Here is a 56,404-nt window from a genome sequence, read left to right on the forward strand (position 1 = left end):
TGCGCCCAGAACAACATCGATCACCGACTGACCAAGCCCCGGCATCCTTGGACGAACGGGCAGGTCGAGCGGATGAACCGCACGATCAAGGAAGCAACCGTCAAGCGCTACCACTACGAGACGCACGACGAACTCCGACAGCACCTCGACCAGTTCGTCGCCGCCTACAACTTCGCCCGTCGCCTGAAGACTCTACGCGGCCTCACGCCCTACGAAGCCATCTGCAAAGCCTGGACAGAAGAACCGTCCAGGTTCATCCATGACCCGCACCACCAAACCCCGGGACCAAACATCTAGGCCGCCTCACCCCGGGAGGGGCGCGGGCCTGCCCGGGGCGGCGTCGCGGATAAGGCACCAGCCCGCGTCGCCCCCGGGCGCGCAGCCCGCGTGGAAGCTTTCCCGGCAGGAGCGGTTGCCCCGCGTCTGCCAGCGGGGGGCGGCGAGGCACCGCGCCCAGTTGGCGGCGCTGGCGGCGGGGCCCTCGAGGTAGAGCGTCTCCAGCCAGGCGAGGCCCAGCTCCTCCACCACCGGCAGGATCTCCAGCACCCAGGGCCACTTCGCCGGCAGGGCCGGCCGCGCGACGGCGAGGGCGCCGCGCGAGACAGCGCGGCGGTAGCCCTTCAGGAAGTGCGATTCGAGGCGAACGCCGAGCGCGCCGCCCTGCGTGCCGATCAGGGCCTCCACCACCGTCATGTCGCAGCCGCCGGGCAGGATCATCGCGGTGGGAAAGGCGAGGGCGATGCCGGGGAAGGTGCCGGCGCGGGCGAAGAGGTCGACCTCGAAGAAGTAGCCGAGCACGCGCATGCGGGAGGCGGTGGCTCGGATGCTCGCGGCCTCCCCGCCCGGGGGGATGGCGCGCCAGGCCCGGACCAGGGTCGCCCAGACGGCGGCGGCGCCCGCGTAGGCGGGATCGGAGGCGGCCCAGTGGCGCTCGAGGTCGCGCGGCAGGCCGCGGCCGCCGTCCCGCCGCGCCTGGCCGATCATCCGCGCGATGACCTCCTCCGCGCCCGCCGCCCCCCAGGAGACGACCTGGGCGAGGCGGTGCGGGCGGCCCTCCGCGTCGAGGAGGGCCTGCAGCAGGTAGCCCACGCCCTGCGCCACCAGCCCGCCCTGGCTCTGGCCGGTCAGCACCACCTCGCCGCCCCCGGGCGCGCGGGCGTAGTCGGCGGCGTCGGCGATCATCCGCAGCGCGGCGGTGGAGGTGACCTGCGCCCGGCCGAAGGTCAGGCCCGAGCCCCAGCTCCGGAAGTCGCGGTGCTCGAACACATGGGTGCCGGCGATGGCGTAGATGCGGTGCGGCGCCCGGCCGCCCCCGCCCTCCGCCTCGAAGACCGCGGCGGCGAAGCCGCTGAAGTCGTCGCCGTAGAGCCGCACGAGCCGGTAGCCCGCGAGCTGCGCCGCGCTGGCGGGGTCGAGCACCGGCGGGCCGGCCGGCGCGTCGGAGGCGGGCAGGCGGATGTCGTAGGCGATGTCGGCCGCCAGCACCGTCGCCTCGTCCAGCCGCCAGAGGTCCGGGATGCGGGAGCGGGGGTCGCGCAGCACCTCGGCGGCGCTGCGGCCGGGAAGGTAGAGGGTGGCGGGGTTGCCCTCCGGCAGGCGGATCTCCCCCACGGCGTCGATGTGCAGCTCCAGCCGCAGGCGCCGCCCGCCCTCCTCGATCCGGCTGCGGACGGCGTGGTGGGCCAGGATGTCCCGCGCGAAGGGCAGCAGCCCGGAGAAGGTGAGCTCGAGGGGCCGCGTGGTGCCGGGGGGCGGGGGGAGGGCGGCGTCGCAGCGGGCCTCCGCCCCGGCCACGGCCCGGCCGGGGACGGCGAGGAGGAGGGCAAGGCCGATCAGCAGCGCCGCCAGCCGGCACCGGGCAGGGAATGAGGGCAAGGGCGGCGGCTCCTGGGGGGAAGGATAGCGCGGCTCCGCGCCACTGGCTTCCCCGGCCCGATCCGGCCGCGCGCCCTGGGCCGGGCGGCATGGCTCCGCGGGCGGCGCTGCGCCATCCTGCGGGCCATGGAAAGCCCCGTCCCGCCCGCCCTCCGCTTCCGGCTGCAGCTCGCCGCCCGCGTGGCGGTCATCCTCGGCCTCGCGCTGCTGGGGGGCTGGATCCTGCGGGGGTTCCTCCCGGCCCTCGGCTGGGCGGTGATCCTGGCGGTGGCGACCTGGCCGCTCCTCCGCCGCCTCCGGGCGGGCCGCGCGGCGCCCTCCCGCCTCCTGCTGCCCGCCGGCGCGACGCTGGCGGTGGCGGTCGTCTTCCTCCTGCCCCTCGCCGTCACGGCGGTCGAACTCGGGCACGAGGCGCGGGCGGCGCTGCACTGGGTGGCGCGGGCGCGGGCCGAGGGGGCGGCGGTGCCGGCCTGGGTCTCGTCCCTTCCCCTCCTCGGGCCCGAGGCCTCGGCTTGGTGGACCCAGGCGCTCTCCGCGCCGGACGCGGGGGCGGGGTTCCTGCACCGGCTGAGCGAGGCGGAGCTGATCGGCCTCGGGCGCAGCTTCGGCGGCGCGGTGGCGCGCCGGGCGGTGCTCTTTGCCGTCACGCTGCTGGCGCTGTTCTTCCTCTTTCGGGACGGCGAGGCGCTCGCGGCCCAGGCGCAGCGCGTGGCGGACCGCCTGCTCGGCCCCGGGACGGAGCGGCTCTCGCGCCAGGCCGTCGCCTCGGTCCGGGGGACGGTCAGCGGGCTGGTCTTGGTGGGGCTGGGCGAGGGCCTGCTGCTCGGGATCGCCTACGCCGTCGCCGGGGTGCCGCACCCCGTGATGCTCGGGGCGCTGACGGCGATCGCGGCGATGGTCCCCTTCGCCGCGCCGCTCGTCTTCGGCGCGGCCGCGCTGCTGCTGCTGGCCCAGGGGGCGGCGGGGGCGGCGGTCGGCATCCTCGCCTTCGGAACGGCGGTGCTGTTCCTCGCCGACCACCTCATCCGCCCGGCCCTCATCGGGGGGGCAACGCGCCTGCCCTTCGTGTGGGTTCTGCTCGGCATCCTCGGCGGCGTGGAGGGCTTCGGGCTGCTCGGCCTCTTCCTCGGCCCGGCGGTGATGGCGGTGCTGGTGATGCTCTGGCGCGACGCGGCCGGCGACGGGGCGGCGCCGTGATCGCGGCCCGTTTTGGCAAGCGGCCCCCCGGGAACCCGCCCCTATCCTATGACGTTGTCACCTGCTGATGCCCGGTTAGCTTCAACGGGAGCCGAATCGAACTCCTGCAAAAGAGGCCTGACGGCTGGCGAGGATCATTCCGTGCCCGGATGGAGGCGAGCGAGCCTGGACCTGCTTTCGGCCGCCAGACGCCGCCTTCGACGCTCCGGACGCCGGCCTGCCGAGGGCGGCCCCTCCGCCGTGCCGCCGGCCTCGCCCGACCTTGTCCCGGCCGCCGCGGAGGCCGCGCCCGACGGCACGAAGGCCGCCCGGCTCGCCGCGGTGCTGGCGGGCATGAGCGACGGCGTGATGATGATCGACGCCGACCTCCGCCTGGTGGAGTGGAACGCGCGCTTTCCGGACTACACGGGCATCCCGGCCAACCTGCTCCGCGTCGGCCTGCCGATGGCGGAGATCCTCCGTGCCCAGGCCGAGGCCGGGGAGTTCGGCCCGGGCGACGTGGAGGACGAGGTCGCGCGCCGGCTCGACCGGCTCCGCGCCGGCATCAGCACCGGCACGATCGAGCGGCGCCGCCCGAACGGGCAGGTGATGGAGCTTCGCCGCAACCGCCTGGCCGACGGCGGCTTCGTCACCCTCTACACCGACGTCACCGCGCGCCGGCAGGCGGAGGACCAGCTCCGGCAGGCGCAGAAGATGGAGGCGGTGGGGCACCTCACGGGCGGGGTCGCGCACGACTTCAACAACCTGCTGATGGTCATCCTCGGCAACCTCGACCGCGCCGAGCGCTCCTTGAAGGAGCTCGACCTCGACCGGGCCGGGCGCGGGATCGAGCAGGCGCGGAGCGGGGCGAAGCGCGCGGCCCTCCTCACCCAGCGCCTCCTCACCTTCTCCCGCCGGCAGCAGCGCGAGCCGCAGCCCATCGACCCGAACGCCGTCATCGCGGGGATGGCCGACCTCATCCGCCAGTCCTCGGCGAGCACGCTCGTGGTCGACTTCCACCTCGCCGACTGCCCCTGGTGCGTGCTGGCCGACCAGAACCAGTTCGAGATCGCCCTGCTGAACCTCGTCATCAACGCGCGCGACGCGATGGCCGCGACCGGCGGGCCGGTGACGATCGAGACCGCCCGCGCCACGCGCGGGGAGGAGGGCGTGCCTGACCTGATCCCGGTGCCCGGGCAGGAGTTCATGCGGATCACCGTTCGCGACACCGGCGCCGGCATGTCGCCGGAGGTGGCCGAGCGCGCCTGCGAGCCCTTCTTCACGACCAAGGCGGCGGGCAAGGGAACCGGCCTCGGCCTCTACCAGGTGGTGGACTTCGCGACGAACTCGGGCGGCCATGTCATGATCGACAGCGAGCCCGGCGTCGGGACCGCCGTCACCATCCTCCTGCCCCGCCTCGTGATCGCGGACGCGACGGGCGAAGGGCTCCAGCCCCCCGCGGCGGAGCGCTTTGCGGGGAACGGCGAGATCGTCCTCGTCGTGGAGGACGAGCCGGAGATCCTCTCCTGCACCGCGGAAGGGCTGGAGGCGATGGGCTACCAAGTCCTCCGGGCCCAGGACGCCTCCGCCGCCCTCACCCTCCTCGAGAGGACGCCCGAGGTCGCGCTGCTCTTCACCGACATGGGCCTGTCCGGCATCTCCGGGCAGCAGCTTGCCCAGGAGGCCGCGCGCCGCTGGCCGCACCTGCCGGTCCTCGCCACCTCCGGCAGCCCGTCGGCCCTGCCGGCGGACGGCGCGCCCGCCCTCGCGCTCGCCTGGATCGAGAAGCCCTACGCGGTGCCGCGGCTGGCGCAGGCCATCCGGGCCGCCCTCGACGCCCGGCTCGGGACCCCCGCGGAAGGTTCCCCGGGCGCGGCGGAGGCCCCGGACGCGCCTTGCGAGAAGGGCTGACCGCCCTGGGCAGGGCGCCGGCCGCCCAGCCCTCGACGTTCCATCAGACGCAACAATTCCCGCTTCCTTCCCGTTGGGCATCGGGTGCCGGCGACCGCCGGCCGGGGAGGACGGATGGATCGGCTGGAGAGCTTTGCGCGGGAGGGGCAGGACCCTCTTTCCATGGCGCTGCTCGTGCGGGACGCCGCTTTGGTGGACGCGCTGCAGGCCCGCCTCTCGGCCGCCGGCCTGCTGGACCCGCCGACGGACGGCTTCCTCGGTCCCGTGACCCAGTGGGCGCTGATGGCCTTCTGCGGCCCGCTCGGCATCCCCTTCGAGGGTGCGCTCTCCCCGGCCGCCGCGCGGGCCCTGCTGGCGCCCGGCGCCGCGTGGCCGCTCCGCCCGGGCGACGACCTGGCCGGGCGGGTCGCCGCCGCGATGGAGCGGCGGGGCGACTGGATCTGCCGGCATCCCGAGGGCCTCAACATCGTCTATGTCGAGGGCATGGACCCGGAGGGGGTGAAGCGCCCGCGCCGCCCGGACCACTTCGACGACCTGCGCCTCCTGCTGCGCGTGGCGCCCGGCGGGCGGCCGGAACTGGCCGGCGCCTGGCCCGCCACCACCGGCGGCGGCCGCCCCTCCGTGGAGGAGCCCGCCGAGCCCGCGGGCGCGCCCCGCCTGCGCCTCGGCCAGCACCGTGCCTGGGCGATCGGCCGCACCGCCATCGGGACCGGGCAGGAGCAGGACGCCCTCGTGCAGGTGGCGCCCCTGGCGGTGACGCGCGACGCCAACCGGGACTTCCACCGGGAGGGCGACCCGCTCGACAGCGGCCTTCTCATCATCGACCAGCACGGCGGGATGGACGCGCCGCCGGGGGAGGTGGGGGGCGCCGGCGCGGGGTGCCTGGTCGGCCGCGAGCAGGAGGGCCATCGCGCCTTCATGGCGATGCTGCGCCGCGACCCGCGCTGGCGGGCCAGCAGCGCGCACCGGTTCACGACCTCCGTGCTGGAGGCGAAGGAGCTCGACGGGTGAGGGCGGGGAAGCCTCCGGGGCGGCGGAGGCCCCGGCTCAGTTCGGCGCCTCGGCCACCTCGACCGGCCGGACCTCGACCGGGGCAACCCCCTCGGTCTTCATCCCCAGCCGCTCGGCGAGCCGCGGGCTGAGGTCGATGATCCGGCCGCGGATGAAGGGCCCGCGGTCCTCGACCGTCGCCATGGCGGAGCGCCCGTTGCCGAGATGGGTCACCAGCACCTGGGTGCCGAAGGGCAGGGTGCGGTGCGCGACGGAGATGGAGGCGGGGTCGAAGCGGCGGCCGTTGGCCATCTTCCGCCCCGTGAACTCAGGGCCGTAGTAGGAGGCCTGGCCGAGCTGCTGCTCGCCGGCGGGCCGGAGGCCGCGCTGCTCGAGCAGCGCCATGGCCGGGTCCGCGGGCGGCGGGGGCTCGGGGGCGGGCGGGGCAGCGATCGAGGCGACCGGCCCCTCCTCTCCGGTCGGGGCGCAGCCGATGACCAGGACCGCCAGGCCGAGAGCGGCGACGGCCGGGCCGGCGCGCCGGGCGAGCGCCCTCAATCCTCCAGGCCCCGCGTCGCCGGCCCCGAAGGGCAGGGGGTCACGCGGGCGTGGGGGCGGGGAAGGGCCATCTGCGGCGTCTCCTTGAGGCCCGGCGGCCGTGCCGCCCCGAGGGGCGTGGCCGCGGCGGGCGAAGGGGCCGAAAGCAGGGGGCTTTCAGCAGGGCTGCCTCCGGTCCCGGGGGATGGAGGCGGGAGGTCCGCCGTCGAAACGACCGTCCGGCGAAGCACGAGATCGTGTGGTATGGACTCGCGCCATCCCTGGCAACCGCTGCAAGAGGGTTGCTCGCGGCTTCGTGATTGCTCCAGTTTTCTGTTTAGTAATGGATTTGAAACGACGCCGCGGCGCGGCCGGCCTTAGTGGCGGGCGGCGGTCACCTCGATCTCCACGAGCCAGCCGGGGTTCACGAGCCCGGCCACCTGCATGACGGAGCGCGCGGGCAGGTTGGGCTGGGCGGCCGTGCCGAAGTGCTCGACGTAGGCGGCCATGAAGCCGTCGAAGTCCATGCGGCCGCCCTTGCCGGGGTCGCCGACGAGGAAGACCTGCATCCGCACGACGTCGCCGAGCGAGAGGCCGATCGACTTCAGGGAGGCCTCGATCCGCGACAGCACGCCGGCCGTCTGCGCGCGCGTGTCCCCGAAGCTCGCGAGGCTGTTGCGCGGCGCCGCCGGGTCCGCGACCGGCGGCACCATCCCGCTGACCATCACCGTGGTGGCGCCCGGCGGCACCTCCACGGCCATGGCGATGGGGAAGTTCGAGCCGGGCGTGCGGTGGCGGGTGATCTCCTGGCCCGCCGCCGGCGAGAGGAGGGCGGGGGAGAGGACCGTGGCCAGCAGGCCGGCGGCGAGCAGGGGGACGCGCATGCGGCGTGTGCCTTCTGTTGAACGGGTCAGGGGCGGGCCGCCCGCACCTCCTCGGGGGTCGCGGGATCCTCGGCATAGGCGTTGCCAAGGTTGGTGCGGACCCAGTTCACCACCGCCGCCACCTGCGCGTCGTCGAGCTGCGTGGCGAAGCCGGGCATGCCGTGCCGGCCGTGGAGGACGACGCCGACGGGATAGGCCGTGTGCTCCAGCTTCTCGTTCCCCGCCAGCGCCGGGTAGGCGCCGGCGCCCACGGCCCCGCGCCCGTTGGGCATGTGGCACCCCGCGCAGATCGCGGCGTAGAGGGCCCCGCCGTCGCGCTGGCCGAAGCGCGTGGCCGAGACGAAGCCGTGGCTGTCCGACGTCGCCTCCCCCACCCGCTGCTGCGCCGAGCGCGGCGGGGCGTCGGCCTGGGAAAGCGCGGGAAGCGGGGCGAGCGCGAGGCCCAGGAGGAGAAGGGCGGGGCGCATCACGCGGACACCACGCGGCGGTGCAGGCGCGAGATCGCGTCGAGGGAGGAAAGGATGGCGCCTTCCTGCCAGGCGGGGATGTAGGAGGCGTGCTCGCCCGCGAGGACGATCCGCCCGTCGAGGGCGCAGAGGTTGTCGTAGTGCTCGTCCCGCTTGGCGTCCGTCCAGGCGCCGTTGCAGCCGAGCGCGCCGGGCACGCGGTGCCAGCCGACGGAGACGCCGCCGTCGAACTCGTCCTTGTATTGCGGGTGCAGCGCCGCGCCCCATTCCAGCGCCCGCTTCACGCGCTCCGCCGCCGGCAGGGCCGTGAACTCGTAGGCGTAGGGGCCGAAGGCGTAGGCGCCGAGCAGCACGCCCTTGCCCGGCGTGCCATAGGCCGTGGAGGGGTAGGAGATCATCCGGATCGGCAGGTCCGTGTAGGAGATGCCGCCGTAGATGTGCTCGTCCTGCTCCCAGAAGCGGCGCTTGAACTGCAGCCCGACCTTCACCGAGGCGGCGTAGGGCACCGCGCGGATCGCGGCGGCCATGGGCGCGCCGACGTTCATTTCGATCTGGCTGAGGATGGAGAGCGGGATGGTGCAGACGCACCAGTCCGCCCGCACCTGCTCCGCCCCGCCGGCGCCCTGCGCGTCCCGCAGCGTCACCGTCACGCCGCGGTCGTCCTGGCGGATCTCCGTCACCTTGGCGTTGTAGCGGATCAGCCCGTCCACCTCGCGCGCCATGGCCTTGGCGATCATGTCCATGCCGCCGACGGGCTGGAACATCGTCGTCTGGAACTCGTAGAGCGAGCCGGTGACGAGGTAGGACCAGAGGCGCGAGGAGAGCACGTCCTTGATCGCCACCGGCTCCGACGGCACGGGGCGCGCGGTGAGCCCGCCGCCGGGGTCGCGGTCGAAGCCGCGGCGGTCGGAGGTGAGGACCGACTTCGCGTAGGTCATGTCCGTGTTCAGCGCGCCCCAGGCGCGGAGGGATTCGAGCAGGATCTCCTGGTCCTGCTTGCCCACGGCCTCGTCCAGCTTGCCCTGCTTCGTCGCCTTGGCGAGAAGCTCCGCGATGCCGCCCTGGTAGTCCGCGTTGATCGTGCGGTAGCGCTGCGGCTTGCCGCCGAAGGCGTTCCGGCCGTGCACCATCGCGTTGTGGTTCACCTGCACGAAGGGCTCGAGCGCGACGCCCAGGCGCTTGCAGTAGTCCAGCACGGCGTGGTGGTTGTAGGGGATGCGCCAGGGGCCGGGGTTGAAGTAGAGCCCGTGGTCGAAGCCGACCGTCTGCGTCTCCCCGCCCAGCTCCGTGTAGCGGTCGCCGCCGCGCAGCGACCAGCAGCGGCCGCCGGGGCGGTCCGAGTATTCCAGCACCTGCACGCGGTAGCCGGCCTTGCGCAGCTCCATCGCCGCGACCATGCCGGCCACGCCCGCGCCGAGGACGAGCACGGAAGCGCCGCGCGCGTCTCCCTCGAGCTTCACCGGCCCCGCATAGGCCGATTCCGCGGCGACGCCGAGCGCGGTCATCGCCTGGTACATCGCGGCGCCGCCCGCCACCGCGCCGATCCGCGCGAGCAGGGCCCGGCGGCTCGGGGACTGCTCGGGGCCGGGTTGTTCCGCCATGCCGCTTCCTCCTGAACCGATAGCGCGGAGCAGAACACGCGTTGCGCCAGGCGGCAAGCCGCGCGCCGGGCGGCACCCCGCCGGCCGCCCGGCGGCGGGAAGGGCTTCCCTGGCCGCGCGGAAGGCCCATCATCAGGGGCCGACGCCGCCGCGGAGCCCTCTCCTTGACGATCCCCGTTCTCGATGCCCCCCCGATGGCGCCCGCCCGGTTCCGCGACCCCGCCCGGACGGCGAAGGGGGAGCGGCGCGCGGCGGTGTCCCTCGGCGCGCTGCGGACGCTGTGGTTCAACACCGGCACGCTCTGCAACCTGACCTGCGCGAATTGCTACATCGAGAGCTCGCCCCGCAACGACGCCCTCGTCTACCTCACCGCCGCCGAGGTGGCGGGCTACCTCGACGAGGCCGCGCGCGACCGGCTGCCGGTGGAGGAGATCGGCTTCACCGGCGGCGAGCCCTTCATGAACCCCGACATGCTCGCCATGCTGGAGGACGTGCTGCGCCGAGGCCACCGCGCTCTGGTGCTGACGAACGCCATGCGCCCGATGATGCGCCACCGCGAGCGGCTGGCGGCGCTGAACGCGGCCCATCCGGGCCTTCTCACCGTCCGCGTCAGCCTCGACCACTACGGGCCCGCGCTCCACGACCTCGAGCGCGGCCGGGGCACCTTCGAGATCACGATGCAGGGCATGGCCTGGCTGGCGGAGCGCGGCTTCCGCCTCAACGTCGCGGGCCGCGCGGCCTTCGGGGCCGAGCCGGAGGCGGCGCTGCGGGCGGGCTACGCGCGGTTGTTCGCGGCCCGCGGCCTCCCGCTCGACGCCGCCGATCCGGTGGCGCTGATGCTCTTCCCGGAGATGGACCCCGGGGCCGACGTGCCGGAGATCACCGAGGCCTGCTGGGGCATCCTCGGCAAGTCGCCCGACAGCGTCATGTGCGCCTCCTCCCGCATGGTCGTGAAGCGCCGCGGCGCAGCGGCGCCAGCGGTGCTCGCCTGCACGCTTCTCGCCTACGACCCACAGTTCGAGCTCGGCGCGACGCTGGCCGAGGCGAGCCGGCCGGTGCCGCTGAACCATCCCCATTGCGCGCGCTTCTGCGTGCTGGGCGGCGCGGCGTGCAGCCGGTGAGGGCCCCCCGCCGCGCGCTCCTGCTCGCCGCCCCGGCGCTGGCGCTGGCCACGGGCGCGGGCGCGCAGGGGCGGCCGCTGCGCTTCGCCGTCGGCCCCTTCCAGCCCACGGCCGGCGATACGCGCCGGGCCTACGAGCCCTTCTTCGCCCATCTCGCCGCCGCCGTCGGCCGCCCCTTCGAGCTGACGGTCACCACGGACTGGGCGGGCATCGCCGTCGCGCTGGCCAACGACCAGGTGGACGCCGCCTGGATGGGCCCCTGGGGCTACGTGCTGGCGAAGGACCGCGCGGGGGCGGAGGCGCTGGCGGTCGTGAAGTACCAGGGCCGCCCGACCTACCACGCGATCATCATCGCGCGGCCGGAACTCGCCTTCCCGGACTTCCCGGCCGACGCGCGGGGGCGGTCCATCTCCTTCGCCGACGCCGGCTCCACCTCGGGCTGGCTGATCCCGAGCTACTGGTTCCGCACCCAGGGCATCGATCCCAAGACCTTCTTCCGCTACCGCGACGGCGCCTCGCACCCGGCCAACGTCACGGCGGTGGCGAACGGCCAGGTGGACCTCGCGACCGACTACGACCGCAACCTCGCGGCCATGATCGCGGCCGGGCGCGTGCGCGAGGACCAGGTGCGGGTCGTCTGGCGCTCCGATCCCCTGCCCAACGACGCCCTGGCCGTGCGCCGCGGCCTGGAGGCCCCGGTAAAGCGCGCCCTGCTGGACGCGGCCCTCGCGATCGGCGAGGCGACGGCCGCCCGCGTCATGCCGCCCAACTACACGGGCTGGGAGGCGGCGGGGCCAGAGAGCTACGCGATGATCGAGGCCGCCGGCCGGGCGCTCGGGCGGATCGGCGGGGGGTGAGGCGGCGCTGGGCGGGCGGGCTGGCGCTCGCCGCCTTCCTCGCCTGGTGCACCTGGGTGGTCTCGCCGGACCTGGGGCGGCTGGTCGCGGGGCTGCCGCGGCTGGCGCGCTGGCTCGCGGGCGCCTTCCCGCCGGACTTCTCGGGGCCGGGGGACCTCGCCCGACGCGCCGCGGAGACGGTGGCCATCGCGAGCCTCGGCACCGCGCTCGCCGCCCTCGCCGCGCTGCCGCTGGCGGTGATGGGCGCGCGGCCGGTGGCGCCGGCGCCGGTGCTGTACCACCCCGTGCGCGCGCTGCTGGACACGCTCCGCGGGGTGGACGGCTTCGTCTTCGCGCTCATCCTCGTCGCGGCGGTGGGCCTCGGCCCCTTCGCGGGGATGCTCGGCGTCGCGCTGCACTCCACCGGCTCCATCGCCAAGCTCTGGTCGGAGGCGCTGGAGGCGGCTGACCTCTCGCCCGTCGAGGCCGCCCTCTCGGCCGGGGCCTCCCGCGCCCAGGCCGCGGCCGTGGTGCTGCTGCCGGAGACCCTGCCGCAGACGGCCTCTGCCGTGCTCTATGTCTGGGAATTCAACATCCGCGCTTCCACCGTGCTCGGCGTGGTGGGGGCCGGGGGGCTGGGGCAGGAATTGAAGAACGCGGTGGACCTGCTCGACTTCGCGCGGGTGCTGGCCATCCTCATCATCGTCGTCGCCATGGTCCTGGCGGCGGACCGCCTCTCCGGCGCGCTGCGCCGCGCGCTGCTTTGACGGGCGGGCTGGTGGTGGAGGGGCTGTCGGTCTCGCTCGGCGGGCGCGCGGTGCTCTCGGGCGTCACCCTCGCCGTCGCGCCCGGGGAGGTGCTGGCGATCGAGGGGCCATCGGGCGCGGGCAAGACCACGCTGCTGCGCGCCGCGGCCGGGCTGGTGCCGCACGCGGGCACGGTGAGCGCGGGCGGCGCGCGGCCGGCGCTCGTGTTCCAGCACCACGCGCTGGCGCGGCGGCTGAGCGCGCGGAGCAACGTCCTCGTTGGCGCGCTCGGGCGCACCGGCTTCCTGCGCTCCGCCCTCGGCCTCTGGCCCGCGCGGGAGCTGGCGCTGGCGGCGGAGTGCCTCGGCCGCGTCGGGCTGGCGGGGCTGGCCGAGCGGCGGGCGGACACGCTCTCGGGCGGGCAGCGCCAGCGGGTGGCCATCGCCCGCGCCCTGATGCAGCGGGCGCCGGTCCTCCTCGCGGACGAGCCCGTGGCGAGCCTCGACCCCGCCAACGCCGAGGCGGTGCTGGTGCTCCTGCGGGAGCTCGCGCGGGGCGGGCTCGCGGTGGTGGTCAGCCTGCACCAGCCGGAGCTCGCCCGGCGCCACGCCGACCGGCGCCTGCGGCTGGAGAACGGGAGGGTGGTGGCGTGACGGTGCCGCTCCTGCGCGCGGAAGGGCCGGTGCTCGTCTTCGGCGGCCCCTACTCAAACCGGCAGGCGACGGAGGCGCTGTTCGCCGAGGCGGCGCGGCTCGGCATCCCGCCCGCGCGCGTCGTCTGCACCGGGGACGTGGTGGCCTACGGCGCCGACCCCGGCCCGACGCTGGAGCGGGTGATGGGCAGCGGCTGCGCCGTCATCGCCGGGAACTGCGAGGAGAACCTCTCGGCCGGGCGCGCCGATTGCGGCTGCGGCTTCGAGGAGGGCACGGCCTGCGACCGTCTCTCCCGCGCCTGGTACCCCTACGCCGAGGCGCGCGTCACCGCCGCGCAGCGGGCCTGGATGGCGGCGCTGCAGGCGCGGATGGTGCTGGAGATCGGCGGGCGGCGCCTGGCGGTGATCCACGGCGGCGCCGGCGAGACGGCGCGCTTCCTCTTCCCCTCCGCGCCGGACGCCGCTCTCGCGGAGGAGATCCGGGCCACGGGCTGCGACGGCGTGGTCGCCGGCCACTGCGGCATCCCCTTCGCCCGCCGGGTAGGCGAGGGCCTCTGGGTCAACGCGGGCGCGATCGGCATGCCCGCGGACGACGGGACGCCCCGCGGGTGGTTCGCGCTGCTCCGGCCGCAGGGCGGGACGCTCCGCGTCGAGCTTCGCCCGCTCGACTACGACCACGCGGCCGCGGCCGCCGCCATGCGCGCGGCGGGGCTGCCCGAGGGCTACGCCGCGGCGCTCGGCAGCGGCCTCTGGCCCTCGGCGGACATCCTGCCGGCGGAGGAACGGCGGCGGCGCGGCCAGGCCCTCGCGCCGGTCGCGCTCGACGCGTAGCGCGCGGGCCGGTTGTCCGCGCGGTTCCTCCCGGCCAACCGGGAGTTGGCGCCCCGCGCGGGGCAAGGCGCGGCCGGGCGGCCACGCCGCGGGGAATACGGCGCGCGCCGGTTGCGCCCGTCCGGGCGTCCTGCCAAATCCGCCCCCATGCTCACCCGCCGCCTCCTCCTCGCCAGCGCCGGCCCGGCCCTTGCCGGCTGCGCCTCCTCCACCCCGGCGGCGCCCGTCACCGTCGCGGCACCGTTGGCCCCCGCGCCCGCGCCGTCCTCCGCCACGGCGGTGACCGCCTCGCCGGAGCAGGTCGTGGCCGACGCGGCCGGCTTCGACACCTTCCTCACCGGCCTGCGCGCCGACGCACGGCGGGCCGGCGTCTCGCCCGCGACTGTGCAGCGCGCGCTGTCCGGCATCCGGCCGCTGGCGCGCGTGCTCGAGCTCGACCGCAAGCAGCCCGAGGGGGTGCTGAGCTGGGAGTCCTACCGCGACCGCATCGTCAGCCCCGCGCGCATCGAGAACGGCCGCCGCGCCTACGCCGAGAACCGCGCGCTGCTGGAGGGGATGCAGTCCCGCTACGGCGTATCGCCCCGCGTGGTCGTCGCGATCTGGGGGATGGAGACAAACTACGGCGCCAACACCGGCGGCTTCAACGTGATCGAGGCCCTCGCCACCCTGGCCTGGGAGGGCCGCCGCGCCTCCTTCTTCAAGGGCGAGCTGATCGCCGCGCTCCGCATCATCGACGCCGGCCACGTCACGCCCGAGGGGATGCGCGGCTCCTGGGCGGGGGCGATGGGCCATCCCCAGTTCATGCCGACGAGCTTCGAGCGGCTCGCGGTCGACTTCGACGGCGACGGCCGCAAGGACATCTGGGGCAGCCGGGCGGACGCGCTGGGCTCGATCGGGAACTACCTCGCCCGCAGCGGCTGGCAGGCCGACAAGGGCTGGGCGCTGGAGGCCCGCCCGCCCGCGGGCTTCGACATCGAGCGGGTGGACACCGAGACCCGGCGCCCCATCGCCGAGTGGGCGCGCCTGGGCTGGCGCCGGGCGGACGGGTCGCCGCTCCCGGCGAGCGACACCCAGGCCTCGCTGGCCGTGCCCACGCGCAGCGCCGGGCAGGTCTTCCTCGGCCTGCCGAACCTTCGCGTGATCCGCCGCTACAACTCGCCCATGAACTACGGGCTGGCCGTCGGGCTGCTGGCCGACCGCGTGGCCTGAACGGGCTTCGCGGGCGGCCGCGGCGGGCGCCTCACTCCACCCGGAAGCCGCCCTCGCGGATGAGGGGCTCCCACCGCGCCACCTCGCGCGCGACGTGGTCGGCGAAGTCCTTGGGGGTGCCGCCGACCATGCGCCCGGCCTGGGAGCGGAAGACAGCCTCCCGCACCTCGGGCACGGCGGCGATGCCGTTGAACACGGCGTTGATCCGCGTGGCGAGGGCGGGGTCGAGCCCGGCCGGCGCCATGATCCCGTGCCAGACCGCGAGGTCGAAGCCGGGCAGCGTGTCGGCCACCGCGGGGATTCCCGGCAGGGCCGGGGTGCCGTCGGGCGTGCTGACGGCGATGGCGCGCGCGTTGCCGCCGCGGATCATCTGCAGCGCCGAGGAAACCGTCGGGAAGCCGAACTGCGCGTCGCCCCGCACCAGCGCCGTGACCATCTCCGCGCCCGAGCGGTAGGGCACGTGGACCATGTCCACCCCGGCCTGGCGCAGCAGCAGCGCCATGAAGAGGTGGCTGCCGTTGCCGGTGCCGGCGGAAGAGTAGGTGAAGTGACCCGGCCGCGCCTTCGCCTGCGCGATCATGTCCGGCAGGTCCCGCACCGTGACGGAGGGATGGGCGATCACCACCCCCGGCAGGTTCACGAGGTGCACGATCGGCGTGAAGGCGGTCACGGGGTCGTAGGGCAGCGCCGGGTTCAGCAGCTTGCCGATGGCGTTGGACCCGACATCGGCCATCATCAGCGTGTAGCCGTCCGGCTTCTCCCGCGCGACCGCGGCGCCGCCGACCGTGCCGCCCGCGCCCGAGCGGTTCTCCACCACCAGGGTCTGGCCGTTCGCGAACTCGCTGAAGCGCTGGGCGACGGTGCGGGAGAGGGTGTCGATCGCCCCGCCGGCGCCGAAGGGCACCACCAGCCGCACCGGCCGGTCCGGCCAGGCCGCGGCCTGGGCGCGCGCCGCGCGCGGCGCCGCGAGCCCCGCCGCGAGGCCGCCGGCGCCGAGCGCCCCCAGCCCGCGCCGGGAGAGGCTTCCCTGGTGCATGCGTGTTTCCTTCCCTTGCCGCGTTTCCCCGGGCCGCCCGGCGGCGCGCCGGATTCGGTCCGCCCGACACTAGCCGCAAGCGGCAGCGCTTTCCGAGGCCCCTTTTGGCGCGGTGCCGGGCCGGGCGGAACCGGGGCGCCGGCTTTGCCGTTGCGCCCGGGACCGCCATCCTCGCGGCCAGCCCCCAGGACCGCCCCGGTCCCCGCCACCCCCGGACCGCCCCGGTCCCTGCCACGCACGGAGCACGACGCGCGCATGCGGATCCTTGCCATCGGACCCCGCGCCTATCTCGGCGACATCTACCTGGCCCTGCAGCGGGAGGGGCACGAGGTCCGCGTCCACGCCGAGGACCCGCCCGGCGACCGCGCCTTCGGCGGCCTCATCGACACCGTGCCGGACTGGCGGGCCGAGCTGGACTGGGTCGGGCGCGACGGGATCGTCTTCTTCGAGCGGATCGAGCGCGGGGCCGTGCAGGACGCGCTGCGGGCCCAGGGCTACCGCGTCGTCGGCGGCAGCGCCTTCGGCGACCGGCTGGAGGGGGAGCGCGACTTCGGCCAGGCGGTGCTGCGCGAGGCCGGGCTCGCCATCGCCGAGAGCCACCCCTTCGAGCACCCCGCGCTCGCGCTCGAGTGGCTGGGGAGGAACCCCGGCCGCTACGTCCTCAAGCACGACGAGGTCGGGCGCAACACCTTCGTCGGCGACCACCCGGAGGGGCTGGACCTCGCCTTCATGCTCCGCCGCGCGGGCGAGGGGCGGGTGCTGCTGATGGAGCGGATCGAGGGGGTGGAGGTCGGCGTCGGCGCCTATTTCGACGGCACCGCCTTCCTCCGCCCCGCCTGCATCGACTTCGAGCACAAGCGCTTCTTCCCGGGCGAGATGGGCGAGATGACCGGCGAGATGGGCACCCTCGCCTCCTACGAGGGCGCGGAGCCCCTCTTCGCCGCCACCCTCGACCGCGTGGCGCCCCGCCTCGCCGCGGCCGGGCATGTCGGCTACGTGAACCTCAACCTCATGGTGAACGAGCGGGGCGTCTGGCCGCTGGAGTTCACCTGCCGCTTCGGCAACCCGGGCTTTGCCGTCCTCGCCGCGCTGCAGGCCGATGGCTGGGGCGACCTGATGGCGCGCATGGCGATGCCGCGGGAGCCGCGGCGCTTCGCGACCACCCCCGGCTGGTCCGTCGCCATCGTGCTGACCGTGCCGCCCTTCCCCGACCACCGCGCGACCGCCGAGCCCTCCGAGGACCCGCCCGTCTTCTTCCTCCGCCCGCCGGAGGGCGCGGAGCAGGACAGCTACCACTTCGTCGACATGCGCCGGGAGGACGGCCAGCTTCTCGGGCGCCGGCGCTCGGGGCACCTGATGATCGTCACGGGCACCGGCCCTACGATAGAGGCGGCGCAGGCCGCGGCGCGGGCGCGGGCCGGCAACGTGGTGGCGCCGGAGTTGCGCTGGCGGTCCGACATTGGCGACCGCTTCCTGGGTGGCGAGCGGGAGCGGCTGCGCGCGCTGGGCTGGCTGCCCTGACGCATTCCGGGCGGCACGGCTTGACCCCGGGGGCGCATCGCCACCTATAGCGGCATGAGCGAGAGCAACCCCCTCCTGGCGCCCAACCCCCTTTTGACGCCATGGGACACCCCCTTCGGCCTGCCCCCCTTCGACCGCATCCGCCCGGAGCACGTCGCGCCCGCCTTCGAGGCGGCGATGGCGGAGAACCTGGAGGAGATCGCGGCGATCGGGAACGACCCCGCGGAGCCGAGCTTCGCCAACACGATCGAGGCGCTGGAGCGCAGCGGGCGGGCGCTGACGCGGGTGGGGCTCGTCTTCTCCAACCTCGTCGTCAGCCTCGGCGGCCCGGCGCTGGAGGCGCTGGACCGGGAGATGTCGCCCCGCCTGGCCGAGCACGGCATGCGCGTGGCGCTGGACCCGCAGGTCTTCGCCCGCGTGAAGTCGCTTTACGCGCGGCGCGAGGAGCTGGGGCTGGCCGAGGACCAGGCGCGGCTGCTGGAGCGCACGCATCTCGGCTTCATCCGCAGCGGCGCGGCGCTGGACGAGGCGGCGAAGGCGCGGATGACCGAGATCTCCGCCCGCCTTGCCGTGCTGCACACGCAATTCGGCCAGAACGTGCTCCACGACGAGAACGACTGGCACCTGGCGCTCGACGGGGGCGACCTCGAGGGGCTGCCGGCCTTCCTGCGGGACGGCATGGCCGCCGCCGCGGCGGAGCGCGGCCTCCCGGGCTTCGCGGTGACGCTGTCGCGCTCCCTCATCGAGCCCTTCCTCACCTTCTCCGCCCGGCGCGACTTGCGCGAGACCGCCTACAAGGCCTGGATCGCCCGCGGCACCCATCCCGGCGAGCACGACAACCGGCCGCTGATCCCCGAGATCCTGGCGCTGCGGGCGGAGCGGGCGCGGCTGCTCGGCTACGAGACCTTCGCCGCCTTCCGCCTGGCCGACACCATGGCCGGCAGCGCGACCGCCGTGCAGGGCCTGCTGGCCGAGGTCTGGGCGCCCGCCAAGCGCAAGGCCGCCGCCGAGCGCGACCGCCTGCTCGCCCTCGCCCGCCGCGAGGGCTTCGAGGGCGACCTCGCCCCCTGGGACTGGCGCTACTACGCCGAGAAGGTCCGCCTGACGGACTACGCGCTGGACGAGGCGGAGCTGAAGCCCTTCTTCGTCTTCGGGAACATCCAGCTGGCCGCCTTCGACACCGCGACGCGGCTCTTCGGCGTGACCTTCACCCCGCGCGAGGACGTGCCGCTCTACCACCCGGACGTGCGCGCCTACGAGGTGCGGGACGCCGACGGCCATGTCGGCGTCTTCCTCGCCGACCCCTACGCCCGGCCGGGCAAGCGCTCGGGCGCCTGGATGAGCAGCTACCGCGACCAGGAGGATCTCGACAGGCCGGTCTCGCCGGTGATCATCAACAACAACAACTTCGCCAAGTCCGACCCGGTGCTGCTGAGCTTCGACGACGCGGAGACCCTGTTCCACGAGTTCGGCCACGCGCTGCACGGCATGCTGAGCCGGGTGCGCTACCCCTCGCAGTCCGGCACCTCCGTGCGGCGCGACTTTGTGGAGCTGCCGTCCCAGATCTACGAGCACTGGATGGCCCTGCCGGAGACGCTGCAGCGCTACGCGCTCCACCACCGCACGGGAGAGCCGGTGCCGGAGGCGCTGAGCGCGCGGCTGCTCTCGGCCCGCGGCTTCAACCAGGGCTTCGCGACGGTGGAGTACACCTCCTCCGCCCTCATCGACATGGCGCTGCACGGCCATCCCGACCCGGCGTCGATCGACATCGACCGCTTCGAGCGGGAGTTCCTGGCCGAGATCGGCATGCCCGCGGAGATCGGCTTCCGCCACCGCCCCGCGCATTTCCAGCACCTCTTCGCGGGCGGCGGCTACGCGGCGGGCTACTACTCCTACCTCTGGGCGGAGGTGCTCGACGCCGATGGCTTCGAGGCCTTCACCGAGGCGGGCGACCCCTTCGACGCCGCGACGGCCGCGCGGCTGCGCACCCTGCTGAGCGCGGGCGACACGCGCGATCCCATGGAGCTGTTCGTCCACTTCCGCGGGCGACTGCCGAGCACGGCGGCCCTTCTCCGCGGGCGCGAGCTGGTGTCCGCGTGAGCGCCGCCGCCCCCTTGCCCGTGCTGGCGACGCACAGCGGCAAGTTCCACTGCGACGAGGTCTTCGCCTACGCCGTGCTCCGCCTGGCGCTCGGCCTCCGCGCGCCCGGCGCGGACCACGTCCTGTTGCGGACGAGGAAGCCCGCGCCGATCGAGGCCGCGGATATCGTCTGGGACGTCGGCACCGTCTTCGACGCGGCGCGCAACCGCTTCGACCACCACCAGCGCGGCGCCCCCGCGCGGGAGGACGGCACGCCCTTCTCCTCCGCCGGGCTCGTCTGGCAGGTCTATGGCGAGCGCGCGGTGGCGCGCCTGCTGGAGGCCTCGGGCAGCGCGCGCTTCGCCCCCGCCATCGCGCAGGAGCTCGACCGCAAGCTCGTGCGGCGCATCGACGAGGTGGACAACGGCTTCTCCGTGACCGGCCCCGTGCAGGACGACGCGCTGGGCCTCGCGGCGCTTGTCGGCGACTTCAACCCGGCCTGGGACGACGCGGACGCGAACGGCCCGACGGCGGGCGACGCCGCCTTCCTGGAGGCGACGGCCTTCGCGGAGGGCGTGCTGCGCCGCCGCGTGGACGGGCTGCGCGGCCGCCACGCGGCGGAGGCCTCGGTGCTCGCGGCGCACGGGGCGGGCGAGGACCCGCGCATCCTCGTGCTCGACCGCGGCATGCCCTGGAAGGGCGCGGTCTTCGCGCACGACCTGCCCGTCCTCTTCGCGGTCAGCCCGGCCTCGAACGGGAACTGGATGCTCGACACCATGCCGCCCGAGCCCGGCTCCTTCGCCCAGCGCCAGCCGCTGCCGGAGGAATGGGCGGGGCTGCAGGAGGGCGAGCTCGCGGCGCGCTCCGGGGTGGCGGACGCGGTCTTCGTCCATGTGCGGCGCTTCGTCGGCGCGGCCCGCTCGCGCGATGGCGCGGTGGAGATGGCGCGGCGGTCGCTGCCCGCGGAGGGGTGAGCGGAGGCCCGGCCGGGCCCCACCGGGCTTCGACCTAGAAGCGGAAGGAGGCGCTGAAGGCGCCGAAGGACTGGCGGCCGCGCTGGCCGTAGAACTCCTCGCTCCGCAGCACCTGGGTGTAGGCGAAGCGGATCCCGCGCCACAGCACGGCGACGCCGGCCTGCGCGTCGCCCACGAAGGGGCGCTTGTCCACGCTCGGGCTGTCGCGGAAGCTGTTGCCGTCGAGGAAGATGTCGCGCGCGACGGCCCGGCCCTCCACCCCGCCGAACACGTACCAGCCGAACTCCTGCCGCGGCTGGAAGAAGCCCGAGCCCGCCAGCGCCGGGCGGATGCGCACCGGCCCCCAGTCGGCCTCCAGCCCCTGGCCGATCCGCAGCGTGCCGCCGCCGGAGGCGTAGGTCTGCACGTTGCCCAGCGCCACGGCCGCCACCGGGATGACCTCCGCCTGCACGCCGCCCAGCGTGCCGAGCGGCACGCGCCAGCGGCGCTCGATCAGCGCGGTCAGCGCCGGCTCGTCCTTCAGCTGGCGGTCCCAGCCATAGGCGCGGCGGACGTTGATCAGGTCGTGGTAGTTGTTCTGCACGAACTCGCCGCCGGCGGAGGGGCCGACGACGCCGAACTGCAGCTCCAGCAGGGTTTGCGTGCGCTCGGTGCTGCGGCTGAGGCTGGCCGCGCCGTAGAGGTAGCCCGCGTAGGGACGGTCGCGCGGGTCGGGGATGCGGCGGTCCGTGTCCTGGGGCGTGTAGATGTTCTGGCCGAAGGAGAGGCCCCAGCGAAGGCTTCCGGGGCCGAGCAGGAAGTCCAGCCGCTCGTCCAGCCCGGCCAGGACGCGCGGCAGGTCGGCGGAGCCGGAGCGCCAGGTCACCAGCAGGCCGTTGGTGTAGTAGCGGTCGCTCCCGCCGAAGAGGTCGTTCTCCACCGTGAAGCTGAGCGTGCCGCGCGGGTCCGGCGGCTCCTGCCCCGCCCCGGTCCGCACCGGCGGCACGGCCTGCGGCCCGGGCGCGGACCCGACCTGCGCCTGGGCGGGCAGGGCGAGCAGGAGCAGGAGGGCGGGCAGCAGGAAGGGCTTGGGCAAGGCGGGGTTCCTGGCGGAGGGGGTGGCGGGCGCCCCGATTATGCGGGACCGGTCCGGTCGAGTAAAACCGGCCCGTCCCGTCAGGCTGCCAGGATCGCCTCCACGACCTCCTGCACCTCCAGCGCCTCCCGCAGCGTCGCCAAGTCCTGCGGCAGGCCGCGGGTCAGGGCGGCCACCTTCTCGAGCTGGCCGCGGAGGACCAGGGGCCGCTGGCGCTCGTTCGGCAGGGCGTCTGGGGCGGTGGACCAGCCGCCGCCCTCCGAGCGCTCGGCGATCGACCAGTCCCGCAGCCGCAGGGCGCCGGCGCGGCCGCGCAGCGTCCAGGCGTTGGTGTCGTCCCGTTCCGTCCCGCCGACCGCGCCGCGGAGCCGGACCGGGACGCCGCCCGCGCTCAGCCGCGCCTCGATCGCGCTCTCGGCGAGGTCGCCGCCGGGGAAGGTCGCGCGGGCCTCCTCCAGCACCAGCGGGCCGAGGAGGCGGCGCGTGAGGAAGAGGAAGTGCGACACCACCTCCCGCGTGAAGCCGCCCTCCGCCCGGCGGGAGAGCCAGCCCGAGGCGTCGCGCTGCCAGGAGCGGGGCCAGGCCGAGAAGGCGACCTCCACCTCCAGCGACTCCGGGTCGCCCAGCGCCCCATCCTTTCGCCAGGCGAGAAGCTGCGCCACGGCGGGGGAGGAGGCCATGGGGAAGTTCACCGCGGCCCGCGCCCCCGCCGCCTCGGCCTCCGCCACGAAGCGGCGCGAGGCCTCCAGGTCGTGGGAGAGAGGCTTCTCGAGGAAGACGGCGCGGCCGGCGGCCAGGGCCTGCGCGGCGAGGGGCAGGTGGGCCGCCGGCGGGGCGGCGACGTAGAGGCAGTCGCAGGCCTCGATGACCGCCGCCGCGTCCGGCAGCAGGGGAAGCCCCGGGGCGACGGCCGCGAGGCGCGCGGCGGCCTCCGGCGAGGGGTCCCAGGCGCCGGCCGGCCGCACCGCGGCGCCGGGCGCCTCGAGGGCGGCCCGCAGCAGCCGCTCCCCCATGATGCCGAAGCCGACGATGCCCAGGCGGGGCGGGGCGGAAGCGTTGTCGTCCAAGACGGATCTCCTCGGGGGCGGCGGACCATGCCCGCTGGCGGGGGCACCGGCCAGCCCGGGCCGGGGCGGCCCGGCGGTGGGCCTTCTTCCGACACGTGATTTGCATTCGGGGGGAAAATGGGACCCCTGGACCCTGAACGCCTCCCCTTGCCAGGCCGCCCGGCCGCGAAAGACACCCCTGACCAGTGACCAATGACGAGGATACCGCGGCCTCCCCCGACCCCAGGCGCGCCGGCACCGGCATCGCGGGGCTGGACGACATCCTGGGCGGCGGGCTGACGCGAGACCGGCTTTACCTCGTGGAGGGGACGCCGGGGACGGGCAAGACCACCCTGTCGCTCCAGTTCCTGCTCCAGGGCGCGGCGCGCGGCGAGGCGGGGCTCTACATCACCCTTTCGGAGACGGCCGACGAGCTGCGGGCGGTGGCGGCGTCGCATGGCTGGTCGCTCGACGGTCTGTCCCTCTTCGAGCTGGTCGGCGACCTCGGCCTCGACCCCGACAGCGAGCAGACCGTGCTGCACCCCTCCGAGGTGGAGCTGGGCGAGACCACGCGCGAGGTGATGCAGCAGGTGGAGGAGCTCCGCCCCGCCCGCGTCGTCTTCGACAGCCTGTCGGAGATGCGGCTGCTGGCGCAGAACCCGCTCCGCTACCGCCGGCAGATCCTCGCGCTGAAGGGCTTCTTCTCCAGCCGCCGCTGCACGGTGCTGATGCTGGACGACCGGACGGCGGACCCCACGGACCTGCAGCTCCACAGCATCGCCCACGGGGTGATCTCGCTGGAACAGGCGCCGCGGGACTACGGGGCGGAGCGGCGGCGGCTGCGCGTGGTGAAGATGCGCGGCATCAAGTTCCGCGGCGGCTACCACGACTTCGTGCTCGACACCGGCGGGCTGACCGTCTTCCCGCGCCTGATCGCGGCCGAGCACCGCACGCCCTTCGATCCCACTTCCGTCTCGACCGGCAACGCCGGCCTCGACGAGCTTCTCGGCGGCGGGCTGGTGCCGGGAACAAACCTTCTTCTCAGCGGGCCGTCGGGCGTCGGCAAGTCCACCACCGCGATCTGCTGCGGCCTGGCCGCCCTCGAGCGCGGGGAGCGCGTGACCTACTACCTCTTCGACGAGGGGCTGGGCACCTTCCTCGCGCGCGGCGCGGCCCTCGGGATGGACCTGCGGCCGCACCTGGACTCGGGCCGCCTGACCCTCCGCCAGATCGACCCGGCGGAGCTCTCGCCGGGGGAGTTCGCCTCCCGCGTGCGCGCGGCGGTGGAGGAGGATGGCTGCGGCCTCATCGTCATCGACAGCCTCAACGCCTATCTCCAGTCGATGCCGGGCGAGAACTTCCTCCTCCTGCAGATGCACGAGATGCTGACCTATCTCGGGCAGCGCGGCGTCAAGACGCTGCTCATCCTCGGCCACCACGGGCTGGTGGGGGACATCCGCAGCGACATCGACCTCAGCTACCTCAGCGACGCCATCCTCCTCTTCCGCTTCTTCGAGGCGGGCGGGGCGGTGCGCAGCGCCGTCTCGGTGGTCAAGACGCGGAGCAACGCGCACGAGCGCACGATCCGCGAGATCAAGCTCAGCTTCGGCGGCCTGCAGGTCGGCAAGGCTCTGACGGACTTCGAGGGCGTGCTGAGCGGGCTTCCCGCCTACAAGGGGGCGGTCTCCATGCTGACCGACCTTCCGCGGGACGAGGGCGAGGGCTGACCGCGCGATGTCGGAGCGCATCCTCATCCTGGCCCCGCGGGGGCGCGACGGGCGCGTCATCCAGGACGTGCTGCAGCGCGCCGGCATCACCTGCCAGGTCTGCGACGACCTCGCCTGCCTGCACGCCTGCCTGCAGGGCAACGTCGGCGGCGCGCTGGTGACCGAGGAGGCGCTGACCGGCCCGGAGGTGGAGCCGCTGCTCGCCCTCTGCGACGCCCAGCCCTCCTGGTCCGACATCCCCTTCATCGTGCTCGCGACGCGCCAGGTCGGGCGCCGCTCCGCCCTCGCGGCCGGCGTGCTGGAGCGGCTGGGCAACGTCGTGCTGCTCGAGCGGCCCGTGAACGCGGAGACGCTCGCCAGCGCCGCCCGGTCCTCGCTCCGCGTCCGGCGGCGCCAGTACCAGACCCGTGACCTGCTGCTCGAGCGCGAGCGGCGCGAGCACGATCTGCGTCTGCTGAACGAGACCCTCGAGCAGCGCGTGAACGAGCGCGCGCTGGAGCTGGAGCGGACGCAGGGCGCGCTCGCCTTCGCGCTCGACTCGGCGGGCATGGGCTCCTGGGACCTCGACCTCGTCACCGACATCTCGCGCCGCACCCCGCAGCACGACCGCATCTTCGGCTACGCGGAGGTGCTGCCGTCCTGGGGCAGCGAGCATTTCCTCCAGCACGTCATCGAGGAGGAGCGCGCCGAAGTCATCGCGGCCTTCGCGCGCGCGACCGCCACGGGGGTGCTCGACGTCGAGTGCCGCATCCGCCGGGTGGACGGCGCGGTGCGCTGGATTACCGCTAAGGGCCGGTCGAGCTACGACGTGACGGGACGCCCGGTGCGCATGGCCGGCGTCATCATGGACACGACCGACCGGCGCATGACCGAGGACGCGCTGCACCAGGCGCAGAAGATGGAGGCGATTGGGCAGCTCACCGGCGGCGTCGCCCACGACTTCAACAACCTGCTCACCGTCATCGTCGGGGGCCTCGACATGGTGCTGCGCCGGCCCGAGCAGACGGAGCGCGTGATGCGACTGGCGGGCGCGGCCATGACCGCAGCGCGGCGCGGGGAGCAGCTGACGCAGCAGCTCCTCGCCTTCTCGCGCCGGCAGATGCTGCGCCCGCAGACCCTGAACCCCAACCGCCTGCTCCTCGAGTTCGAGGGCCTGGCCCGGCGCGCGGTGGGGGAGGCCGTGACGCTGCGCTTCGAGCTGGACCCGGCGGTGGACCCGATCCGCATCGACCCCGCCCAGTTCGAATCCGCCGTGCTGAACCTCGTGGTCAACGCGCGCGACGCCATGCCGGCGGGCGGCGTGGTCACGGTGTCCAGCCGCAACGTCCACCGCGACACGAAGGCGACCTCGGAGCGCGGCATCGCGCCCGGCGCCTACGTGATGGTGACGGTGACGGACAACGGGACCGGGATCGACGCGCCGACCCTCAAGCGCGCCTTCGAGCCCTTCTTCACCACCAAGGAGGTGGGCAAGGGGTCGGGACTGGGCCTGAGCCAGGTCTACGGCTTCGCACGGAGCGCGGGCGGCGACGTGGCCATCGAGTCCGAGCTCGGCCGCGGGACGAGCGTGCGGCTCTTCTTCCCGCCCTCGGTCGACGCGCCGGCGGAGGAGCCCGCGCCCGCCTCGAACAAGGTTCCGCTCCGCCCGGCCTCGAACGGCGAGACGGTGCTCCTGGTGGAGGACGACGAGCAGGTGCTCGCCATGGCCGTCGAGAGCCTGGAGGAGCTTCGCTACACCGTGATCCTCGCCCACAACGCGCGGGAGGCGCTGGACCATATCCGGGGGCCGGCGCGGATCGACATCATGTTCTCGGACGTCGTGATGCCGGGTGGCATGAACGGCGCGCAGCTCGCGGTGGAGGCGCGCCGGCTGCGGCCGGAGCTGAAGGTCCTGCTCACCTCCGGCTACGTGGGCGAGCCGTTGACGAGCAAGCCCATCGCGGACGACCTGGACGTGCTGAACAAGCCGTACCGCCGCGATGAACTGGCGCAGAAGCTGCGCGTTGTCCTCGGGCGCGGCTGATGCCCCGGCCTCCTGGCCGGGTCTGCCATGGGTTTCGCGCGCTGTGAGCCGGCCGGAAAGTCGCTATGATGGCCCCGCGGTGCACGACGACGGGAGTCCTTCCGGCGCGAGGGGCATCGGCCGCGCCGTCAGAAGAGGCTCCCGAACATGGTCAAGCGTCGCAAGCAGGAAGAGATCGCCGGCATCCTGGAGTTCGCCGGGCGCACGAGCGAGGATCCCGAGTTCAAGGACTGGATGGCGGATCACAAGTCCCGCAACGGCGGCAAGCTGCGGGTGAGCAAGGGCGCCACGGGCGTGCGCGTCATGTTCAGCAAGGAGGCCGACATGGAGTTCTGGCAGGACCGCTCCAACCTGGCGAACGGCGCCCGCAAGGCCGGCGCCGCCTGAGGCGGCGCGGCGTCAGCCGAAGCCGATCCGCGACAGGCGCTTGAGGCATTCGGGGCAGGTCACGGCTTCCGCCGGCTGCTCCGACCAGGACGACCCGGCGCCGGGCTCGTCGGCGCAGAGGGACATGCGGCAGTTCGGCGTGACCGCATGGAACACGGCCGAGCGCCCGCGCGTGGAGCGGCCGGCTTTCTGGAGCGCGACGAAGGTGCGGCCGGAAACGGTGATGGCTCTCGATTGCATGGCGCCCCGGAATGCCGTGTCCCCCGCCGCCCGGTCAACAGGTTGAATCCCATGGTATTCGTTCCGAACTCGCTTCGGTTTCGTCCGGGGACGGATCCGGCAGCGGGTGGCGGGCACCGCCGGCCGGGGCGGGGCTGGAGGGGTAGATTGGCATGAGGCGTTACGCCGCCACGTTTCTCGCCGCGCTGCTGGCTTTTGGATGGGCCAGCGGCGCTGCCCTGGCGCGGGCGGGCGCCCGCGACGACGGGCGCGCGACGGCCATCTCACGGCACGAGCAAAGTCACGCGAATGTGCATGCCGCCCCTGCCGGCCGGGCGCGGGCCCCGCGGCGCGGGCGCCGCGCCCCGGCCGTGGCCTCGCCCGGCCTCACGCAGCGCGGCCACGCCTCCGTCTACGCGTCCCGCCTCGCGGGCCGCCGGATGGCCAATGGCGGGCGTTTCGACCCGCGTTCCGACACCGTTGCCAGCCGGACCCTGCCCCTTGGGGCGCGGGTGCGGGTGACAAACCTCCGGACCGGGCGGAGCGCCGTCGCGCATGTCCGCGACCGCGGGCCGAGCGCGCGCCGGCGCATCCTCGACCTCAGCCCCGGCCTGGCCGCGCGGCTCGGGATGGGCCGGACCGGCACGGCGCCGGTCGCGGTGACGCTCCTGCCCGGCCTCTCGACCCCGGCGGAGGCGGCGCCCCGCCGGCGGTGACCGGCCGGGCCGGGAGCGCCTGGCCGCGGGGAAACCGGACGGCCACCGGGCGCGCTGCCTCTGTCCTGCTCCCGGGCCCCGGCCTGCGGGGACCACGGATGATCCGGAGGCCAGCCCATGCCCGACCCGCGATTCGCCCCGCCCGGCCCTCTCGGCTACGGCGGCGCCCCCCTCGGGAACATGTTCGGGCCGATCGACGAGGCCACGGCCCAGGCCGCGCTGGATGCCGCCTGGGAGGGCGGGATCCGCTACTTCGACACCGCGCCCCACTACGGGTCGGGGCTTTCCGAGCACCGCTTCGGCGAGGCGCTGCGGGGCCGCCCGCGCGGGGAGCTCGTGCTCTCCACGAAGGTCGGGCGGATGCTGCGCCCGGACGCGGGGCGGCCCGAGAACCCACCCTTCGTCCAGGGCCTGCCCTTCCGGGTGGAGGTGGACTACTCCTTCGACGCCACCCTGCGCTCGGTCGAGGACAGCCTGCAGCGGCTGGGCCTGGACCGGATCGACATCGCCTTCATCCACGACCTGGCGGAGGACCATCTCGGGCCCGGTTGGACCGGGGTCTTCGACGAGGCGATGGAGGGCGCGGCGCGCGCGCTGATCCGCCTGCGCGAGGAGGGCACCATCAAGGGCTGGGGCCTCGGCGTGAACCGGACCGAGGCCTGCGAGCGGGCGCTGCGGGCCTCGGACCCGGACGTGTTCCTCCTCGCCGGGCGCTACAGCCTGCTCGACACCTCGGCGCTCGACGGGCTCTTCCCGGCCTGCGCGGCGCGGGGGGTGCACGTCGTGGTGGGCGGTCCCTACAACTCTGGCCTTCTCGCGGGCGGGAAGCACTACGACTACGCGGACGCGCCGGCGGCCAAGGTGGCGGCGCGGGACCGCATCGCCGTGGTCTGCGGGCGCTTCGGCGTCGACATCCGCGCGGCCGCCCTGCAGTTCTGCGCCGCCCACCCGGTCGTCGCCGCGGTCATCCCCGGCGCGCGCCACGCCGACCGCGTCCGGCAGAACCTGGAGCTCATGCGCCAGCCCATCCCCCCGGCCTTCTGGGCGGCGTTGAAGGCCGAGGGCGTGCTGGCGGAGACAGCGCCGACGCCCCAGGCGTGATCCCGGCCCCCCGCTCGGCCGGCGAGGGCCGTGCCGGGAGGGGCAGGCCGCGCGTTCCGTGCTAGGTCACCGCCATGGAAACCAAGCCCCCCACCCCGACCGCCGTCCTGGTCGGCCTCCAGATGCCCGAGGTGGACGACATCGCGCACGAGGCCAGCCTGGACGAGCTGGAGCGCTTGGTGAAGACGCTCGGCTACGCGGTGGTTGGGCGCGTGTCGCAGCGGCGGGATGGCACCGGGGCGGCGGCGGTGCTGGGCAGCGGCAAGCTGGCGGAGCTGGCGGCCCTGACGGGCGGCACCGGCCGGGTCGGCTCGATGGCGCCGCCGCCCCGGTCCAAGGCGCGGGAGCGCTTCGGCGACAAGGCGGAGGCGACCGGGCCGGAGGAGGCGGAGACGGACGCCGCCCCGCGGCCCCGCTTCGTCATCGTCGACCACGAGCTCTCGCCGAGCCAGATCCGCAACCTCGAGCGCGCCACGGGCGCCGAGGTGCTGGACCGGACCGGCGTCATCGTCGAGATCTTCCACCGCCACGCCAACACGCGCGAGGCGAAGCTGCAGGTGGAGATGGCGCGGCTGAAATACGTCGCGCCCCGGCTGCGGGAGTCCTCGGGCGGCGGCGGGCGGCAGCAGGGGCCGGGCGCGGGCGAGAGCACCCTCGACCTCGACCGCCGCAAGATCCGCGACCGGCTCGCGGAGCTGAAGGAGCAGCTCGAGGCGGTGCAGCGCGACAGCGACCACCGGCGCTCCGCGCGGCGGGACCAGCTCCGGGTCGCGCTGGTCGGCTATACCAACGCAGGCAAGTCCTCCCTCATGCGGGCGCTGACCGGCAGTCAGGTGCTGGTGGAGGACAAGCTTTTCGCCACCCTCGACACGACCGTGCGCATCCTGCAGCCGGAGACCCGGCCCCGCGTGCTCGTCTCCGACACCGTCGGCTTCATCAAGCAACTGCCGCACGACCTCGTGGCGTCGTTCCGCTCCACCCTGACGGAGGCGCTCGAGGCTTCGCTGCTGCTGTTCGTCGTCGACGCGTCGGACCCGACCTACGAGGCGCAGCTCGAGGTGAGCCGCAGCGTGCTGCGCGAGATCGGGGCCGACGCGGTGCCCTCCCGCCTCGTGCTGAACAAGATGGACCGCGTGGACGAGGCCGGGCGCGCCGCGCTGCTCGCGAAGCACCCGGACGCGATCCTTCTCTCGGCGCACGCGCCCGGGGACGTGAGCGCGCTGCGGGACACCATCATCGCCTTCTTCGAGGCGGAGATGGTGGAGGACGTGCTGGTGCTGCCCTACGCCAGGCAGGGCCTGATCGGCGAGATCTACGAGAGCGCTCGCGTGCTCTCGGAGGACTACGACGAGACCGGCCGGGTGCTGAAGGTCCGCGGCCTGCCCGGCGCCATCACGCGCCTGCGCCGGAGCCTCGCCGCGACCTGAGCGCGCGGCGCGCCCGCGGCGCCGCCCCGTTCCCCTCTTCCGGAAAGGATCACCCCGTCCCGGCCTCGCCCGTGCGGGGAAGCACCCGGGCGGCCAGCCGCGGCGGCAGGAGCGCGGCGAGGGTCACGCCCGCGCCGAGGAAGACGAAGGGCATGATCGGCAGCCGGTAGCGGTAGACCACGTAGAAGATCATGTGCACGGCCGTGTAGCCCGCGAGGGCGAGGAAGACGGCGCCCAGGCCGCGCGGATGGCGCCGGAGCAGCGCGAGGGAGCCGAGGCACAGCCCCGCCGCAGCCAGGAACTGCGCGAGCCAGGCGAGGCGCACGAGGCGGACCAGCCATCCCTGCTCGTCGATGCCCGTATGGGTCGGCGGTTCCCAGAAGGCGGCGGCCTTGCGCAGCATCAGCATCGCCGTCTCGCCGGGATGGTCGCGCATGTGCTCGATCGCGAGGCGCCGCAGCAGCACGTCCACCCCGTGTTCGCCGAGTTGCTCCTGCAGCGCGGACCACTGCGGCGCGACCGGGGTCTCGGCGATGCTGATGAAGTAGGGCTTCGCCGCCGGGTTGTTGCCGATGTAGAGGTTGAAGCCGCCGTTGTTGTTCAGCACCCAGGCGCCGAAGGCGGCGTGGTTGCGCAGCATCAGCGGCGCGATGGTCACGGCGCCCGCCATGGCGGCGACGAGCAGGTAGCGCAGCGTGCGGCCCGGGCTCCGCTGCGCCCGCCACACGAGGAACAGCGCCGCCGGGACGAGGGTGAGGGCCGCGTTGCCGACCATGGCGATGGCCCCCGCGATGACCCCGAAGGCCAGCGGGTTGATCCACCGGGCACGGGACGCCGACCGGTCCGCCGCGACCCACAGCAGGCCGATCATCAGCGGCATCATCAGGTTCTCCTTGGCCGCATAGGCGGTGTAGGCGATCGCCTCCGCGTAGGCGGCGAGAAGGAGAGCGGCGAGCGCCGCGACGAGCGGGGAGCCGAAGAGCCGGCGGGCCAGGAGGAAGAGCAGCAGGATCGACGCCACGCCGAGGAGGACGTTCGTCGCCTTGACGACCGCGATGCTCGCCCCGGTCAGGCCGAAGACGCCCGCGAGGAAGAGGGGATAGCCGGGGCTCATGAAGGCCGTGGGCCGGCCCTCCGCGGTCACCAGCCCCAGCCCGGCCTGCAGGTTCGTCGCGAGGGTCCAGTAGTCGAGGTAGTCGCTGACGAGCGGCGAGGGCATGACGGCGACGCAGGCCGTGCGCAGCAGCGCGCCGAGCAGCAGGATGGCGGCCGGCAGCGCCCAGCCGTGCCGGCCCGGCGCGGCGGGCCGCGCGGGCGGCACCACGGCGCGGGCGGCGAGCGCCGCCTGGCCTGGCCCGTTATCTAGCAAGACCGCCTCTCCGCCCCGCGGGGGACGACCCGGTAGAGGGGATCGACCGCGTAATCCCCGATGGTCGTGTAGGGCGCGCCCGAGGAGGAGAGCCAGCGGAAGGCGCGCCGCGCCTCGGCGCTGTCCAGCACGTCGGCGATGCAGGCCAGCGAGACGAGGGCGAGCTGCGAGTAGTTCCCCGCGCTGTGCGACCAGCCGTTCTCGTTCGACCAGCCGCGCGCCTTCGTCTGCGCGCCGATCTCCGCCCAGCTTCGCAGCGGCGTCCGGCGCGCGTCCGTCGCCGCGAGCACGTAGGCCGCGCCGTCCCGCGGGTTGAAGCCCCGATCGCCGGCGAGGAAGCGCCCGACGCTGAAGTTGCTCATGAACTCCAGCACCGCGCGGGCATCGGCGTTGCCCTTCCGTGCGGCAGCCGCGGCGGTGGAGACGAGGTAGTCCTGCGCCCAGGGCTTCACCTCGAAGGGCGGGTCGATGTCGCTCGGCACCCAGCCGAAGGCCTCCCCCTGCGCCTGCCGCCAGGTTGGGATCTGCGAGCGGAGATAGGCCCAGTTGTTCGCCTCGCAGCGCTGGAAGTAGGGGCGCTGCGGGTCACCGTCCGGCCCGATCCAGGCGGCCTCGTGCAGCTGCCGGATGGCCCAGGCAGTGCCGCGCGTCTGGTTGAACCGAACCATGTTCGCGTCGGCGCCGCCGCGCGGGTCCGGCCAGGTGCACATGACGTTCCAGGCCGCCTGCGACTGGAGATGGTCCAGGAAGGCGCGGCGGCCGGTGAGGATGAAGGGAACGAAGGACAGGTCGGGCTGGTGGGCGCTCTCGGGCGTCCAGCCGGTGGCCTCGGGCACCCTCTGCATCAGCCCGCCCGGCGGCCGGCCGCCCCGTGGGTCGGTCCACAGCCGCGGCCAGCGCCGGGTGTCGAGCCAGCTTCCCCCCTCCGCGCCCTGGGGGTCCCAGTGGTGCCACGGGATGACCCCGGCCGCCTCGGCCTGCCCCATGGCATAGACCGCCGCGCGCCGGTCGCCGCTGATCAGCCAAGCCGCCTGGGACTGCGTCGCCGGGCCGATGTCGTCCCGCCCGCCCACCTCCGGCATGTACTGGTGGACCTTGCGGTTGTTGAACGGGGTGGACCAGGCGGGATTCGCCACGGTCTGGCCGTAGCGGGCGAGCGTCCCCTCGGAGACGGTGAGCGACGGGTCGTAGCGCGCGACCGCGCCGGTGTCGGCGAGGTAGGACAGGTCGTGCCGCACGAAGGCAGGCACGGGCGCCGGCGCGCCGCCGGGCCCGAAGGCGCTGATCCGGCCGAAGGCGGTGTAGTGGAAGTGGCGGAGCGGCGCGGTGTTCAGCAGCTCGCGCCCGTCCAGCAGCAGACGGGCGGTGTAGATGGCGTCGCCGCCCCCCTCCTGCATGGCGATGTCGTTGCGCAGCCAGAGATCCAGCCAGGTCGTCCCGTCCGCCCGCGCCGAGAGATCGGCCACCAGGCGGAGCGAGGTGCAGCCGGTGGCGGCCGCCGGCACGTTCTGGCGCAGGCGCAGCTCGGTCACGAGGGGGCCGGACTGCCAGACCGTGGCGCCCGACCGCGGCGTCGCGGCCAGCAGGGCGCGCAGGTCGGCACGCCAGGGCGAGCCCGCCACGGGCTGGATCTCGAGGATGAGCGGCCGGTTGCCGAGGACCGCGGCGGGGTCCAGCGGGCGGGCGCCGGCGGGGGGATCCCCGGCGTGGAGCTGGAGCTCGAGCGTCTGCCGGGGCGACAGGGCACGCGGCAGCGCCACGCTGACGAGGCCGAAGCGCACGGAGCCGTCCTCGTGCCGCGCGACCACGTCGAGCTGCGTCGGAACCGCCTGCTCGCCGGCCCGGGCAAGGACGCCGGTCCGCGCGGGGACGTCGCCCGGCCGGAACACCTGGCCGAAGACGACGACGGCCCCAGCGGCTGCGCCGTTCCCCTCCAGCGTGATCTTCGTGATCATCCCGGCGGCGCAGCGCGGCGCGCCGCCGCGGCCCGCCGGCGCGGCGCCCTGCGCGGTCGCGCCGCCGGTGCTGCCGAGCGACAGGAGCGCCGCGCCGCCGAGCGCCACGGCGCGGCGGCCATGGGCGCGGTTCCAGGGATTGGTCATGGCCGCAGGTTCCTTCGCAAGGCTTCAGCTCCGCGCCACGAGGAGCACGCCGGTGACGATCAGCGCGACGCCCGCCGCGCGCATCAGGCCCACCTCCTCGCCGAACAGGACGTGCCCGGCGACGGCGGTGAGGACGAAGCCGAGGCTGACGAAGGGGTAGGCGCGCGACAGGTCGGTGCGCGAGAGCGCGCCGAGCCAGAGCAGGGCGCCGAGCCCGTAGAGCGCCAGCCCGGCGAGGACGGCAGGGCGCATCAGGAAGCCGAGGATGGCCTCGCCGAGGCCGTCCGGCGCCGCCGCCCCGCGCGGGGAGACGCCGGCCTTCAGCAGGACCTGCGCCACCGCGGAGGCGAGCACGCTCGCGAGGATGAGGCCCAGGGTGCCGCGGGTCATGGCCGCCCCGCTCCCGCGCCGCGCGGCGGGTTGCCCCGGGGGAACGACCGCCCGCCTTCACTCCGCCGCATCAGGCGGCCCCGCCATAGGACTTCGCTGCGACGAGGATGAGGAAGACGAGCGTGGCGACGACCCAGGACACCCGGTCGCGGGCGGCGTAGACGATGGGGTCGTCGTGCATGTAGCCGCGCGCGGCGGAGAGCCAGATCCGGCAGAGCCAGAAGACCACGAGCGGCACGACCGCCCAGAGCAGGCCGGGGGAGGCGTAGCGCTGCGCTGTCGTCTCCGATTGCACGAAGAGCGCCAGCACCAGCGTCGCCGCGAAGGCGGCCGCGACGCCGAAGGTCTGGAGGATGCCCGCATCCGCCGGCCGGTAGCCGCGGCGGTTCAGCCACGCGTTGCCGTGCTCGGCCGCGGCGCGCAGCTCCTCGGAGCGCTTCACCAGCGCGAGGCTGAGGAAGAAGAAGGCGGAGAAGCCCATCAGCCAGAGCGAGAGGGGCTGCCCGAGCGCCTCCGCGCCGGCGAGCAGGCGGAGCGTGTAGAGGCCGGCCAGGGTGAAGACGTCCACCAGCGGGAGCTCCTTCAGCCGGAGCGAGTAGGCGGTGGAGAGGACGGCGTAGAGCAGCAGCGTCGGCAAGGTGCCCGAGAGGCCCCCGGTCGCCAGCCCCGCGAGGAGGAGCGCGCCCGCCGCCAGGATGCCGAGGCGCGGGGGGACCCTCCCGCTCGCGAAGGGCCGGAGCCGCTTGCGCGGGTGGCGCCGGTCGGCCGCGAGATCGGTGAGGTCGTTGATGAGGTAGATCGCGGAGGCGGTGGCAGAGAAGGCGAGGAAGGCGAGGAAGGCGAAGAGCCAGGCCTCGGCCAGGCCCTCCAGGTGGGCGGTGAAGACGGGCACGAAGACGAGCAGGTTCTTCGACCACTGGTGCGGCCGCACGGCCCGCAGCAGCCCGCGCGCCGTGTCCGAGGAGGGCGGGAACTCGGCCTCCACCGGGCAGAGGCCGCGCGCGGCGGCCGCGACGCGGGGCGGCGCGTTGACGAGGATGGCCGCGCCCGCCGCCCGCCAGACCAGGAGGTCGGTGGCGTCGTTCCCGGCATAGGCGAAGCCGCCGTGGCCGAATCGGCGCACCAGCGCCGCCGCCTTCGCCGCGCCCCGGAGGTTCTCGCGCCCGTCGGAGGCGATGACCTCGTCGAAGAGGCCGAGATGGTCCGCGACCCGCCGCGCAACGTCCCGGTCCGCGGCCGTGACGAGGACGACGCGACGCCCGTTCACGCGCTGGGCCCGCAGGTAGCGGAGCAGCGGCTCGGAGTAGGGGAGGAGCGATGCCTCGAGCGGCGCCGCCTCCGCCACGAACCGCTTCAGGCCCGCGCGCCCGCGCCGGAGAAGCGCGGGCAGGACGCCGAGGGTCGACGGCCGGCCAAGGGTGGCGAGAAGGCCTTCGAGGAGCGTGTCGGACGGCGTCAGCGTTCCGTCGAGGTCGACGCAGAGCGGGAGCAGCCGGGCGTCGTCCAGGGCGGGCGGCGCCGGGTTCGCCGCGAGGGCGGGCGAGACGGGCATCAGCCGCGCCCCGGGCCGGTGCAGCCCGCCCGCCGATGGCGCCGGGGCGCCGTCCCGGGCGACGAAGCCGTCTCAGTCGCTCCAGCCATGCCACTCCATCCCACGAGGCGAACTTTGTCTCTTTACCGCAACGGGATTTAAGTTGGCCTAACATGATGCGGCGCTCACGCCCCGCGTTCGGCTGTGCGGCACGCGCCCTGGTGGCTCTGGTGGCTCTGGGGGTGGAGGGTGGGGGCGAGGCCCCGGCGGTCAGCCCGCGCCGAAGCGCAGCCGGGTGGTGGAGCGGAACACCTCGCCCGGGCGCAGCACGGTGCCCGGGAAGTCCGGCCGGTTCGGGCTGTCGGGGAAGTGCTGCGTCTCCAACGCCACCCCGTCGCCGCTGCGGTAGGCCCGCCCGGAGGGGCCCACCAGCGTGCCGTCCAGCAGGTTGCCGCTGTAGAATTGCAGGCCCGGCTGGTCCGTCAGCACCTCGAGCACCCGCCCGCTGCCGGGGTCGCGCAGGCGCGCGGCGGGCTCGGCGCCGCCGTTGAGGACCCAGTTGTGGTCGTAGCCGCGGCCGATTCGAAGCTGCGGGTCGTCGTCCCGGATCCGGGCGCCGATCGGCCGCGGCGCGCGGAAGTCGAAGGGCGTTCCCTCGACCGCCCGCTGCTCCCCGGTGGGGATGAGGGTGGCGTCGACCGGGGTGAAGCGGTCCGCCGCGATCTCGAGCTCGTGGTCGAGGACCGTGCCCGATCCCTCGCCGGCGAGGTTCCAGTAGCTGTGGTTGGTCAGGTTCAGCACCGTCGGCGCGTCGGTTTCCGCGGCGTAGTCGATTCGCAGCGTGCCGCTCCCCTCCACGGCGTAGGTGACGCGGACCCGGAGCGCGCCGGGATACCCCTCCTCGCCGTCGGGGCTGTGGAGGGAGAGGTCCAGGCGCCCCGAATCGGCGGCCTCGACGCGCCAGAGGCGCTTGTCGAAGCCGCGCGCCCCGCCGTGGAGGCTGTTCGGCCCGTCGTTGGTAGCCAGCCGGTGCTCGCGCCCGTCGAGGGTGAAGCGGCCGCCGGCGATGCGGTTCGCGTAGCGGCCGATCAGCGCCCCGAAATAGGGGCCCTGGGCCGCGTAGTCGGCGGGGCGGCGCAGCCCGAGGGCGACGTTCGCGAGGCGGCCGGCCCGGTCCGGGACCTCCAGCCGCTCGATCACCCCGCCGAGGGTTAGGATCGTGGCGCGAAGGGCGGGGCCCTCGAGGGCGAGGCGCTGCGCCCCGCTGGGGTCGTCGACGGGCATGCGGGCCTCCTGGCTTCGGGCATAGAAGCCTGGGGCCGGGCGCGCGTTGCACGGCGGAGGGGGCGGGAAGCCCCGCCGTCAGCCCTCCGGCGGGAGCTCCGCGCAGTGCTTCATCACCGCGGCCCCCGTGATGTTCCAGGTGGTGATGCCCCCGACCATCAGCACCTGCACGAGGCCTTCCGCGAGCTCCGGCAGGGTAAGGCCGAGCCTCATCGCCGCGGCGGCGTGGTTCTTGGCGCCGTTGGTCTGCCCGACGAGCGTGTCGAGCAGCGCGAAGACGAGCTCCTTCGTCTTCAGGTCCAGCGCGCCGCCCTCCGCCCGGTCCCGCATGACGAAGCCGCGCAGGAGGCCGTAGCCGGCGAAGGCGCCGGGCGCGTGCTCGGCCAGGAGGCGGAAGTTGTCGGGCACGCGGCCGAAGGTGGCCATGAAGCTGTCCATCCCCTGCTGGATGGCGGCCTGGGTGACGTCGGTCATGCTCTGCTCCGTCGAGGGAGCGGAAGGCTAGCCCGGCTCGCGCCCGCGCTCGATCCTCGGGAGGAGGGCGGTGAGCACGCCCAGCAGCGGCAGGAAGGAGCAGAGGCTGTAGACGGCGTCGATGCCGATCCGGTCCGCGAGCTCGCCCAGCGCCGCGGCCCCCAGCCCGCCGAGGCCGAAGGAGAAGCCGAAGAACAGGCCGGCCACCAGGCCGACCTTCCCCGGCAGGAGGTCCTGCGCGTAGACGAGGATGGCCGAGAAGGCCGAGGACATGATCACGCCGATCACCACGCTCAGCACCACCGTCAGCGGCAGGCCGGCATAGGGCAGCGCGAGGGTGAAGGGCAGGACGCCGAGGATGGAGAACCAGATCACCGGCAGGCGCCCCACCCGGTCCCCCACCGCCCCGCCCGCGAGGGCGCCGGCGACGAGGGAGGCGAGGAAGACGAACAGCAGCACCTGCGCCGCCTGCACCGATACGCCGAAGCGGTGGATGAGGTAGAAGGTGTAATAGGAGCTGAGGCTGGCGGTGTAGACGTTCTTGGAGAAGAGCAGCACCACGAGCACGCCGATCGCGAAGAGCACCCGCCCGCGGGACAGCGGCGCGGCGCCGGCCTCGCGCCCGGCCCGGCGTGCCCTTGCCGGCCGCCGGCCCCGGTACCAGCCGCCCACGCGGACCAGCACGAGCATCGCCAGCAGCGCGGCGCCGGAGAACCAGGCGATGCTGCCCTGCCCCCGGGGCGCGACGATGAAAGCGGCGAGCAGGGGCCCCACGGCCGAGCCGACGTTGCCGCCGACCTGGAACAGCGACTGCGCGAGGCCGTAGCGCCCGCCCGAGGCCAGCCGCGCGACGCGCGAGGATTCCGGGTGGAACACCGAGGACCCCACCCCGATCAGCGCCGCCGCCCCCAGGATGACCGGGTAGCTGGAGGCCTGGGACAGGACGAGCAGCCCGGCCAGCGTCGAGGCCATTCCCACGGGCAGCGAGTAGGGCAGGGGGTGCCGGTCCGTGTAGGCGCCGACCAGCGGTTGCAGGAGCGAGGCGGTGCACTGGAAGGCGAGGGTGATGAGGCCGACCTGCCCGAAGTCGAGCCCGTAATTCGCCTTCAGGATCGGGTAGAGCGCCGGCACCAGCGACTGCATCATGTCGTTCAGCAGGTGGCAGAAGCTGAGCGAGAGGATGACCGCGAAGGAGGCGCCGCCCCCGCCGGCCGGCAGGGGCGCGGCGACGGGGCCGGGCGGCGGGACGGCGGCGGTCTGGCTCATGGTGGCGCGAGCTCCTTGCGGCCGGTGCCGCGGACTCGCCCCGGCGCCGCCCAGGCTAGGCCAGGACGGGCGTCAGGGCAGCCAGACCTCGATGGTGCCCGGCCGCGGCTGCGGGCGGTAGCCGGAGAAGTCCTGCACCCGCGCGGCGATGCCGCCCGCGGACAGCACGCCGGCAATGCCCTCCGCGTTGCCCGCGTCGACCGGGAAGAAGTAGCGGACGAGCGGGAAGCTCGGTCCCCTCTCGCCTCGGCGGGTCACGAGGTCCGGGAAGCGCGCGCCGAGCTCGGCCAGGGGCCGCTCGGACCGCTCCTGCGCGGCCTGGGAGAGCATGCGCACGATCACCCGGGCCGGGAGAGACGGCGGCAGCACCGTCACCGCCGCCGTGGGCGCCGGCGGCGGTTCCGGAGCGGCCGGCGGGGAGAGGGGCGGCGCGGCCGGGGCTTCGGCGGTCGTGGCCGGTGCTGGGGCCGGTGGCGCTGCCGCTGTCGTCGCCGGCGCGGGCACCGGCGGGGCGGCGGGCGGCTCGGGGGCGGCCTCGCTCCGGACGGTCGCTCGATCGGGAAGATCCGGGAGCGCGGGCGGAGACGCGGGGGTGGGCTCCGGCACGGCCTCGACGGTCGCTGCGGGCTCGGGCCGGAGAGGCGGGCTGGGCGGCGCGGCGAGGGGAGCCGGGGCCGGAGGGTTCTCCGGGACGGGGGGATTCGTGCTTGCCGGTGCCGGTGCGGATGTCGATGCCGCGGCGAGGGATGGAGCGGCTTCGCTGCCCTGGCTCCCGCGCTGGCCCTCTTCCTCGGTGGCGGCCGGGGCGAGGCCCGCCCGCTGCATCAGCCAGGCCCGGACAGGGGCGACCCGCGCGAGCGGACTGTCCGGCGGCGCGTCCTTCGACCGTTCCAGCGCGAAGGCGGCGCCGCCGAGAAGAAGCAGCAGCGCGGCGGCGTAAGCCCAGCCGTGCCCGCGTCGGGCCGGCGGCTCGGGCCGCACCGCCGCGGCGGGAAGCGGCGCCACCGGCCTGGCGCCGGACGGCGGCACGGCCACGGAGGGCTCCGGGGTGACCGGGCGGGCGGCCGGCGCCGGCATTGGGCGCGGCGCGGGTTCCGGGGGGAGGTCGGCGCGCGGGGGGGACGGCGCGGCGTCGCTCCTCGCGGCCGGTGCAGCAACCGGTGCCTCGGCGGGGGGCGGGACGGCGAGTTCCGGCTCGGCCGGGGTAGCCAGGGAGAGGGGGGCGGGTTCCTCCGCGGCGGGCGAGGGCACCGGAGTCCCAGGCGGCTCCGGAGGCACGGCCAATTCGGGCTCGACCGGGGGCTGCGGCGGGATGGCGATGTCGTCGGACGCCTCGACCACCGCCGGGGCGGGCGGCTCCTCCGCGGGAGGATCGGCCCGCTTCCCCTCGGGAGCTTTCGCGACGGGGGCGGGCGCCGGGGCGGGCCCGAGCGTGTCCACCCAGCGGGCGGCGGCGTCCACGAGGTGCGGGCGCGCGGGCGAGCCGGACGGGGCGGCCGCGCCGGGGGCGGGCGGCTCGGCGAAGACCTTGGGCAGCGCGCTCGGGTGGACGATCTGCGCGGAGCCCGCCGCGTGGCGCGTGGCCTCGAGGACGTGGTGGGCGGTGACCTCCGGCGCCCCGTCCAGCGAGGCCGCGAAGGCGGCGGCGGCGGTGAGCACGTTGATGAGCCGCGGCACGCCGCCCGAGCGGCGGGCGAGCTCCTCCACCGCCTCGGCGGTGAAGAGGTCGCGCGGGTAGCCGGCCGCGTCCAGGCGGGCCGCGATGAAGCCCGGCAGCTCCGCCCGTGCCACGGGTCCGAGGGTCACCGCCGCCGCGGGGCGGCCGAGCGCCTCCAGCCGGCGCAGGAGGGAGGGCAGGCCGGCGAGGATGCGGGCGGGCACCGTGCCGTCCCGCCCCGGGGCGAGCAGGGCGGCGAGCTGGGCGTCCGTCGCGCGGTCCGCCTCGTCGAGCAGCAGGAGGGTGTCGTCGCGCTCCGGCCGGTAGGTCAGCAGGTCGTGCGTCGTGCGCAGGTGGCGAAGGCCGGGATGGCGCGCGCGGAGGGCCTCGGCCAAGTCGCCGAGGAGCAGCGTCTTGCCGGTTCCCGGGGCGCCGACCAGCGCGACGACCGGTGCGCCCCCCTCGAGCGCCTCCAGGACGCGGCGGCGGGCGTCGTCGAGGGCGGCGTGCGGGATGAGCTGGCGCGCGGCCTCCGCCGGGGGCGCCCCCGGCCCGATTGCGGCGTCGGTCGCGCGGTACAAACGGCCTCCTCACGAGAAATGCGACGGGCGTCATAACCCAGAACGGCCCGAGTCCGATCCCTTCGGCCCGGATGGGAGGGGGTTATGGCGATGAGTTGAAGACCCCGCCCGGGCCCGCCGGCGCCGCGCGGGCCGGCGGCCCGCCCCGGTCAGCGCTGCCCGAGCGGGGCGACGCCGGCCTCCTCGGCCAGGCGGTCCAGCAGGGAGAGGAGGGCCGGCGGGAGCGGGACGCCGCGCGCCACCCGGTCCCGCCGGCGCTCGGCGCGGAGCTCGCCGGGGGTGCGGATGCGGTCCACGCCGGGGAGCTTCGCGGAGCTGCGGAGGTCCGCGAGGTGCCGCGCGACCTCCGCCTGGAAGGCCGCGGGGTCGAGGAAGCGGGCGACGTCGAGGGCGATGAGGACGTGGCCGGTCTCCGTCACCGTGCGGTCGTCGGCGTTGAAGTCCACCACGTCGCGCCCGAAGGCCGCGCGGTTGAGCGGGCCGGCGAGGAGGCCGAGCACGAGGGCGAGCCCGCTGCCCTTGTAGCCGCCGACCGGCAGAAGGATGCCCTCGTGGCTGCGGGCGGGGTCGGTCAGCGGCTCGCCGGTCCGGGCGTCGATCATCCAGCCCTCCGGCATGGGCGCGCCGCGCAGCGCGTGGCCCTTCACCGTGCCGTAGGAGACGACGGTGGTGGCCATGTCGAGCACCACGGGGTCGGCCTCGCCCATGGGGATGGCGATGGCGAGCGGGTTGGTGCCGAGGAGCGACTCGGTGCCGCCCCAGGGCGCCATGTGGTTGGCGCTGGCGACCACCGTGTAGATGCCGACCATCCCGGCCGCGAGCGGCAGGCAGGCGTGGACGGCGCCCGAGCCCGCGTGGTTGGAGCCCCGCGCGCCGACCCAGGCGATGCCGGCCTCCCGCGCGATCTCGACCGCCGTTTCGGCCGTGCGGGACATCACGAGGTGGCCGAGGCCGTTGTCGCCCTCCACCATCGCGACCGCGGGCGCCAGGCGGCGCACGGTGATGTCGGGCTGCGGCTTGGCCCCGCCCGCGCGGAGGCGGCGGACGTATTGCGGCAGGCGGAAGATGCCGTGGGCGTCGGCGCCGGTGAGGTCCGCCTCCACCATGAGTTCGGCGGCGCGGGCGGCGTCGGCGGGGCGCAGGCCCTCCGCGGCCAGGACGTCGGCGGCGAAGGCGATCATCGCCTCCGCGCGGTGGCGGGGGAGGGTGGCGGCGGTGGCGTCGTCGAGGGCCATGGCGTCAGGCCGCGACCGGCGTGCCGAGGAGGCGCCGCGCGTTGCCGGAGAGGATGGCCGCGCGCGCGGCGGAGTCCGGGATGGCCTCCTCGATCTCCCCCACGCCGCGGGTGGTGCCCATGTCGAAGGGGTAGTCGGTGCCGAAGAGGATGCGCTCCGGGCCGACCTCGTCGAGCAGGAAGCGCAGCGCGCCGGGGGCGTGGGTGATGCTGTCGTAGAGCAGGCGGCCGAGGCTTTCCACGGGGTCGCCCTTCAGCCGCGCCCGCGGTTCCTGCCGGACCTTCCACCCGTGGCGGAAGCGGCCGGCCTGGAAGGGCACGAAGCCGCCGGCGTGGGAGAGGAGGAAGCGGATGTTTGGGTGCCGCTCGATCACGCCGCCGAAGACGAGGGAGGCGGCGGCGATGGTGGTCTCCAGCGGGTTGCCGATGAGGTTGGTCAGGTAGTAGCCGCGCATCCGCTCGGCCGCGACGACCTTGTGGGGATGGACGAGGACGAGCAGCGCGTGGCGGTCCAGCACCTCCCACACGGCGTCCAGCGCGGGGTCGTCGAGGTTGCGGCCGGCGATGTTGCTGCCGAGGTGCAGGCCGCGCAGGCCGTGCTGCGTCACCGCGCGCTCGAGGGTCGCGGCGGCGCCGGCGGGGTCCTGCATGGCGGCGGTGGCCAGGCCCAGGAAGCGGTCGGGGTGCTGGCGGCAGAGGGCGCCGATGGCCTCGTTCTGGATCTCCGAGACCGCGGCGGCGGCGCCGGTGTCGGCCTCGTAGAGGAAGGTGTGGGGGATGTTGCAGACGACGTGCAGGTCCACGCGCTGCGCCGCCATGTCGGCGAAGCGGCGCTCCAGGTCCCAGGCGGCGCGGGGGAAGGGGTTCTGCTTCACGTCGAGGATCTCGAGGAGGGCCGCGTCGTCGCTGACGCGCGTGAGGCGCGGCGCGAGCGCGGGCACGTCCCGCGCGATGGCGGCGATCATCGCCTCGGTCAGGACATGCGTGTGCGCGTCGATCACGGTCATGGCGTTCCCCCTCGGCCCGGCTTGGCCGGTGCCTTTCGCCCCCCGTCATAGGGCGGATGCCGGGGCAGGGGTAGGCGGCCCCGGGCGGCGCTTGACAGGCCTCGTGGCGGCCTGTGTCCTCCCCGCCGAAGCGGCACGCGGGACCACCGCGGCCCGGGGGGATCCGCGATGCGCCGATGGCTGCTGGCCTGCACGATGGCCGCTCTCGCGGGGCTGGCGCCGCGGGGCGTCGCGGCGCAGGCCGCCTATCCCGACCGCCCCATCCGCGTGATCGAGCCCCTGGCCGCGGGCAGCGCGGTGGACGTGGTGGTGCGGATCGTGGCCGAGCGGATGGGCGACCTCCTCGGCCAGCGGCTGCTGATCGAGAACCAGACCGGCGCCTCCGGGATGATCGGGATGCGCGCCGGGGCGCGGGCGCCGGCGGACGGCTACACGCTGCTGGCGGTGAACGACGCCGTGCTGACCATGCTGCCGAATCTCAACGCCCAGGCCGGCTACGACCCGCTGCGCGACTTCGCGCCCATCGGGCAGATCGTGCGGATCCGCTGGGCGCTCGTGGCCCACCCCTCGGCGCCCGCGACCGACATCGCCGGGATGATCGCGCAGGCGCGGGCGCGGCCGGGGGTGATCGACTACGCCTCCGGCGGCGCGGGCAGCCCGCAGCACATCGCGATGGAGATGTTCCTCCAGCGCGCGGGCGTGCGGATGAACCACATCTCCTACCGCGGCGCGACGCCGGCGCTGACGGCGGTGACGGCGGGCGAGGTGCCCTACGGCTTCTTCGGCCTGCCCACGCCGAACCCCTTCGTGCGCGACGGGCAGCTTCGCGTGCTCGGCACCGCCGGCCCCGCGCGCATCGCCTCCTTCCCGGACGCGCCGACGATCGCGGAGTCGGGGCTGCCCGGCTTCTCCTTCTTCACCTGGGGCGCCTTCCTCGCGCCCGCCGGCACGCCGCCCGCGGTGGTGGCGCGGCTGAGCGCCGCGCTGCGCGAGGCGCTGGCGGTGCCGGCCGTGCGGGAACGGCTGGAGGGGCTCGGCTACGAGGTGGTGGGCAACGCGCCCGAGGCCTTCGCGGAGGTCCTGGCGCGCGACCACGCGGCGATGGCGGAGCTCATCCGCACCGCCGGCATCCGGATGGAATAGCGCGCCCACAAGGAGACGACCCATGACGGCCATCGCCCGCCGGCTCCTGGGGGCCGCGCTGATCCCCGCCCTCGCGCGGCCCCTGCTCGTCCGGCCGGCCCTGGCGCAGGCCTGGCCGTCGCGGCCGGTGCGGCTGGTGGTGCCGCTGGTGCCCGGGGGCACGACCGACCTCATCGCGCGGCTGATCGCCGAGCCGCTGGGGCGCGCAATCGGCGGGAACGTGGTCGTGGAGAACCGGCCCGGCGCGAACGGCTGGATCGCGAACGAGTACGTCATGCGCGAGCGGCCGGACGGGCACACGCTGATCGTCAACAACGTCTCCACCCACGGCATCAACTCCGCCATGGCGGGCGACCGGGCGCTGGTGCCCTCCCGCGGGCTGGTGCCGGTCACGAACCTCATCGAGGCCGCGCAGGTCTTCCTCTCGCCGGCGGAGTTCCCGGCGGCGTCCCTCGCCGAGTTCGTGGCGCGCGCCCGGGCCGCGCCCTCGCCGCTCGTCTACGCCTCCGCGGGGGTGGGGTCCTACCAGCACATCGACCTCGAGACCTTCGCCAGCCGGGCCGGGATCACGCTCACCCACCTGCCGCTGCGCGGCGCGGGGGAGATGGTGCCGGTGATGCTGCGGGGCGACGCGCAGATCACCGAGTTCAACATCGCGGCCGCCCTGCCGCACATCCAGGCCGGGCGGCTGCGGGCCCTGGCCGTCGTCTCGCGGGAGAGGGTGGCGGTCCTGCCGGGGGTGCCGACCACGATCGAGGCGGGCTTCCCGGACCTGGTCACCACCCTCTGGAACGGCCTCTTCGCGCCGGCCGGGACGCCCGCGCCCCTCGTCGCCACCCTGCACGGCGAGGTCACCCGCATCCTGCGCGACCAGGAGGTGCTCGCGAACCTCGAGCGCCAGGCGGTGCGGGCCACGCCCAGCGAGAGCCCGGCCGCCTTCGCCGACTACGTCGCGGCGGACGTCGCGCGGTGGACCGCCCTGACCCGCGAGTTCAACATCGCCCTCAACTGACCGCGCCGGGCCGGACGGCATGATGGCACGCGCCTTGCTCACGTAACCCGGCCAAGGGGCCGGTCGGCCAGGGGAATGCGGGTGGGGATGCACGGCGCCAGCGTCGAACTCATGTCGGTCAGCAAGCGCTACGGCACGGCCGTGGCGGTGGACGCGGTCGACCTGAAGATCCCGGGCGGCGCCTATTGCTGCCTTCTCGGGCCTTCCGGCTGCGGCAAGACGACCACGCTGCGCATGATCGCGGGGCACGAGACGGCCAGCGACGGCAGCCTGCTGATCGGCCCGCGCGAGGTCGGCCACCTGCCGCCGGCGGCCCGCGGCACGGCCATGATGTTCCAGTCCTACGCGCTGTTCCCGCACCTCAACTGCCTCGACAACGTCGCCTTCGGCCCCCGGATGCGCGGCGTGGACAAGGCCACGCGCCAGCGGAAGGCGCGGGAGATGCTCGCGCTCGTGCGGATGGAGGGCTTCGCGCACCGCCTGCCCGCGCAGCTCTCTGGCGGGCAGCAGCAGCGGGTGGCGCTGGCCCGCGCGCTGGTCACCGAGCCCTCGGTCCTGCTGCTGGACGAGCCGCTGAGCGCGCTCGACCCCTTCCTGCGGATCCAGGTGCGGGCGGAGCTGAAGCGGCTGCAGGCGGAGCTCGGCATCACCTTCATCCATGTCACGCACAGCCAGGAGGAGGCGATGGCGCTCTCCGACCTGGTCGTGGTGATGAACCACGGGCGCATCGAGCAGGCGGGAACGCCGCGCGAGGTCTTCTCCCGCCCCGACACCGCCTTCGTCGCCCGCTTCATCGGCGGGCACAACGTCATCGCCACGCCCGGCGGGCTCGCGGCCGTGCGGGTGGACCGGATGCGGCTCCTCCACGGCGCCGGGCCGGCCACGCCGCTCTCCCTCGGCGCGCGGGTGGAGACGGTGGAGTACCAGGGCTCCTTCGTGCAGCTCCGCCTGCGCGCGCTCGACGCTGTGCCCAGCACCGCGGAACTCTTCGCCGTGATGCCGGACGACGCCTTCGCCGCCCGGCCCTTCGCGGTGGGCGACACCGTGACCGCGCGCTGGGAGGCGGGCGATGCCCATCCCCTGCGCGACGCGCAACCGCCGGCCGACGCGCCGGCCCTGGAGGAACTGACCCCATGAACGACATCAAGCGGCCCGGTCAGGGGCCAATCGGCCGGCGCGGCATGCTGCGCGCGACGGCGGGCCTGGGCCTGGCCGGCGCGGCGACGCGTCTGGCCGCCCCCGCCGTTCACGCGCAGGAGCCGGTGGTGCTGCGCTACCTCGGCACCGCCGTGAACCAGAGCGCCGAGATCGCCACGAAGGCGAAGCAGGACCTGGGCATCACCATCGAGTACATCCCGGTCACGACCGACGACGTGATCCGTCGGGCGGTGACGCAGCCCAACACCTTCGATCTGCTGGACATGGAGTACTTCTCCACCAAGCGCGTTGCCCCCTCGGGCAACCTGCAGGGGATCGAGGCGCGGCGGATCAAGCTGTTCGACAAGATCACGCCGGTCTTTACCCGCGGCGTCACCGCCGGCGGCAAGACCCTCGGCGACCAGGGCACCGCGCCGAAGAAGGTGCAGTTCCTGACGGGCCGCAACAGCAAGGAGTTCGCGACCTCCCCCACCGAGTGGATGTCGCTCATCCCCACCACCTACAACGCGGACACGCTGGGCATCCGCCCTGACCTGATCGGCCGGCCGATCGAGAGCTGGGCGGAGCTGCTGAACCCGCAGTTCAAGGGCAAGGCCTCGATCCTCAACATCCCCTCCATCGGCATCATGGACGCGGCGATGGTGATGGAGGCGACCGGGCAGTATAAGTACCCGGACAAGGGCAACATGACGCGGGCCGAGATCGACCGCACCATGGCAATGCTGACGGAGGCGAAGAAGGCCGGCCAGTTCCGCGCCTTCTGGTCCGACTTCAACGAGAGCGTGAACCTGATGGCCTCCGGCGAGACGGTCATCCAGTCCATGTGGTCCCCGGCCGTGACGAAGGTGCGCAGTCAGGGCGTCCAGTGCATCTACCAGCCCCTCAAGGAGGGCTACCGCGCCTGGGCGACCGGCTTCGGCATGCCGCGCACGCTGGAGGGCCGCAAGCTCGACGGTGCCTACGAATTCATCAACTGGTTCCTCTCGGGCTGGGCGGGCGCCTTCCTGAACCGCCAGGGATACTACTCCGCGGTGCTGGAGACGGCCCAGGCCAACATGGAGCCCTACGAGTGGGCCTACTGGATGGAGGGCAAGCCGGCCGCGCAGGACATCAAGGCGCCGGACGGCTCGCTGCTCGAGAAGGCCGGCACGGTGCGCGACGGCGGCTCCTACGAGGAGCGGATGGGGCGCGTGGCCTGCTGGAACGCGGTAATGGACGAGAACACCTATCTCATCCGCAAGTGGAACGAGTTCATCGCGGCGTGATGGATGGGGCGGGGCGCGTGTCCGGGGTGAAGGTCGGGGACGCGCGCCCGGTGCGGCGCGGGCGGGGCGCGGCCTATTGGCAGGCGGCGCCCTTCGCCCTCCTGTTCCTCCTCTTCTTCATCGTGCCGCTGGTGCTGACCGTCGCCGTCTCCTTCTGGCGCTTCGACGACTACGTGCTGACGCCCGAGCTCAACCTCGACGCCTACCGCGAGATGTTCGAGGGCTGCATCGACCGGCTGCCCTCGCTCTGCGTGACCTTTGCGACCTATCTCTCGACCCTTCGCTTCGCGCTGATGGCCTGGGCGGTGACCCTCGTGCTCGGCTTCGCCATCGCCTACTTCCTTGCCTTCCACGTGCGCAGCGTGCCCATGCAGATGGCGCTCTTCCTGCTGTGCACCGTGCCGTTCTGGACCTCCAACATCATCCGCATGGTGGCCTGGGTGCCGCTGCTCGGGCGGAACGGGCTCGTGAACCAGGCTTTGCAGGGTGTGGGCGCGACGGACGCGCCGCTGGACTGGCTGCTCTATTCGGAGTTCTCGGTCGTGCTCGCCTTCGTGCACCTCTACACGCTGTTCATGATGGTGCCGATCTTCAACTCCATGGCCCGGATCGACCGGTCCCTGCTCGAGGCGGCGCGCGATGCCGGGGCCTCGAGCTGGCAGACGCTGTGGAACGTGGTGATCCCGCTCTGCAAGCCCGGCATCGTCATCGGCTCGATCTTCGTGCTGACCATCGTGATGGGCGACTTCGTGACGGTGGGCATCATGGGCGGGCAGCAGATCGCCTCCATCGGCAAGGTGATCCAGGTGCAGATGAGCTACCTCCAGTTCCCCGTCGCCGCCGCCAACGCGGTGGTGCTGCTCGGCATCGTGCTGCTGATGATCTGGGCGCTGACGAAGCTGGTCGACATCCGGCGGGAGCTGTGATGAACCGCGACGGCGACCGCCGCCCGCCCGCCTTCTGGTGGCTCGCGGCCCTGTTCAGCCTTTTCGTCCTCTTCCTCTACGGGCCAATCCTCGCGATCGTCGTGCTCAGCTTCCAGGGACCCTCGGGCGGGCTCACCTTCCCGATGAACGGCGTCTCGACCTTCTGGTTCTCCAAGCTCTGGCAGGGCGTGGGCGTCGTGGACATCTGGGCGGCCTTCGGGCGCTCGCTCCGGCTCGGCGCGGTGGTGATGCTGCTGACGGTGCTGCTGGCGCTGCCGGCCGGGCTTGCCTTCCGCAAGCGCTTCGTCGGGCAGGGCGCCCTGTTCTACGTCGCGGTGGCAAGCCTGATCGTGCCCTCGATCGTGGTCAGCCTCGGCATCGGCCTCGAGTTCCGCATCATCGACGACGCCGTGAAGGCGCTGGCGGAGGGCACGGGATGGGGCTTCCTGCGGGGCTACGAGACCGCGGCCGGGCTCTACACCTCGGCGCTCGGCGCGCACCTGACCTGGACGCTGCCCTTCGGGCTGCTGATCCTCTTCGCCGTCTTCAACCGCTTCAACCCCGCCTACGAGGAGGCGGCGCGCGACCTCGGCGCAACGCCCGGGCGGACGCTGCGCCACGTCGTGCTGCCGATCATCGCACCCTCCCTCGTCGGCGTCGCGCTCTTCGGCTTCACCCTTTCCTGGGATGAGGTGGCGCGCACCAGCCAGGCGATCGGCGGCCGCAACACCCTGCCGCTGGAGCTGCAAGGGCTGACGACGACGGTGACGACGCCCGAGATCTACGCGCTCGGCACGGTCACCACGGGGCTGTCGCTCGCGGTGATCGGCGTCGCGCTCGCCGGCGTGATGATCCTGCGCCGGAGGAGGGCCGCGGCCTCGCGCTGAGGGCGCGGCGCGCTACTCCGCGGCGCGCGGCGGCCGAGGGTTCGACCGAGCGCCTCCGTCAGCCCTCCTGGCGCGCCAGGCGACGTGCCTGTCGGGACCGGCGGGCGTGCACCCGAACACCGGGGGTGCTGAGCGCCAGCGCTGCCGAACCCGGCAGGACCATGGCCAACAGCCAGCGCGTCCGTCTCGGTCATCCTGCTTTCTCGCCCCCCGCGGGCCGTCATCCCGCCGGGCGCCTCCCGTGCCAGGCGTCGTCCAGCAGGGCGCGGATGGCGGGGCGCTCCACCGGGCGGGGGTTCCAGTAGGGGTTGGCGGTGGCGAGGTCGGCGGCGCGGTCCAGCCCGTCCTCGGGCATGCCGAGCTCGCGCAGGGACAGCGGCGCGCCGAGCGAGGCGGCGAGGTCGAAGAGGCCGGTCGCTGCCTCCGGCGCGCCGAGCGCTCGGGCGACGCACGCCATCGCCTCGGGCGCGGCCGGGGCGTTAAAGGCGGCGGCGTGGGGCAGCACCACCGTGTGGGTCTGGGCGTGCGGCAGGTCGAAGGAACCGCCGAGCGTGTGGCAGAGCTTGTGGTGCAGCGACATGCCGACGGTGCCGAGGCAGACCCCGCAGGCCCAGGCGCCGAAGAGCGCGTCCGAGCGCGCCTCGCGGTCGCCGGGATCGGCCACGATTCGCGGCAGGGCACGGGCAAGGGCCGCGATGCCCTGCTCCGCCAGCGCCGCGGTGACGGGATTGCCGTCGCGCGCGTAGAGCGCCTCCACGGAATGCGCGATGGCGTTCATGCCGGACGTCGCGGAGAGCGCGGGCGGCAGGCTGAGCGTGAGGTCCACGTCGTAGAGGATGACCTCGGGCAGGACCTTCAGCGTGCGCTGCGTCGTCTTCCGCCCGCCCTCGGTCTCGCCGAGGATCGGCGTCGCCTCCGAGCCCGCGTAGGTGGTGGGGATGGCGATCTGCGGCAGGTCGGTGCGCAGCGCGATAGCCTTGCCGAGCCCGGTGGTGGAGCCGCCGCCCAGCGCCACCGTGCAGTCGGCGCCGGTCGCGCGCAGCGCCTCCATCGCGCGCGCCGTCACCTCCACCGGCGTGTGCATCGCGGCCTCCGCGAAGACCCCCGCCGAGAGAGGGCCGAGGCGGGCCGCGAGGGCCTCGGCCATGCCGCGCTGCTCGGGGGTGGAGAGCACGAGGGCGCGCCGGCAGCCGAGGGCCTCCACCTCCTCGCCGAGCCGGGCGAGGGTGCCGGCGCCGAAGATCACGCGCGCGGGCAGCGCCTCGTAGGTGAAGGGTCCCATCCTCGTCGTCTCCCCGGTGCTCTCGCCCGGCCGGTTCCCGGCCCGTCCGCGGCGGGGGATCATCGCGCCGCCGCGGCCGGGTTGCCAGAGGGGGCGCCCCGTTGCCAAGGCGCCGCGACTGGGGAAGGCTGGCCGCGAGGCGGCGCGGACCACCGGGGCCGGGAGACGCCACGGCGGCCGCACCGATCGGAGACCGACATGCCCCGTCCCTTCCATCTCGGCTGGTTCCTGCAGGGATCGAGCGTCCAGGCCTGGGGCGAGCCGTGGACGGGCGCGATCGGGCGGGACTGGATGCGGCCCGACCTCTTCACCGACATGGCCCGCGCGCTGGAGCGCGCGTGCTTCGACTACATCCTCGTCGAGGACAGCTCCTATGTCGGGGAGGCCTATGGCGGCTCGCGCGAGATCTATCTCCGCCACGGCCTCTCCGTGCCGCGGCAGGACCCCTCCATCGTGGCCACGCTGCTCTTCGCGGCGACGCAGCGGATCGGCGTCGCGACGACGCTCGCGACCTTCACCCACCACCCCTACCTTCTCGCGCGCATCATGGCGACGCTCGACCAGGTCTCCGCCGGGCGGGCCGGCTGGAACATGGTGACCGGCAGCAGCGACATGGCCGCCCGCAACCTCGGTCTGGACGGGCTGCCCGAGCATGACCTGCGCTACGACATGGCCGACGAGTACATGGCCTGCGTGAACGCGCTGTGGGATTCCTGGGAACCGGGCGCCATCCTGGCCGACACGGAGAGCGGCGTGCTGGTGGACCACGAGAAGGTCCACAGCGTCGACTTCAAGGGCCGTTGGTACAGCTCCCGCGGGCCGCTCAATTCCGGCCCCTGCATGCAGGGGCGGCCGGTGATCGCGCAGGCCGGCGGGTCACCGCGCGGGCGGCGCTTCGCGGCGACGCACGGCGAGACCGTGGTGGCGAATCCCAAGGGAATCGCCGCGATGAAGGCCTACCGCGACGACATCCGCGCCCTTGCGGCGGCGGCGGGGCGCGACCCTGACAGCATCAAGGTCCTGTTCCTCGTGAACCCCATCATCGGCGAGAGCGCGGAGCACGCGGAGATGCGCCGCCTGGAGCGGATCGCCGCCGCCGATCGCCGCATCGCGCAGCGGCTCGCGCATTTCAGCAAGGTGACGAACATCGATTTCTCGGGCTTCGACCTCGACCAGCCGATCGACGAGGGACTGCGCACCAACGGCCACCAGCAGAACCTCGACACCCTCAAGAGGATGGGCGCGGGCGGCAAGACGCTGCGCCAGGCCTTCACCGAGTACAGCGGCACGGGGCTCTCGGTCGACCTCTGCGGCACGGTGGACGCGGTGGCCGGGCAGATGGCGGAGGCGATGCAGGAGATCGGCGGCGACGGCTTCCTCTTCTCCATGGGCGATGTCAGCCGCCGCGTGGTGGCGGAGGTGGCGGACGGGCTCGTGCCGGCCCTCCAGGCGCGGGGCCTCGTGCGGCGTGCCTACGCGCACGCGACCTTCCGCGAGAACCTGCTGGAGTTCTGACCGATGGCAAGGCGCGCCGCATGACCCTCCTCCTGCCCCGCCGCGGCGTGCTGCGGGCCGGCCTGGCCGCGCCCGGCCTCGCGCTGCTCGGCCATCTTCCGGCGCGGGCGGCGGAGGATCCCTTCGCCCTCAGCGTGGCCTCCGGCGAGCCCAGGCCGGACTCGGTGGTGCTCTGGACGCGGCTGGCGACGCGCTGGCAGGGCGGCGGCATGGGCGAGGCACCCGTGCCGGTGGACTGGGTCGTGGCGCGGGACGAGGGGCTGCGCGACGTGGTGCGCCGCGGCCGAGCGGTGGCGGTGGCGGAGGACGCGCATTCCGTCCACGCCGAGGTCTTCGGGCTGGAGCCGGACCGGCCCTATTGGTACCGCTTCACCGCCCTCGGCGCCGTGACGGAGACGGCGCGCACGCGCACGGCGCCGCGGCCGGGCACCCTGCCGGCGCGGCTGCGCCTCGCGGTCGCGTCCTGCCAGCAATACGAGCAGGGCTACTACGCCGCCTACCGCCACATGCTCGCGGAGGATCCCGACCTCGTCGTCTTCCTCGGGGACTACATCTACGAGGCCTCCTGGGGGCGCAACCTCGTCCGCAGCCACGAGGGGCCGGGCGCGCGGGACCTGGCGGGCTACCGGGACCGCTACGCCCTCTACAAGACCGACCCCGACCTGCAGGCGATGCACCGCGCCTGCCCCTGGCTCGTCACCTGGGACGACCACGAGGTGAGCAACGACTACGCGGCCGACCGCGGCGAGGCGGAGGAGGGCGAGGCGTTCCTCGCGCGCCGGGCCGCGGCCTACAAGGCCTTCTGGGAGCACATGCCGCTCCCGGCCTCGGCGCGCCCGGACGGCCCCTTCGCGCGGATCTACCGGCGCGCGGGTTTCGGCGACCTCGCGGGGTTCCATCTCCTCGACGACCGGCAGCACCGCGCCTACCAGGCCTGCCAGCGCCCGGGGCGCGGGGGCGGCGGCTACGTCTCGCGCGAGGCCTGCGCGGAGCTGGACGACCCCTCGCGCTCCATGCTCGGGCAAGCGCAGGAATCCTGGCTGCGGGACGGGTTGCGCGAGGCGCGGGCGCGCTGGACGATCCTCGCGCAGCAGACCCGCATGGCGCGGCTCGGCACGGCGCGCACGCCCGTGACCTACTGGACGGACGGGTGGGACGGCTATCCCGCCGCGCGCGCCCGGCTGCTGGAGGAGCTGGCTGCGAGCGGCGCGCCGAATCCGCTCGTGATCGGCGGCGACATCCACGCGAACCTCGTCGCGGAGCTTCGGCCCGACTTCGACCGGCCGGAGGCGCCGGCGGTGGCGGTGGAGTTCACGGGCACCTCCATCACCAGCCAGGGACGGGCCTACCGCGAGACCTACGCGGCGGACCCGCACATCGCCTACGCGAATGGCAGCGCGCGCGGGTACCTCCTGATGACGTTGACGCCGGGCACGGCGACCACCGACCTGCGCGTCATCGGCGACGCCCGCGACCGCGACACGGGCATCGCCACGCAGCGGCGCTTCGTGGTGGAGGCCGGGCGCTCCGCCCTCCACCCGGGATAGTCAGGTCGCGGTGATGTTGTTCGCGCGCACCACCTCGCCCCAGAGGGCGTGGTCGCGGCGGACCATGGCGGCGAACTCCTCCGTCGTGCCGCTGCCGGGCTCGTCGCCCTGGGTGGTGATGCGCTCGCGCAGCGTCGCGTCCTGCAGCGCCGTGTTCTGCGCGGCGTAGACCTTGCGGATGATGTCGTCGGGCGTGCCCTTGGGGGCGAAGAGGCCGATCCAGGCGGTGAAGGTGAAGTCGTTCAGCCCCTGCTCGGCGGAGGTCGCGACGTCCGGGAAGGCGGGGGAGCGGTTGGCGCCGGTGACGAGGATGGCGCGGAGCTGCCCGGCCTTCACGAAGGGCGCCATAACGGAGGCGCCGTCGAACATCGCGCTGAAGCGGTTCGCGATGAAGTCCTGGATGGCGGGGCCACTGCCGCGGTAGGGCACGCTCTCCATCGTCGGGCTGCCGATGCGGCTGCGGAACAGCTCCATCGCGCAGTGGGAGAGGCTGCCGGCGGCGGCCGTGCCGTAGTTGATCCCGCCGCGCTGCGCCTTCACCCAGGCGGCGAATTCCTGGACGTTGGTGGCGGGCACCGAGGGGTGCACGCAGAGGACCATGGAGCTCTGCAGGGACAGCCCGATCGGCACCATGTCGAGCGGGTTGATGGTCATGTTCGGGAAGGTGTGCGGGTTGATCGCCATCGGGCTCGAGTTGCCCGCGAGCAGCGTGTAGCCGTCCGGCCGCGCGCGCATCACCGCCTCGGTGCCGAGGTTGCCGCCGGCGCCGCCGCGGTTCTCGATCACCACGGTCTGGCCGAGCGCGGTGCCCAGGCCGGGCTGCACCATGCGGGCCGCGAAGTCAGTCTGCCCGCCCGGCGGGAAGCCGACGACGAGGGTGATGGGGCGGCTGGGCCAGGGCGCCTGGGCGCGGGCGGCGATGGGAAGGGCGAGGCCCGCGCCCAGGCCCAGGCCGGCGCCAAGGGCGAGCCGGCGGGAGAGCGGGCGCGCCGCGGGGTTGTCAGGGCTCATCTCGTGGTTTCCTTCCCTCGCGCGCGGCCGTCGCGCGCCTGCCAGCCGGGGCTGGACTTCCTGGCAGAACGGTAATTTGGATCGATCCAATGGGCAAGGCTCGTGTCGGAGGAATCATGCCGCGGCGCCTCGTTGCAGGAAGCGCCCTGTTGCTCGTGTAACCGGCCCACGGTGCCGCGGCGCCGGCGTGGCCGCTCGGCGCCTTTTCCCGGCGGTGGGTGCCTTTCGCTGGATCGATCCAACCGTTAGCATGGCGGCGGGCGCAGGAAGCAGCCCGCGGAAGCAAGGGGAGTCGTCATGGTCAAGCTGCGCAGCCAGGCATGGTTCGACGATCCCCACGACCCCGGCATGACGGCGCTCTACCTCGAGCGCTACCTCAACTACGGCATCACGCGCGCCGAGCTCCAGTCCGGCCGTCCCATCATCGGCATCGCCCAGACCGGCAGCGACCTCGCGCCCTGCAACCGCCACCACCTGATGCTGGCCGAGCGCGTGAAGGCCGGCATCCGCGAGGCCGGCGGCATTCCCATGGAATTCCCGGTCCACCCGATCCAGGAGACGGGCAAGCGGCCGACGGCCGCGCTGGACCGCAATCTCGCCTATCTGGGCCTCGTGGAGGTGCTGTTCGGCTACCCGCTCGACGGCGTGGTGCTGACGACCGGCTGCGACAAGACGACGCCCGCCTGCCTCATGGCGGCGGCGACGGTGAACATGCCGGCTATCGTCCTCTCGGGCGGGCCGATGCTGGACGGGCATTGGAAGGGGCGGCTGGCCGGCAGCGGCACGATCATCTGGGAGGGGCGGCAGCGCCTGGCGGCCGGCGAGATCGACTACGGCGAGTTCATGGACATGGCCGCGGCCTCGGCGCCGAGCGTCGGCCACTGCAACACCATGGGCACCGCGCTCTCGATGAACTCGCTGGCGGAGGCGCTCGGCATGAGCATTCCGACCTGCGCCTCCATCCCCGCGCCCTACCGCGAGCGCGGGCAGATGGCCTACCGCACGGGGCTGCGCATCGTCGACATGGTGCGGGAAGACCTGACCCCGCGGAAGGTGATGACGAAGGAGGCCTTCGAGAACGCGATCCTCGTGGCGTCCGCCATCGGCGCCTCCACCAACGCGCCGCCGCACCTCATCGCCATCGCGCGCCATGTCGGCGTGGAGCTGTCGCTCGAGGACTGGCAGCGCGTGGGGCACGACGTGCCGATGCTCGTGAACTGCCAGCCGGCCGGCCAGTATCTCGGCGAGGCCTTCCACCGCGCGGGCGGCGTGCCCGCCGTCATGCGCGAGCTGCTCGACGCCGGGCTGCTGCGCGGCGGCGCGCTGAGCGTCACCGGCCGCACCGTCGCCGAGGAGATGGCTGGCGCGGAGTCGCAGGACCGCGACGTGATCCGCCCCTTCACCGAGCCCCTGATGACCGAGGCGGGCATGCTGGTGATGAGCGGGAACCTCTTCGACTCCGGCGTCATGAAGACGAGCGTCATCTCGCCCGAGTTCCGCGCCCGCTACCTCTCCAACCCGGATGACCTCGACGCCTTCGAGGGGCGCGCGATCGTCTTCGAGGGGCCGGAGGACTATCACCACCGGATCAACGAG

General features: G+C 74.3%; 49 protein-coding genes (1 of these 49 cut by a window edge). 28 read left to right on the top strand and 21 right to left on the bottom strand.

Annotated features, from left to right (window positions below; translation table 11 throughout):
• A partial coding sequence (locus tag EAH89_RS18405; RefSeq protein ID WP_140885178.1) for an integrase core domain-containing protein occupies positions 1 to 297 on the top strand: 297 nt, incomplete at its 5' end.
• 6 nt (positions 298 to 303) lie between these two features.
• Here the strand turns inward: EAH89_RS18405 and EAH89_RS18410 are convergent.
• Entirely contained in the window at positions 304 to 1,875 is a 1,572-nt protein-coding gene (locus EAH89_RS18410) for a hypothetical protein (protein ID WP_140885179.1), read from the bottom strand.
• Positions 1,876 to 2,001: 126 nt separating this feature from the next.
• Here EAH89_RS18410 and EAH89_RS18415 point away from each other — a divergent pair, with 126 nt between their 5' ends.
• The 3 genes from EAH89_RS18415 to EAH89_RS18425 all read left to right on the top strand — a co-directional run bounded on the left by EAH89_RS18415 (position 2,002) and on the right by EAH89_RS18425 (position 5,973).
• Entirely contained in the window at positions 2,002 to 3,072 is a 1,071-nt protein-coding gene (locus tag EAH89_RS18415; RefSeq protein ID WP_140885180.1) for an AI-2E family transporter, read from the top strand.
• A 240-nt stretch (positions 3,073 to 3,312) separates the two neighbouring features.
• Positions 3,313 to 4,962: a PAS-domain containing protein gene (locus tag EAH89_RS18420; protein WP_161993670.1), complete on the top strand. Its 1,650-nt coding sequence runs from the start codon at positions 3,313 to 3,315 to the stop codon at positions 4,960 to 4,962.
• Positions 4,963 to 5,076: 114 nt separating this feature from the next.
• Entirely contained in the window at positions 5,077 to 5,973 is an 897-nt protein-coding gene (locus EAH89_RS18425; RefSeq protein WP_140885182.1) for a peptidoglycan-binding domain-containing protein, read from the top strand.
• A 36-nt stretch (positions 5,974 to 6,009) separates the two neighbouring features.
• Here EAH89_RS18425 and EAH89_RS18430 read toward each other — a convergent pair whose 3' ends face one another.
• From EAH89_RS18430 to EAH89_RS18445, 4 genes are all read right to left on the bottom strand, one after another.
• Positions 6,010 to 6,510 carry a septal ring lytic transglycosylase RlpA family protein gene (locus EAH89_RS18430; RefSeq protein WP_241667090.1) on the bottom strand — a complete coding sequence of 167 codons (501 nt, stop codon included), beginning with the start codon at positions 6,508 to 6,510 and terminating at the stop codon, positions 6,010 to 6,012.
• A gap of 356 nt (positions 6,511 to 6,866) precedes the next feature.
• Positions 6,867 to 7,373, bottom strand: a complete 507-nt coding sequence (locus EAH89_RS18435) for a RidA family protein (RefSeq protein ID WP_140885183.1) — start codon at positions 7,371 to 7,373, stop codon at positions 6,867 to 6,869.
• 26 nt (positions 7,374 to 7,399) lie between these two features.
• Positions 7,400 to 7,840, bottom strand: coding sequence for a c-type cytochrome (locus tag EAH89_RS18440; protein WP_140885184.1), 441 nt, complete (start codon positions 7,838 to 7,840; stop codon positions 7,400 to 7,402).
• On the bottom strand, positions 7,840 to 9,441 hold the full coding sequence (locus EAH89_RS18445) for an NAD(P)/FAD-dependent oxidoreductase (protein ID WP_140885185.1): 1,602 nt from the start codon (positions 9,439 to 9,441) through the stop codon (positions 7,840 to 7,842). Before EAH89_RS18445 ends, EAH89_RS18440 begins: the two co-directional genes overlap by 1 nt.
• 164 nt (positions 9,442 to 9,605) lie before the next feature.
• Between EAH89_RS18445 and EAH89_RS18450 the strand changes: the two genes are divergently transcribed.
• From EAH89_RS18450 to EAH89_RS18475, 6 genes are all read left to right on the top strand, one after another.
• Positions 9,606 to 10,562: a radical SAM protein gene (locus tag EAH89_RS18450; protein WP_241667091.1), complete on the top strand. Its 957-nt coding sequence runs from the start codon at positions 9,606 to 9,608 to the stop codon at positions 10,560 to 10,562.
• Complete coding sequence (locus EAH89_RS18455) at positions 10,559 to 11,419, top strand: phosphate/phosphite/phosphonate ABC transporter substrate-binding protein (RefSeq protein WP_206667600.1); 861 nt, start codon at positions 10,559 to 10,561, stop codon at positions 11,417 to 11,419. The genes EAH89_RS18450 and EAH89_RS18455 overlap by 4 nt, the downstream gene beginning before the upstream one ends.
• Positions 11,416 to 12,165: a phosphonate ABC transporter, permease protein PhnE gene (gene phnE, locus EAH89_RS18460; RefSeq protein WP_140885187.1), complete on the top strand. Its 750-nt coding sequence runs from the start codon at positions 11,416 to 11,418 to the stop codon at positions 12,163 to 12,165. The genes EAH89_RS18455 and phnE overlap by 4 nt, the downstream gene beginning before the upstream one ends.
• Positions 12,162 to 12,797 carry a phosphonate ABC transporter ATP-binding protein gene (locus EAH89_RS18465; RefSeq protein WP_161993671.1) on the top strand — a complete coding sequence of 212 codons (636 nt, stop codon included), beginning with the start codon at positions 12,162 to 12,164 and terminating at the stop codon, positions 12,795 to 12,797. The genes phnE and EAH89_RS18465 overlap by 4 nt, the downstream gene beginning before the upstream one ends.
• Complete coding sequence (locus EAH89_RS18470; RefSeq protein WP_206667601.1) at positions 12,794 to 13,627, top strand: metallophosphoesterase family protein; 834 nt, start codon at positions 12,794 to 12,796, stop codon at positions 13,625 to 13,627. The genes EAH89_RS18465 and EAH89_RS18470 overlap by 4 nt, the downstream gene beginning before the upstream one ends.
• 147 nt (positions 13,628 to 13,774) lie before the next feature.
• Positions 13,775 to 14,836, top strand: coding sequence for a lytic murein transglycosylase (locus EAH89_RS18475; protein WP_140885189.1), 1,062 nt, complete (start codon positions 13,775 to 13,777; stop codon positions 14,834 to 14,836).
• A gap of 31 nt (positions 14,837 to 14,867) precedes the next feature.
• Here the strand turns inward: EAH89_RS18475 and EAH89_RS18480 are convergent, their stop codons facing one another.
• Complete coding sequence (locus tag EAH89_RS18480) at positions 14,868 to 15,872, bottom strand: Bug family tripartite tricarboxylate transporter substrate binding protein (RefSeq protein ID WP_140885190.1); 1,005 nt, start codon at positions 15,870 to 15,872, stop codon at positions 14,868 to 14,870.
• Positions 15,873 to 16,127: 255 nt separating this feature from the next.
• Here EAH89_RS18480 and EAH89_RS18485 point away from each other — a divergent pair, with 255 nt between their 5' ends.
• Genes EAH89_RS18485 through EAH89_RS18495 form a run of 3 tightly spaced genes read left to right on the top strand, consistent with a single transcriptional unit; the run spans position 16,128 to position 20,446 of the window.
• Entirely contained in the window at positions 16,128 to 17,393 is a 1,266-nt protein-coding gene (locus tag EAH89_RS18485) for a phosphoribosylamine--glycine ligase (protein ID WP_140885191.1), read from the top strand.
• A gap of 54 nt (positions 17,394 to 17,447) precedes the next feature.
• Positions 17,448 to 19,493: a M3 family metallopeptidase gene (locus EAH89_RS18490; RefSeq protein WP_140885192.1), complete on the top strand. Its 2,046-nt coding sequence runs from the start codon at positions 17,448 to 17,450 to the stop codon at positions 19,491 to 19,493.
• Complete coding sequence (locus EAH89_RS18495; protein ID WP_241667092.1) at positions 19,490 to 20,446, top strand: MYG1 family protein; 957 nt, start codon at positions 19,490 to 19,492, stop codon at positions 20,444 to 20,446. The genes EAH89_RS18490 and EAH89_RS18495 overlap by 4 nt, the downstream gene beginning before the upstream one ends.
• A 34-nt stretch (positions 20,447 to 20,480) precedes the next feature.
• On the opposite strand, the gene EAH89_RS18500 is transcribed toward EAH89_RS18495, so the two are convergent.
• Together EAH89_RS18500 and EAH89_RS18505 are read right to left on the bottom strand one after the other, a co-directional pair.
• Complete coding sequence (locus tag EAH89_RS18500) at positions 20,481 to 21,521, bottom strand: lipid A deacylase LpxR family protein (protein ID WP_140885193.1); 1,041 nt, start codon at positions 21,519 to 21,521, stop codon at positions 20,481 to 20,483.
• An 80-nt stretch (positions 21,522 to 21,601) separates the two neighbouring features.
• On the bottom strand, positions 21,602 to 22,588 hold the full coding sequence (locus tag EAH89_RS18505) for a Gfo/Idh/MocA family oxidoreductase (RefSeq protein WP_241667093.1): 987 nt from the start codon (positions 22,586 to 22,588) through the stop codon (positions 21,602 to 21,604).
• 185 nt (positions 22,589 to 22,773) lie between these two features.
• Between EAH89_RS18505 and EAH89_RS18510 the strand changes: the two genes are divergently transcribed.
• The 3 genes from EAH89_RS18510 to EAH89_RS18520 all read left to right on the top strand — a co-directional run bounded on the left by EAH89_RS18510 (position 22,774) and on the right by EAH89_RS18520 (position 26,704).
• Positions 22,774 to 24,294: an ATPase domain-containing protein gene (locus tag EAH89_RS18510; protein ID WP_140885194.1), complete on the top strand. Its 1,521-nt coding sequence runs from the start codon at positions 22,774 to 22,776 to the stop codon at positions 24,292 to 24,294.
• 7 nt (positions 24,295 to 24,301) lie between these two features.
• The gene (locus EAH89_RS18515) at positions 24,302 to 26,317 is read left to right on the top strand and encodes an ATP-binding protein (protein WP_140885195.1); all 2,016 of its coding nucleotides are present in this window, start codon (positions 24,302 to 24,304) and stop codon (positions 26,315 to 26,317) included.
• Positions 26,318 to 26,464: 147 nt separating this feature from the next.
• Positions 26,465 to 26,704: a hypothetical protein gene (locus EAH89_RS18520; RefSeq protein ID WP_140885196.1), complete on the top strand. Its 240-nt coding sequence runs from the start codon at positions 26,465 to 26,467 to the stop codon at positions 26,702 to 26,704.
• Between the two features lie 12 nt (positions 26,705 to 26,716).
• Here the strand turns inward: EAH89_RS18520 and EAH89_RS18525 are convergent, their stop codons facing one another.
• Entirely contained in the window at positions 26,717 to 26,944 is a 228-nt protein-coding gene (locus EAH89_RS18525) for a hypothetical protein (protein WP_140885197.1), read from the bottom strand.
• 152 nt (positions 26,945 to 27,096) lie between these two features.
• Between EAH89_RS18525 and EAH89_RS18530 the strand changes: the two genes are divergently transcribed.
• The 3 genes from EAH89_RS18530 to hflX all read left to right on the top strand — a co-directional run bounded on the left by EAH89_RS18530 (position 27,097) and on the right by hflX (position 30,167).
• On the top strand, positions 27,097 to 27,639 hold the full coding sequence (locus EAH89_RS18530; RefSeq protein ID WP_140885198.1) for a septal ring lytic transglycosylase RlpA family protein: 543 nt from the start codon (positions 27,097 to 27,099) through the stop codon (positions 27,637 to 27,639).
• Between the two features lie 117 nt (positions 27,640 to 27,756).
• On the top strand, positions 27,757 to 28,740 hold the full coding sequence (locus EAH89_RS18535) for an aldo/keto reductase (protein ID WP_140885199.1): 984 nt from the start codon (positions 27,757 to 27,759) through the stop codon (positions 28,738 to 28,740).
• Positions 28,741 to 28,814: 74 nt separating this feature from the next.
• Positions 28,815 to 30,167, top strand: coding sequence for a GTPase HflX (hflX, locus tag EAH89_RS18540; protein ID WP_140885200.1), 1,353 nt, complete (start codon positions 28,815 to 28,817; stop codon positions 30,165 to 30,167).
• Between the two features lie 49 nt (positions 30,168 to 30,216).
• Here hflX and EAH89_RS18545 read toward each other — a convergent pair whose 3' ends face one another.
• The 10 genes from EAH89_RS18545 to EAH89_RS18590 all read right to left on the bottom strand — a co-directional run bounded on the left by EAH89_RS18545 (position 30,217) and on the right by EAH89_RS18590 (position 43,062).
• A complete protein-coding gene (locus EAH89_RS18545; RefSeq protein WP_140885201.1) occupies positions 30,217 to 31,536 on the bottom strand; it encodes a glycosyltransferase family 39 protein in 1,320 nt (439 codons plus the stop codon).
• Positions 31,530 to 33,638, bottom strand: a complete 2,109-nt coding sequence (locus EAH89_RS18550) for a hypothetical protein (protein ID WP_140885202.1) — start codon at positions 33,636 to 33,638, stop codon at positions 31,530 to 31,532. The genes EAH89_RS18545 and EAH89_RS18550 overlap by 7 nt, the downstream gene beginning before the upstream one ends.
• A 24-nt stretch (positions 33,639 to 33,662) precedes the next feature.
• On the bottom strand, positions 33,663 to 34,028 hold the full coding sequence (locus EAH89_RS18555) for an EamA family transporter (protein WP_140885203.1): 366 nt from the start codon (positions 34,026 to 34,028) through the stop codon (positions 33,663 to 33,665).
• Positions 34,029 to 34,098: 70 nt separating this feature from the next.
• The gene (locus EAH89_RS18560; RefSeq protein WP_140885204.1) at positions 34,099 to 35,580 is read right to left on the bottom strand and encodes a UbiA family prenyltransferase; all 1,482 of its coding nucleotides are present in this window, start codon (positions 35,578 to 35,580) and stop codon (positions 34,099 to 34,101) included.
• A gap of 249 nt (positions 35,581 to 35,829) precedes the next feature.
• Positions 35,830 to 36,843, bottom strand: coding sequence for an aldose epimerase family protein (locus tag EAH89_RS18565; RefSeq protein WP_140885205.1), 1,014 nt, complete (start codon positions 36,841 to 36,843; stop codon positions 35,830 to 35,832).
• Positions 36,844 to 36,921: 78 nt separating this feature from the next.
• A complete protein-coding gene (locus tag EAH89_RS18570; RefSeq protein WP_140885206.1) occupies positions 36,922 to 37,317 on the bottom strand; it encodes a carboxymuconolactone decarboxylase family protein in 396 nt (131 codons plus the stop codon).
• A 27-nt stretch (positions 37,318 to 37,344) separates the two neighbouring features.
• On the bottom strand, positions 37,345 to 38,583 hold the full coding sequence (locus tag EAH89_RS18575; RefSeq protein WP_140885207.1) for an MFS transporter: 1,239 nt from the start codon (positions 38,581 to 38,583) through the stop codon (positions 37,345 to 37,347).
• A gap of 72 nt (positions 38,584 to 38,655) precedes the next feature.
• Entirely contained in the window at positions 38,656 to 40,821 is a 2,166-nt protein-coding gene (locus tag EAH89_RS33145; RefSeq protein WP_140885208.1) for a hypothetical protein, read from the bottom strand.
• Between the two features lie 149 nt (positions 40,822 to 40,970).
• Complete coding sequence (locus EAH89_RS18585; RefSeq protein ID WP_206667602.1) at positions 40,971 to 42,056, bottom strand: Ldh family oxidoreductase; 1,086 nt, start codon at positions 42,054 to 42,056, stop codon at positions 40,971 to 40,973.
• Positions 42,057 to 42,060: 4 nt separating this feature from the next.
• Positions 42,061 to 43,062 carry an amidohydrolase family protein gene (locus tag EAH89_RS18590; protein ID WP_140885209.1) on the bottom strand — a complete coding sequence of 334 codons (1,002 nt, stop codon included), beginning with the start codon at positions 43,060 to 43,062 and terminating at the stop codon, positions 42,061 to 42,063.
• 168 nt (positions 43,063 to 43,230) lie between these two features.
• Here EAH89_RS18590 and EAH89_RS18595 point away from each other — a divergent pair, with 168 nt between their 5' ends.
• The 6 genes from EAH89_RS18595 to EAH89_RS18620 all read left to right on the top strand — a co-directional run bounded on the left by EAH89_RS18595 (position 43,231) and on the right by EAH89_RS18620 (position 49,453).
• On the top strand, positions 43,231 to 44,205 hold the full coding sequence (locus EAH89_RS18595) for a Bug family tripartite tricarboxylate transporter substrate binding protein (RefSeq protein ID WP_140885210.1): 975 nt from the start codon (positions 43,231 to 43,233) through the stop codon (positions 44,203 to 44,205).
• A 22-nt stretch (positions 44,206 to 44,227) separates the two neighbouring features.
• Entirely contained in the window at positions 44,228 to 45,217 is a 990-nt protein-coding gene (locus EAH89_RS18600; protein WP_140885211.1) for a Bug family tripartite tricarboxylate transporter substrate binding protein, read from the top strand.
• Between the two features lie 87 nt (positions 45,218 to 45,304).
• Positions 45,305 to 46,354 carry an ABC transporter ATP-binding protein gene (locus EAH89_RS18605; RefSeq protein ID WP_140885212.1) on the top strand — a complete coding sequence of 350 codons (1,050 nt, stop codon included), beginning with the start codon at positions 45,305 to 45,307 and terminating at the stop codon, positions 46,352 to 46,354.
• On the top strand, positions 46,351 to 47,640 hold the full coding sequence (locus tag EAH89_RS18610) for an ABC transporter substrate-binding protein (protein ID WP_140885213.1): 1,290 nt from the start codon (positions 46,351 to 46,353) through the stop codon (positions 47,638 to 47,640). The genes EAH89_RS18605 and EAH89_RS18610 overlap by 4 nt, the downstream gene beginning before the upstream one ends.
• A 17-nt stretch (positions 47,641 to 47,657) precedes the next feature.
• Complete coding sequence (locus tag EAH89_RS18615) at positions 47,658 to 48,566, top strand: ABC transporter permease (protein ID WP_241667094.1); 909 nt, start codon at positions 47,658 to 47,660, stop codon at positions 48,564 to 48,566.
• A complete protein-coding gene (locus EAH89_RS18620; RefSeq protein ID WP_140885214.1) occupies positions 48,566 to 49,453 on the top strand; it encodes an ABC transporter permease in 888 nt (295 codons plus the stop codon). The genes EAH89_RS18615 and EAH89_RS18620 overlap by 1 nt, the downstream gene beginning before the upstream one ends.
• A gap of 220 nt (positions 49,454 to 49,673) precedes the next feature.
• Here the strand turns inward: EAH89_RS18620 and EAH89_RS18625 are convergent, their stop codons facing one another.
• A complete protein-coding gene (locus tag EAH89_RS18625) occupies positions 49,674 to 50,735 on the bottom strand; it encodes a maleylacetate reductase (protein ID WP_140885215.1) in 1,062 nt (353 codons plus the stop codon).
• A 198-nt stretch (positions 50,736 to 50,933) separates the two neighbouring features.
• Here EAH89_RS18625 and EAH89_RS18630 point away from each other — a divergent pair, with 198 nt between their 5' ends.
• Together EAH89_RS18630 and EAH89_RS18635 are read left to right on the top strand one after the other, a co-directional pair.
• Positions 50,934 to 52,250 (top strand): NtaA/DmoA family FMN-dependent monooxygenase, encoded by a 1,317-nt coding sequence (locus tag EAH89_RS18630; RefSeq protein WP_140885216.1) that lies wholly within the window; start codon positions 50,934 to 50,936, stop codon positions 52,248 to 52,250.
• A gap of 20 nt (positions 52,251 to 52,270) precedes the next feature.
• Positions 52,271 to 53,797: an alkaline phosphatase D family protein gene (locus tag EAH89_RS18635; RefSeq protein WP_140885217.1), complete on the top strand. Its 1,527-nt coding sequence runs from the start codon at positions 52,271 to 52,273 to the stop codon at positions 53,795 to 53,797.
• On the opposite strand, the gene EAH89_RS18640 is transcribed toward EAH89_RS18635, so the two are convergent.
• Positions 53,798 to 54,808, bottom strand: a complete 1,011-nt coding sequence (locus EAH89_RS18640; RefSeq protein WP_140885218.1) for a Bug family tripartite tricarboxylate transporter substrate binding protein — start codon at positions 54,806 to 54,808, stop codon at positions 53,798 to 53,800.
• Positions 54,809 to 55,105: 297 nt separating this feature from the next.
• Between EAH89_RS18640 and EAH89_RS18645 the strand changes: the two genes are divergently transcribed.
• On the top strand, positions 55,106 to 56,404 hold the 5' portion of the coding sequence (locus tag EAH89_RS18645; protein WP_140885219.1) for an IlvD/Edd family dehydratase. Its footprint extends 471 nt past the window's final position; 1,299 of the gene's 1,770 nt are visible here — the first part of the coding sequence; it begins with the start codon at positions 55,106 to 55,108; the stop codon falls past the right edge of the window.

The organism is Muricoccus nepalensis, assembly GCF_006438825.1.
In the GTDB taxonomy this organism is placed as follows: domain Bacteria; phylum Pseudomonadota; class Alphaproteobacteria; order Acetobacterales; family Acetobacteraceae; genus Roseomonas; species Roseomonas nepalensis.

What these genes read in the sequence shown, in the direction of transcription:
- EAH89_RS18415 (WP_140885180.1), top strand. Translation starts at nt 2,002, where the DNA reads ATGGAAAGCCCCGTCCCGCCCGCCCTCCGCTTCCGGCTGCAGCTCGCC.
- EAH89_RS18425 (WP_140885182.1), top strand. Translation starts at nt 5,077, where the DNA reads ATGGATCGGCTGGAGAGCTTTGCGCGGGAGGGGCAGGACCCTCTTTCC.
- EAH89_RS18435 (WP_140885183.1), bottom strand. Translation starts at nt 7,373, where the DNA reads ATGCGCGTCCCCCTGCTCGCCGCCGGCCTGCTGGCCACGGTCCTCTCC.
- EAH89_RS18440 (WP_140885184.1), bottom strand. Translation starts at nt 7,840, where the DNA reads ATGCGCCCCGCCCTTCTCCTCCTGGGCCTCGCGCTCGCCCCGCTTCCC.
- EAH89_RS18445 (WP_140885185.1), bottom strand. Translation starts at nt 9,441, where the DNA reads ATGGCGGAACAACCCGGCCCCGAGCAGTCCCCGAGCCGCCGGGCCCTG.
- EAH89_RS18475 (WP_140885189.1), top strand. Translation starts at nt 13,775, where the DNA reads ATGCTCACCCGCCGCCTCCTCCTCGCCAGCGCCGGCCCGGCCCTTGCC.
- EAH89_RS18480 (WP_140885190.1), bottom strand. Translation starts at nt 15,872, where the DNA reads ATGCACCAGGGAAGCCTCTCCCGGCGCGGGCTGGGGGCGCTCGGCGCC.
- EAH89_RS18485 (WP_140885191.1), top strand. Translation starts at nt 16,128, where the DNA reads ATGCGGATCCTTGCCATCGGACCCCGCGCCTATCTCGGCGACATCTAC.
- EAH89_RS18490 (WP_140885192.1), top strand. Translation starts at nt 17,448, where the DNA reads ATGAGCGAGAGCAACCCCCTCCTGGCGCCCAACCCCCTTTTGACGCCA.
- EAH89_RS18515 (WP_140885195.1), top strand. Translation starts at nt 24,302, where the DNA reads ATGTCGGAGCGCATCCTCATCCTGGCCCCGCGGGGGCGCGACGGGCGC.
- EAH89_RS18520 (WP_140885196.1), top strand. Translation starts at nt 26,465, where the DNA reads ATGGTCAAGCGTCGCAAGCAGGAAGAGATCGCCGGCATCCTGGAGTTC.
- EAH89_RS18525 (WP_140885197.1), bottom strand. Translation starts at nt 26,944, where the DNA reads ATGCAATCGAGAGCCATCACCGTTTCCGGCCGCACCTTCGTCGCGCTC.
- EAH89_RS18530 (WP_140885198.1), top strand. Translation starts at nt 27,097, where the DNA reads ATGAGGCGTTACGCCGCCACGTTTCTCGCCGCGCTGCTGGCTTTTGGA.
- EAH89_RS18535 (WP_140885199.1), top strand. Translation starts at nt 27,757, where the DNA reads ATGCCCGACCCGCGATTCGCCCCGCCCGGCCCTCTCGGCTACGGCGGC.
- hflX (WP_140885200.1), top strand. Translation starts at nt 28,815, where the DNA reads ATGGAAACCAAGCCCCCCACCCCGACCGCCGTCCTGGTCGGCCTCCAG.
- EAH89_RS18550 (WP_140885202.1), bottom strand. Translation starts at nt 33,638, where the DNA reads ATGACCAATCCCTGGAACCGCGCCCATGGCCGCCGCGCCGTGGCGCTC.
- EAH89_RS18555 (WP_140885203.1), bottom strand. Translation starts at nt 34,028, where the DNA reads ATGACCCGCGGCACCCTGGGCCTCATCCTCGCGAGCGTGCTCGCCTCC.
- EAH89_RS18560 (WP_140885204.1), bottom strand. Translation starts at nt 35,580, where the DNA reads ATGCCCGTCTCGCCCGCCCTCGCGGCGAACCCGGCGCCGCCCGCCCTG.
- EAH89_RS18565 (WP_140885205.1), bottom strand. Translation starts at nt 36,843, where the DNA reads ATGCCCGTCGACGACCCCAGCGGGGCGCAGCGCCTCGCCCTCGAGGGC.
- EAH89_RS18570 (WP_140885206.1), bottom strand. Translation starts at nt 37,317, where the DNA reads ATGACCGACGTCACCCAGGCCGCCATCCAGCAGGGGATGGACAGCTTC.
- EAH89_RS18575 (WP_140885207.1), bottom strand. Translation starts at nt 38,583, where the DNA reads ATGAGCCAGACCGCCGCCGTCCCGCCGCCCGGCCCCGTCGCCGCGCCC.
- EAH89_RS18585 (WP_206667602.1), bottom strand. Translation starts at nt 42,056, where the DNA reads ATGGCCCTCGACGACGCCACCGCCGCCACCCTCCCCCGCCACCGCGCG.
- EAH89_RS18590 (WP_140885209.1), bottom strand. Translation starts at nt 43,062, where the DNA reads ATGACCGTGATCGACGCGCACACGCATGTCCTGACCGAGGCGATGATC.
- EAH89_RS18595 (WP_140885210.1), top strand. Translation starts at nt 43,231, where the DNA reads ATGCGCCGATGGCTGCTGGCCTGCACGATGGCCGCTCTCGCGGGGCTG.
- EAH89_RS18600 (WP_140885211.1), top strand. Translation starts at nt 44,228, where the DNA reads ATGACGGCCATCGCCCGCCGGCTCCTGGGGGCCGCGCTGATCCCCGCC.
- EAH89_RS18605 (WP_140885212.1), top strand. Translation starts at nt 45,305, where the DNA reads ATGCACGGCGCCAGCGTCGAACTCATGTCGGTCAGCAAGCGCTACGGC.
- EAH89_RS18610 (WP_140885213.1), top strand. Translation starts at nt 46,351, where the DNA reads ATGAACGACATCAAGCGGCCCGGTCAGGGGCCAATCGGCCGGCGCGGC.
- EAH89_RS18620 (WP_140885214.1), top strand. Translation starts at nt 48,566, where the DNA reads ATGAACCGCGACGGCGACCGCCGCCCGCCCGCCTTCTGGTGGCTCGCG.
- EAH89_RS18625 (WP_140885215.1), bottom strand. Translation starts at nt 50,735, where the DNA reads ATGGGACCCTTCACCTACGAGGCGCTGCCCGCGCGCGTGATCTTCGGC.
- EAH89_RS18630 (WP_140885216.1), top strand. Translation starts at nt 50,934, where the DNA reads ATGCCCCGTCCCTTCCATCTCGGCTGGTTCCTGCAGGGATCGAGCGTC.
- EAH89_RS18635 (WP_140885217.1), top strand. Translation starts at nt 52,271, where the DNA reads ATGACCCTCCTCCTGCCCCGCCGCGGCGTGCTGCGGGCCGGCCTGGCC.
- EAH89_RS18640 (WP_140885218.1), bottom strand. Translation starts at nt 54,808, where the DNA reads ATGAGCCCTGACAACCCCGCGGCGCGCCCGCTCTCCCGCCGGCTCGCC.